Origin of the sequence: Komagataeibacter xylinus NBRC 15237 (assembly GCF_001571345.1) — a bacterium.
GTDB classification, from domain to species: domain Bacteria; phylum Pseudomonadota; class Alphaproteobacteria; order Acetobacterales; family Acetobacteraceae; genus Komagataeibacter; species Komagataeibacter xylinus.
The window spans coordinates 1-57119 of sequence record NZ_BCTP01000014.1; the positions used below are offsets into that span (position 1 = coordinate 1).

At 65.5% G+C, this 57119-nt stretch carries 49 protein-coding genes; 25 read left to right on the forward strand and 24 right to left on the reverse strand.

Translation table 11 applies throughout. The features are described from left to right. Window positions 1-128: 128 nt before the first annotated feature. Window positions 129-2378: a primosomal protein N' gene (locus GXY01S_RS07565; protein WP_061273725.1), complete on the forward strand. Its 2250-nt coding sequence runs from the start codon at window positions 129-131 to the stop codon at window positions 2376-2378. A 107-nt stretch (window positions 2379-2485) separates the two neighbouring features. Here the strand turns inward: GXY01S_RS07565 and GXY01S_RS07570 are convergent, their stop codons facing one another. Next, window positions 2486-4171 (reverse strand): NAD(P)/FAD-dependent oxidoreductase, encoded by a 1686-nt coding sequence (locus tag GXY01S_RS07570; RefSeq protein ID WP_061273727.1) that lies wholly within the window; start codon window positions 4169-4171, stop codon window positions 2486-2488. A 152-nt stretch (window positions 4172-4323) separates the two neighbouring features. Here GXY01S_RS07570 and GXY01S_RS07575 point away from each other — a divergent pair, with 152 nt between their 5' ends. From GXY01S_RS07575 to GXY01S_RS07585, 3 genes are all read left to right on the forward strand, one after another. After that, window positions 4324-5493, forward strand: coding sequence for a cation diffusion facilitator family transporter (locus tag GXY01S_RS07575; RefSeq protein ID WP_061273813.1), 1170 nt, complete (start codon window positions 4324-4326; stop codon window positions 5491-5493). Between the two features lie 22 nt (window positions 5494-5515). Continuing rightward, window positions 5516-6418 carry a cation diffusion facilitator family transporter gene (locus tag GXY01S_RS07580; protein WP_061273729.1) on the forward strand — a complete coding sequence of 301 codons (903 nt, stop codon included), beginning with the start codon at window positions 5516-5518 and terminating at the stop codon, window positions 6416-6418. A gap of 168 nt (window positions 6419-6586) precedes the next feature. Next, window positions 6587-7918: a chloride channel protein gene (locus GXY01S_RS07585; protein ID WP_061273731.1), complete on the forward strand. Its 1332-nt coding sequence runs from the start codon at window positions 6587-6589 to the stop codon at window positions 7916-7918. 79 nt (window positions 7919-7997) lie between these two features. On the opposite strand, the gene GXY01S_RS07590 is transcribed toward GXY01S_RS07585, so the two are convergent. The 9 genes from GXY01S_RS07590 to GXY01S_RS07630 all read right to left on the reverse strand — a co-directional run bounded on the left by GXY01S_RS07590 (window position 7998) and on the right by GXY01S_RS07630 (window position 16949). Continuing rightward, window positions 7998-9035 carry a glycosyltransferase gene (locus GXY01S_RS07590; RefSeq protein ID WP_061273733.1) on the reverse strand — a complete coding sequence of 346 codons (1038 nt, stop codon included), beginning with the start codon at window positions 9033-9035 and terminating at the stop codon, window positions 7998-8000. A gap of 22 nt (window positions 9036-9057) precedes the next feature. Beyond that, window positions 9058-10119 carry a WD40 repeat domain-containing protein gene (locus GXY01S_RS07595; protein ID WP_061273734.1) on the reverse strand — a complete coding sequence of 354 codons (1062 nt, stop codon included), beginning with the start codon at window positions 10117-10119 and terminating at the stop codon, window positions 9058-9060. Next, on the reverse strand, window positions 10116-11117 hold the full coding sequence (locus GXY01S_RS07600; protein WP_061273740.1) for a CobW family GTP-binding protein: 1002 nt from the start codon (window positions 11115-11117) through the stop codon (window positions 10116-10118). Before GXY01S_RS07600 ends, GXY01S_RS07595 begins: the two co-directional genes overlap by 4 nt. A gap of 100 nt (window positions 11118-11217) precedes the next feature. After that, window positions 11218-12312 (reverse strand): glycosyltransferase family 4 protein, encoded by a 1095-nt coding sequence (locus tag GXY01S_RS07605; protein WP_061273815.1) that lies wholly within the window; start codon window positions 12310-12312, stop codon window positions 11218-11220. Between the two features lie 14 nt (window positions 12313-12326). After that, window positions 12327-12995: a glutathione S-transferase family protein gene (locus tag GXY01S_RS07610; protein WP_061273817.1), complete on the reverse strand. Its 669-nt coding sequence runs from the start codon at window positions 12993-12995 to the stop codon at window positions 12327-12329. Further along, the gene (mnmA, locus tag GXY01S_RS07615) at window positions 12995-14092 is read right to left on the reverse strand and encodes a tRNA 2-thiouridine(34) synthase MnmA (RefSeq protein WP_061273742.1); all 1098 of its coding nucleotides are present in this window, start codon (window positions 14090-14092) and stop codon (window positions 12995-12997) included. The genes GXY01S_RS07610 and mnmA overlap by 1 nt, the downstream gene beginning before the upstream one ends. 126 nt (window positions 14093-14218) lie before the next feature. After that, entirely contained in the window at window positions 14219-14533 is a 315-nt protein-coding gene (locus GXY01S_RS07620; RefSeq protein WP_061273819.1) for a ferredoxin family 2Fe-2S iron-sulfur cluster binding protein, read from the reverse strand. Window positions 14534-14563: 30 nt separating this feature from the next. Then, window positions 14564-15745, reverse strand: a complete 1182-nt coding sequence (locus GXY01S_RS07625) for a cysteine desulfurase family protein (protein ID WP_061273745.1) — start codon at window positions 15743-15745, stop codon at window positions 14564-14566. Window positions 15746-15815: 70 nt separating this feature from the next. Beyond that, the gene (locus tag GXY01S_RS07630) at window positions 15816-16949 is read right to left on the reverse strand and encodes a cysteine desulfurase family protein (RefSeq protein ID WP_061273747.1); all 1134 of its coding nucleotides are present in this window, start codon (window positions 16947-16949) and stop codon (window positions 15816-15818) included. A gap of 584 nt (window positions 16950-17533) precedes the next feature. Here GXY01S_RS07630 and GXY01S_RS07635 point away from each other — a divergent pair. From GXY01S_RS07635 to GXY01S_RS07645, 3 genes are all read left to right on the forward strand, one after another. Beyond that, window positions 17534-18199, forward strand: a complete 666-nt coding sequence (locus GXY01S_RS07635; RefSeq protein WP_061273749.1) for an alpha/beta hydrolase — start codon at window positions 17534-17536, stop codon at window positions 18197-18199. 112 nt (window positions 18200-18311) lie between these two features. Then, a complete protein-coding gene (gene tyrS / locus GXY01S_RS07640; protein WP_061273751.1) occupies window positions 18312-19556 on the forward strand; it encodes a tyrosine--tRNA ligase in 1245 nt (414 codons plus the stop codon). 3 nt (window positions 19557-19559) lie between these two features. Then, a complete protein-coding gene (locus GXY01S_RS07645) occupies window positions 19560-20039 on the forward strand; it encodes a DUF4186 domain-containing protein (RefSeq protein WP_082770775.1) in 480 nt (159 codons plus the stop codon). Window positions 20040-20093: 54 nt separating this feature from the next. Here the strand turns inward: GXY01S_RS07645 and GXY01S_RS07650 are convergent, their stop codons facing one another. Further along, entirely contained in the window at window positions 20094-20432 is a 339-nt protein-coding gene (locus tag GXY01S_RS07650) for a Rieske (2Fe-2S) protein (RefSeq protein WP_061273754.1), read from the reverse strand. A gap of 129 nt (window positions 20433-20561) precedes the next feature. Here GXY01S_RS07650 and GXY01S_RS07655 point away from each other — a divergent pair, with 129 nt between their 5' ends. Then, window positions 20562-21809, forward strand: a complete 1248-nt coding sequence (locus GXY01S_RS07655; protein WP_061273756.1) for an aminopeptidase — start codon at window positions 20562-20564, stop codon at window positions 21807-21809. Further along, window positions 21806-22363, forward strand: coding sequence for a hypothetical protein (locus tag GXY01S_RS07660; protein ID WP_061273758.1), 558 nt, complete (start codon window positions 21806-21808; stop codon window positions 22361-22363). Before GXY01S_RS07655 ends, GXY01S_RS07660 begins: the two co-directional genes overlap by 4 nt. 99 nt (window positions 22364-22462) lie before the next feature. On the opposite strand, the gene GXY01S_RS07665 is transcribed toward GXY01S_RS07660, so the two are convergent. The 4 genes from GXY01S_RS07665 to GXY01S_RS07680 all read right to left on the reverse strand — a co-directional run bounded on the left by GXY01S_RS07665 (window position 22463) and on the right by GXY01S_RS07680 (window position 27449). Beyond that, window positions 22463-23584 carry a glycosyltransferase family 4 protein gene (locus GXY01S_RS07665; protein WP_061273760.1) on the reverse strand — a complete coding sequence of 374 codons (1122 nt, stop codon included), beginning with the start codon at window positions 23582-23584 and terminating at the stop codon, window positions 22463-22465. Continuing rightward, a complete protein-coding gene (locus GXY01S_RS07670; RefSeq protein WP_061273823.1) occupies window positions 23581-25278 on the reverse strand; it encodes a heparinase II/III family protein in 1698 nt (565 codons plus the stop codon). Before GXY01S_RS07670 ends, GXY01S_RS07665 begins: the two co-directional genes overlap by 4 nt. A 40-nt stretch (window positions 25279-25318) precedes the next feature. After that, window positions 25319-25996, reverse strand: a complete 678-nt coding sequence (gene rpe, locus GXY01S_RS07675; protein WP_061273763.1) for a ribulose-phosphate 3-epimerase — start codon at window positions 25994-25996, stop codon at window positions 25319-25321. 94 nt (window positions 25997-26090) lie between these two features. Beyond that, complete coding sequence (locus GXY01S_RS07680; RefSeq protein WP_061273765.1) at window positions 26091-27449, reverse strand: RsmB/NOP family class I SAM-dependent RNA methyltransferase; 1359 nt, start codon at window positions 27447-27449, stop codon at window positions 26091-26093. 87 nt (window positions 27450-27536) lie between these two features. On the opposite strand from GXY01S_RS07680, the gene GXY01S_RS07685 reads away from it, so the two are divergent. From GXY01S_RS07685 to GXY01S_RS07710, 6 genes are all read left to right on the forward strand, one after another. Continuing rightward, window positions 27537-28220 (forward strand): YggS family pyridoxal phosphate-dependent enzyme, encoded by a 684-nt coding sequence (locus GXY01S_RS07685; RefSeq protein ID WP_061273767.1) that lies wholly within the window; start codon window positions 27537-27539, stop codon window positions 28218-28220. Between the two features lie 126 nt (window positions 28221-28346). Next, the gene (locus tag GXY01S_RS07690) at window positions 28347-30347 is read left to right on the forward strand and encodes a potassium transporter Kup (protein WP_061273769.1); all 2001 of its coding nucleotides are present in this window, start codon (window positions 28347-28349) and stop codon (window positions 30345-30347) included. A 147-nt stretch (window positions 30348-30494) separates the two neighbouring features. Then, window positions 30495-31667 carry a radical SAM family heme chaperone HemW gene (hemW, locus tag GXY01S_RS07695; protein ID WP_061273771.1) on the forward strand — a complete coding sequence of 391 codons (1173 nt, stop codon included), beginning with the start codon at window positions 30495-30497 and terminating at the stop codon, window positions 31665-31667. A 24-nt stretch (window positions 31668-31691) separates the two neighbouring features. Continuing rightward, a complete protein-coding gene (locus GXY01S_RS07700) occupies window positions 31692-32834 on the forward strand; it encodes a nucleoside hydrolase (RefSeq protein ID WP_082770776.1) in 1143 nt (380 codons plus the stop codon). A gap of 9 nt (window positions 32835-32843) precedes the next feature. Further along, a complete protein-coding gene (locus GXY01S_RS07705) occupies window positions 32844-33287 on the forward strand; it encodes a DUF1489 family protein (protein ID WP_061273772.1) in 444 nt (147 codons plus the stop codon). Window positions 33288-33319: 32 nt separating this feature from the next. Then, window positions 33320-34381, forward strand: a complete 1062-nt coding sequence (locus tag GXY01S_RS07710) for a lytic transglycosylase domain-containing protein (protein WP_061273774.1) — start codon at window positions 33320-33322, stop codon at window positions 34379-34381. Window positions 34382-34532: 151 nt separating this feature from the next. Here GXY01S_RS07710 and GXY01S_RS07715 read toward each other — a convergent pair whose 3' ends face one another. Beyond that, window positions 34533-36569, reverse strand: a complete 2037-nt coding sequence (locus GXY01S_RS07715) for a glycoside hydrolase family 3 protein (RefSeq protein ID WP_255210390.1) — start codon at window positions 36567-36569, stop codon at window positions 34533-34535. A gap of 224 nt (window positions 36570-36793) precedes the next feature. Between GXY01S_RS07715 and GXY01S_RS07720 the strand changes: the two genes are divergently transcribed. The 4 genes from GXY01S_RS07720 (at window position 36794) to holA (ending at window position 41932) form a co-directional block, all read left to right on the forward strand. Then, the gene (locus GXY01S_RS07720) at window positions 36794-37327 is read left to right on the forward strand and encodes a DUF3576 domain-containing protein (protein WP_061273829.1); all 534 of its coding nucleotides are present in this window, start codon (window positions 36794-36796) and stop codon (window positions 37325-37327) included. 98 nt (window positions 37328-37425) lie between these two features. Then, window positions 37426-40059 carry a leucine--tRNA ligase gene (leuS, locus tag GXY01S_RS07725; RefSeq protein WP_061273831.1) on the forward strand — a complete coding sequence of 878 codons (2634 nt, stop codon included), beginning with the start codon at window positions 37426-37428 and terminating at the stop codon, window positions 40057-40059. Between the two features lie 2 nt (window positions 40060-40061). Beyond that, a complete protein-coding gene (locus tag GXY01S_RS07730) occupies window positions 40062-40916 on the forward strand; it encodes a hypothetical protein (protein WP_061273776.1) in 855 nt (284 codons plus the stop codon). Then, the gene (gene holA / locus GXY01S_RS07735; protein ID WP_061273778.1) at window positions 40913-41932 is read left to right on the forward strand and encodes a DNA polymerase III subunit delta; all 1020 of its coding nucleotides are present in this window, start codon (window positions 40913-40915) and stop codon (window positions 41930-41932) included. The genes GXY01S_RS07730 and holA overlap by 4 nt, the downstream gene beginning before the upstream one ends. A 1065-nt stretch (window positions 41933-42997) precedes the next feature. Here holA and GXY01S_RS18545 read toward each other — a convergent pair. Then, window positions 42998-43222 (reverse strand): hypothetical protein, encoded by a 225-nt coding sequence (locus tag GXY01S_RS18545; RefSeq protein WP_082770778.1) that lies wholly within the window; start codon window positions 43220-43222, stop codon window positions 42998-43000. 329 nt (window positions 43223-43551) lie between these two features. On the opposite strand from GXY01S_RS18545, the gene GXY01S_RS07740 reads away from it, so the two are divergent. Together GXY01S_RS07740 and GXY01S_RS07745 are read left to right on the forward strand one after the other, a co-directional pair. After that, entirely contained in the window at window positions 43552-44787 is a 1236-nt protein-coding gene (locus GXY01S_RS07740; protein ID WP_082770779.1) for an NAD(P)-binding domain-containing protein, read from the forward strand. 53 nt (window positions 44788-44840) lie between these two features. Then, window positions 44841-46169, forward strand: coding sequence for an ATP-grasp domain-containing protein (locus tag GXY01S_RS07745; RefSeq protein WP_061273780.1), 1329 nt, complete (start codon window positions 44841-44843; stop codon window positions 46167-46169). Window positions 46170-46580: 411 nt separating this feature from the next. Here the strand turns inward: GXY01S_RS07745 and GXY01S_RS07750 are convergent, their stop codons facing one another. From GXY01S_RS07750 to GXY01S_RS07765, 4 genes are all read right to left on the reverse strand, one after another. Next, window positions 46581-48299 (reverse strand): OprO/OprP family phosphate-selective porin, encoded by a 1719-nt coding sequence (locus GXY01S_RS07750; RefSeq protein WP_370664430.1) that lies wholly within the window; start codon window positions 48297-48299, stop codon window positions 46581-46583. 154 nt (window positions 48300-48453) lie between these two features. After that, window positions 48454-49446: a phosphate ABC transporter substrate-binding protein PstS gene (gene pstS / locus GXY01S_RS07755; protein ID WP_061273784.1), complete on the reverse strand. Its 993-nt coding sequence runs from the start codon at window positions 49444-49446 to the stop codon at window positions 48454-48456. A 173-nt stretch (window positions 49447-49619) separates the two neighbouring features. Further along, window positions 49620-51062, reverse strand: a complete 1443-nt coding sequence (locus GXY01S_RS07760) for a mannose-1-phosphate guanylyltransferase/mannose-6-phosphate isomerase (protein WP_061273786.1) — start codon at window positions 51060-51062, stop codon at window positions 49620-49622. A gap of 164 nt (window positions 51063-51226) precedes the next feature. Further along, window positions 51227-51880, reverse strand: a complete 654-nt coding sequence (locus GXY01S_RS07765) for a hypothetical protein (RefSeq protein WP_242501219.1) — start codon at window positions 51878-51880, stop codon at window positions 51227-51229. A 386-nt stretch (window positions 51881-52266) separates the two neighbouring features. Here GXY01S_RS07765 and GXY01S_RS07770 point away from each other — a divergent pair, with 386 nt between their 5' ends. Genes GXY01S_RS07770 through GXY01S_RS07780 form a run of 3 tightly spaced genes read left to right on the forward strand, consistent with a single transcriptional unit; the run spans window position 52267 to window position 55622 of the window. Continuing rightward, the gene (locus GXY01S_RS07770; RefSeq protein WP_061273790.1) at window positions 52267-53835 is read left to right on the forward strand and encodes a CgeB family protein; all 1569 of its coding nucleotides are present in this window, start codon (window positions 52267-52269) and stop codon (window positions 53833-53835) included. Beyond that, complete coding sequence (locus GXY01S_RS07775; protein ID WP_061273792.1) at window positions 53832-54635, forward strand: glycosyltransferase family 2 protein; 804 nt, start codon at window positions 53832-53834, stop codon at window positions 54633-54635. The genes GXY01S_RS07770 and GXY01S_RS07775 overlap by 4 nt, the downstream gene beginning before the upstream one ends. A gap of 48 nt (window positions 54636-54683) precedes the next feature. Continuing rightward, a complete protein-coding gene (locus GXY01S_RS07780; protein ID WP_061273794.1) occupies window positions 54684-55622 on the forward strand; it encodes a glycosyltransferase family protein in 939 nt (312 codons plus the stop codon). A 140-nt stretch (window positions 55623-55762) separates the two neighbouring features. Here the strand turns inward: GXY01S_RS07780 and GXY01S_RS07785 are convergent, their stop codons facing one another. From GXY01S_RS07785 to GXY01S_RS07790, 3 genes are read right to left on the reverse strand one after another with little or no spacing between them, the layout of a single operon-like run. Further along, complete coding sequence (locus GXY01S_RS07785; protein ID WP_110570356.1) at window positions 55763-56026, reverse strand: hypothetical protein; 264 nt, start codon at window positions 56024-56026, stop codon at window positions 55763-55765. Window positions 56027-56053: 27 nt separating this feature from the next. Continuing rightward, on the reverse strand, window positions 56054-56206 hold the full coding sequence (locus GXY01S_RS18550; protein WP_165165677.1) for a hypothetical protein: 153 nt from the start codon (window positions 56204-56206) through the stop codon (window positions 56054-56056). Between the two features lie 21 nt (window positions 56207-56227). Continuing rightward, entirely contained in the window at window positions 56228-56512 is a 285-nt protein-coding gene (locus GXY01S_RS07790; protein WP_061273798.1) for a hypothetical protein, read from the reverse strand. A gap of 133 nt (window positions 56513-56645) precedes the next feature. Between GXY01S_RS07790 and arfB the strand changes: the two genes are divergently transcribed. Continuing rightward, the gene (arfB, locus tag GXY01S_RS07795; RefSeq protein ID WP_061273799.1) at window positions 56646-57053 is read left to right on the forward strand and encodes an alternative ribosome rescue aminoacyl-tRNA hydrolase ArfB; all 408 of its coding nucleotides are present in this window, start codon (window positions 56646-56648) and stop codon (window positions 57051-57053) included. Window positions 57054-57119 lie beyond the last annotated feature (66 nt).

A 57119-nucleotide genomic window follows, 5' to 3' on the forward strand; every position in this document is an offset into this window, starting at 1 on the left:
GGCACCCAAAAACTTTTATCACTCTTTAATCAATGCGTTGTTTCAAAATAATGTCTTATCGGGGCGATGGATGCGCCCTGCCTCATGGATGGACAAGACACAGCCGATGCCTGACGGTAGAAAAACACATGCCGCATCGCAACCCCACCCAGACGGACCTGCTGCCCCCCGCCCCTGACGGGCGCGTGCGGGTCATGCTCACCCTGCCCTTTGCCGGGCCGCTGGACTACCTGCTGCCACCCCGGCTGGCCGCTGCCCGCCCCGGCGATATTGTAAGCGTGCCGCTCGGCCGCCGCACCGAAACCGGCGTGATCTGGGATGCCGCACCCAGCCTGCCGCCCGAATTCAGGCCGCCGCCCCCGAAGGAAGTCGCCACCAGCCGCCTCAAGCCCGTGGCTGCCCGCCTTGACCTGCCGCCCCTGCCCGCGCAACTGCGCCAGTTCGTGGACTGGGTAGCCGCCTATACGCTCTCGCCGCCGGGCATGGTGCTGGCCATGGCGCTGCGGGCCAATGCGCTGGCCGCCCTGCCCAGGCCCGGCACGGGCTACAGCCCCGCGCCCGCATTGCCTGCCGACCTCCGGCTGACCCCTGCCCGCCAGAAAGTGCTGGACATTGCAGGCAATGGCCCGCCCCTGCCCGCCGCCGAACTCGCCCGCCGGGCAGGCGTGGGGGCGGCCGTGATTCGTGGCCTGGCGCAGGCGGGCGCGCTGCGGGCGGTTGAAATCACGCCCCCGCCGCCCTTCGCCGTGCCTGATCCCGCGCATTGCCCGCCCACGCTGGGCGGCAACCAGGCCGAGGTGGCGACCGAACTGCGCGCAAGGGTGGGTGAAGACAGCTTTTCCATCACCCTGCTGGAAGGCGTGACCGGGTCAGGCAAGACCGAGATCTACATGGAGGCCATTGCCGCCTGCCTTGAGGCCGGAAAGCAGGCGCTGGTGCTGCTGCCCGAAATCGCGCTCTCGGCACAGTGGACCGGCCGCTTTGCCCGCCGCTTTGGCGCGGAGCCCGCGCTGTGGCACTCCGACCTTGGGGCAAGGCTGCGGCGCGTGACATGGCGGGCGGTGGCCGATGGCACGGCGCGGGTTGTGGTGGGCGCGCGCTCGGCGCTGTTCCTGCCGTTTGCCCAGCTTGGGCTGATCATTGTCGATGAAGAGCACGAGACCGCCTTCAAGCAGGAAGATGGCGTGACCTACCACGCGCGCGACATGGCGGTGGTGCGTGCGCGCATGAGCAAAGCCCCCATCGTGCTGGTCTCGGCCACCCCCAGCCTTGAAAGCCTGGCCAATGTGGGCGCAGGCCGCTACCGGCACCTCAAGCTCAATGCCCGCCACGGCAATGCCACCATGCCCGTGGTGGAAACGCTGGACATGCGCGCCGACCCACCCGAGCGCGGGCTGTTCCTCTCCCCCGTGCTGACCGGCGCGATCAACGATGCCGTGGGCCGGGGCGAGCAGGCCATGCTGTTCCTCAACCGCCGCGGCTATGCGCCACTCACGCTGTGCCGCACCTGCGGCCACCGCATGCAGTGCCCCAACTGCACCGCCTGGCTGGTCGAGCACCGCGCGCGCCATATCCTGACCTGCCACCATTGCGGGTATGACGAGCCCATTCCACAGACCTGCCCCAAATGCGCCGATGCCGACAGCCTGACCCCCATCGGCCCCGGCGTGGAACGCATAACGGAGGAAGCGCGCGCCACCTTCCCCGATGCCCGGATTCTGGTCATGGCGAGTGATACGCTCAGCGGCCCCGCCGCCACGGCCGCCGCCGTCGAGCGCATTGCCCGGCGCGAGGTGGATCTTGTGATCGGCACCCAGATCGTGGCCAAGGGCTGGCACTTCCCGCACCTGACACTTGTGGGCATTGTCGATGCCGATCTCGGCCTTGGCGGCGGCGACCTGCGGGCCTCGGAGCGCACGGTGCAGCTTCTGCACCAGGTAGCTGGGCGCGCGGGCCGTGCGGAGGCGCCGGGCCGGGTGCTGTTGCAGAGCTACGTGCCCGACCACCCGGTAATGCAGGCACTGGTTTCAGGCAATTTCAGCAGCTTCATGGAGCAGGAGGCCGAGCAGCGCCGCCCCGGCTTCTGGCCGCCTTATGGCAGGCTCGCCGCCCTGATCGTGAGTGCCGAGACGCCGGATGCCGCCGAACTGACCGCCCGTGCCCTTGGCCAGAACGCGCCACGGCTTGATGGCGTGCAGGTTCTTGGGCCCGCCCCCGCGCCGCTGGCCATCCTGCGCGGGCGGCATCGCCACCGGCTGCTGTTGCGCGCGCGGCGCAACATTGCGGTGCAGCCCATCATGCGCGAATGGCTCAGCCGCGTGAAACCCGAGCGCGGGGCGCGGATTGACGTGGATATTGATCCGGTCTCGTTCCTGTAAGGACAAAACAGATCAAAGTTTTTGGTGAAGCTTTTTTCAAAAAGCTTCGAAGAACGCCGCCTTTTTGAAAAAAGGCGGCACCCAAAAACTTTTACTTCTTTAAGGCTTTACTGCGCCTCCGTGGCATGGGTCATGCCCCGGTGCAGCGCCTGCTCCACATCCCGCCCCGCCAGCGACAGGGCCACTGCCTCGGCAATGCGGATGCCGTCAATACCCGCCGAGAGGATGCCCCCGGCATAGCCCGCCCCCTCGCCTGCCGGGAACAGCCCACGCAGGTTCACGCCCTGCCCGTCCACCCCGCGCGGAAGGCGCAGCGGGGATGAGGTGCGCGTCTCCACCCCCGTCATCACCGCATCCCGCATGGAAAAGCCTGCCAGCTTGCTGTCAAAATGCGGCAGGGCCTCGCGCATGGCCTCAACGGCAAAATCAGGCAGGCAGGCCGACAGGTCAGTGGGTGTCACGCCGGGGCGGTAGGACGGTACGACAGCGCCAAGCGTGGTGGAGGCCACGCCATCGAGGAAGTCGCCCACCGTCTGCGCGGGCGCGAAATAGGCCCCGCCCCCGGCCACGAACGCACGCCGCTCCCATTCGCGCTGGAAGGCGATGCCCGCAAGCGGGCCGCCGGGATAATCGCGCTCCGGCGTCACCCCCACCACCAGGCCTGCATTGGCGTTGCGCTCGGCACGGGAATACTGGCTCATGCCATTGGTCACCACCTGCCCCACCTCGGATGTGGCGGCCACCACCGTGCCGCCAGGGCACATGCAGAAGGAATAGACCGCGCGGCCATTGCTGGCGTGGTGCACCAGCTTGTAATCCGCAGCGCCCAGCAGCGGCACGGCCTCGGGCTGGCCATAGCGGGCGGTGTTGATGACCGATTGCGGGTGCTCGATGCGCACCCCGATGGAAAACGGCTTGGCCACCATGGCAACGCCTGCCGCATGCAGCGCGCCAAAGGTATCACGCGCGCTGTGGCCAATGGCCAGCACCACGTGGCTGGCTGCGATCTCGTCCCCATCCGCCAGGCGCAGCGCGCGGATGCGCTGCCCCCCCGCGCCGTCATCACCGGTCACGAATTGGGTTACGTGCGCGCCAAAGCGGTATTCGCCGCCCAGCGCCTCGATCTCGGCGCGGATATGCTCGACCATCGACACCAGCCGGAACGTGCCGATATGCGGGCGCGAGAGGTATTCGATCTCGGGCGGTGCGCCCGCGCGCACGAACTCGGCCAGCACCTTGCGGCCATAATGGCGCGGATCGCTGACCTGGCTGTACAGCTTGCCATCGGAGAAGGTGCCCGCACCCCCTTCCCCAAACTGCACGTTACTCTCGGGATTGAGGATGGATTTGCGCCACAGGGCAAAGGTATCGACCGTGCGCTCGCGCACCACCTTGCCGCGCTCGAGCACCAGCGGGCGCAGGCCCATCTGCGCCAGCACGAGGGCCGCCATCAGCCCGCATGGCCCCGCCCCGATCACCACCGGGCGCGTGAAGCCGGGCCGGGCCGCAAGGGCCGGGCCATCATCCACTGCAAAACGGTAGGTGGTATCAGGCGTGGCCATGATGTTGCGCGCGCCTGCGTGGGCGGCGAGCACGGCGGCCTCGTCACGCACGGCGCAGTCCACCGTATAGACCAGCATCACGCGGTGCCGGTGGCGGGCGTCATGACCACGGCGGAAAATGGTGATGGCCTCGATCTCCGCCGTTGCCACACCCAGCCGTTCGGCCACCGCCTGTTCCAGTGCGGCGTCGTCATGCGCGATGGGCAGGCGCAGTTCGGTCAGTCGGATCATGGGCGGGTTTTTCCGTGGCTGGTGGCAGTGCGGGAGCCATATCACGCCGGGGCAGCGCACAGGAATGTGCTAAATGCTGGTGACGCGCCGTAACCTTCTGCTAGGAAGGCGGCGATACCCTGCCCCTCCCGATCAATATGGATTCAGGCCCCATGGGCGAATGCCAGCACAACCATGGCGCGGATGGCCATGACCACTCCCATGACCATGCCGCCCCGCCAGCGCATGGTCCGGCCTGCAATGGCCACGACCACGCGCAGGACGCCCATGCGCACCCTGAGCAGGCTCCCACCGGGTCTGACGCGGGCCATGACTGCGGCCATGACCATGACGCCCATGCGGGCCACGACCATGCCGATGATGGGCATGAGGGGGGCTGCGGGCACAATCACGGGCATGGCGGCGGACTGTTCGGCCACCACCATGTGCACACGCCTGCCTCCTACGGGCGGGCGTTTGCCATCGGCATTGCGCTCAACCTTGTCTATGTAGCGGGCGAGGCGGTGTGGGGCGTGCGCAGCCATGCGCTCTCGCTGCTGGCCGATGCGGGGCATAACCTGTCCGACGTGCTCGCACTTGGGGCGGCATGGCTGGCCGAAATCCTCTCGCGCCGCTCGCCTACCGCCAATTTCACCTACGGGCTGCGGCGGTCCTCCATACTGGCGGCACTGGGCAATGCCGTGGCCCTGCTGGTGGTGACCGGCGGCATCATGTGGGAGGCCGTGCTGCGGCTGATCCACCCGCACCCGGTGGCAGGCGTTGCGGTGATGGTAGTGGCCGGGATCGGCATCGTGGTGAACGGGCTGACCGCGCTGCTGTTTGCCAGTGGGGGCAAGAAGGACCTCAACCTGCGTGGCGCATTCGTGCACATGGCATCCGACGCCGTGATGGCGCTGGCCGTGGTGGCGGGTGGCGGCCTGATCCTGCTGACCGGCTGGCTGCGCATCGACCCCGTCATCTGCCTTGTGGTGTCGCTTTCCATCATTCTCGCCACATGGTCGCTGCTGCGTGATTCGCTCGACATGGCGCTTGACCGCGTGCCGCGTGGCATCGACCCTGCGGCCGTCGATGCCTTTTTGCGCACGCTGCCCGGCGTGTGCGACCTGCATGACCTGCATATCTGGCCCATCAGCACCACCGAAACCGCGCTGACCGTCCACCTCGTGCGCGGGGCAGGCGAGCAGGGCCATGCGCCTGATGGCCTGCTGAACCGCGCGGCAGCCGAACTGCAGGCCCGCTTCGGCATTGTTCACCCCACCTTGCAGATTGAAACCCTGACCGATGCCAACCAGTGCATTCTGGCCGAAGCCCACTCCGTCTGATCGCAAGGACCGCCTGTTCAGCATGTTTGCCCGTACCGACCCCAAGATCCGCGCGGCCTGGTGCAGCGTTGTCGTCAGCCTCATCGCCCTGGGCATGAAATACGCCGCATGGCGCGTGACCGACAGCATCGCGCTGTATTCCGATGCCATCGAGACCATCATCAACGTGGTCTCCGCCGTGGCCGGGCTGTGGGCGCTGCGGGTGGCAAGCCTCCCGCCCGACCACAACCACACCTATGGCCACTACAAGGCCGAATACCTCTCCGCCGTGGCGGAAGGGGTGCTGGTGGTCATTACCGCCATCACCATCGCGCATGAGGCGTGGATCGGCTTCCAGCACATGCATGCGCCACAGGATTCGCTGATGGGCATTGCGCTCAATGGCGGCGCGGGCGTGCTCAACCTGGTGTGGGGGCTGTTCCTGCTGCGGCTGGGGCGGGCGCGCCATTCACCCGCACTGGTGGCGAGCGGCCACCATGTGCTGTCCGATGTCTGGACATCGGCGGTGCTCATCACGGGGTTCGTGCTGATTCCGCTCACCGGCTTCCTGTGGCTCGACCCGCTGCTGGCCGCCCTGATTGCGGTGAACGTGCTGCGCACGGGGTGGGAGATGATGCGCACCTCCATCGCGGGACTGATGGACGAGGCCCCCAATTCCGAGACGCTGGGCGAGATCCGCTCCATCATCTCGCACACAGCCACCGGCGCCATTGAGGCGCATGACATCCGCGCGCGCATTGTCGGCGCCATGACGTTTATCGAGTTTCATCTTGTCGTGCCCGGCGCCATGAGCGTAGAGGAAGCCCACCACATATGCGACCGGGTTGAGGATGGCCTGCGCGCGGGGCTGGGCGATGCGCTGATCAACATCCATGTCGAGCCGGAACGCAAGGCCAAGCATACCGGCGTGCTGGTGCTGCCCTGACCTGGCAGAAGGGGCGGATATTCTGCCAGTGACCGCCTGACCTGCGATAAATACCACCCCTGCCGGGCAACCGGATGGCCTAAACCCGGTTTTACCCGTTTCAGGGCAGTTGCTGAAAGTACGTTACCGGGCATGCGAACCGACCTTACCGAGATACGCCGGAAACACATGCGCCATCTGCGCCGTTCCGCGCGGATTACCACCGAGCAGTGGCGGCGCAAGCTCGCGTGCTGGGCGGCGGCCGTGGTGGTGGGCGTGGTGGCGGTGGGCTTTGCCATGGCGGCCGATGCGGCAGCGAGCCTGCGCACGCACATCATCGCGTTCAACCCGTGGCTCATGCTGGTGCTGACGCCAGGCGGGCTTGCGCTTTCAACGTGGCTGACGCGCACATGGTTTCGCGGCGCGCAGGGCAGCGGCATACCGCAGACCATTGCCACGCTGCACCTTGAAAATTTCGCCATTGTTGACCGGCTACTGTCGCTGCGGGTGGCGGCGGGCAAGATCGTGCTGACCTCGCTGGGGCTGGTGGCGGGGGCCTCCATCGGGCGCGAGGGGCCGAGCGTGCAGATTGGCGCCGCCATCATGCATGCGTGCGGGCGGTGGCTCAACCTGTCCACCATCAGCATGCGGCGCGGGCTGATCCTGGCGGGCGGGGCCTCGGGCGTGTCAGCCGCGTTCAACACGCCGCTGGCAGGCATCGTGTTCGCCATCGAGGAACTCAGCCACTCGTTTGAGCAGCGCACCAGCGGCACCATGCTCACCGGCGTGATCCTGTCGGGTGTCACGGCCATCGCCCTTGTGGGCAATTACAGTTATTTCGGCCACACGGATGTGGTGGTGCCCATTGGCATAAGCTGGATCGCGGTGCCGACCTGCGGCATTCTGGGTGGTATTGGCGGGGGCGTGTTCTCGGCCATTCTCATCCGGGCCACGCGCGGCCTGCCCGGCGGGCTGGGGCGCTTTGCCAAGGGGCGGCCCGTGGCGTTCGCCGCCGTGTGCGGGCTTCTGCTGGCCATACTGGGCATTGCCTCGGGCGGGATAACCTATGGCACCGGCTACTATCAGGCGCATGAAATCATTGACGGGCGGACACATTATCCCGCCTCGTTCTTCATCCTCAAATTCATCGCCACCATCATTTCCTACTGCTCGGGCATTCCGGGCGGGCTGTTTGCGCCCTCCCTTGCCATCGGGGCCGGGTTTGGCGGCTGGGTAGCGCAGTTCCTGCCGCACACCACGCCGGGCGCCGTGGTGCTGCTGGGCACGGTGGCCTATTTCTCCGCCGTGGTGCAGTCACCGCTAACGGCCTCGGTCATTGTCATGGAAATGTGCGATAACCAGCAGGTTACGCTGGCGCTGCTGGCCACGTCATTTTTGGCCTATGGCGTGTCGCGCATGATCTGCTCGCAGCCGCTCTATGCGGCCCTGGCCGAGGCGTTTCTTGATGGCATGGCCTCTGCCCCCAAGCCCCCGCCTGCGGCAGAACCCGCCGTAAAATAACAGAAGTTTTTGGTGAAGCTTTTTGCAAAAAGCTTCGGAAAACGCCGCCTTTTTGAAAAAAGGCGGCACCAAAAAACTTTTATCCGTTTTTTGTCTTTATCACCCGGTCGTAAAAGGCCAGCCATTGGTTGGTTACGGCCTGCGGCGTAAAGCCTGCCTCGTAATCGCGCGTGCCGCCTGCCCTGATCCTTGCTGCAAGGGCGGAATCATCAAGCACCGCGCGGATGGCGGTAGCCAGGGCCGGGGCGTCATCAATCGGCACCAGCATGCCGTTTTCGCCATTGCGGATATGTGCCTTTGGTCCATCCGCCGCACAGGCCACCAGCGGCACGCCTGCGGACCAGGCATCGAGTATCACGGTGCCAAACGGCTCATAGCGCGAGGGCAGCACGCACAGATCCGCTGCTGCCAGCAAGGCCCCCCGGTCCGAGCGCCAGCCCAGAAAATGCACCCGATCCGCCACCCCCAGCCTTGCCGCCTGCGCGCCAAGGGCCGCACGCAGCTCGCCCTCGCCTGCCAGCCATACATGGCAGCGCGGCAGGGCGGGCACCGCGTCAAGCAGGGTTTCCAGCCCCTTGGCCGGGTGCAGGCGCGAGAGCACCAGCAGCACCGGGGCATCGGGCGGCGTATCAAGTGCGTGCCGTGATACCGGCGGCTGCGGTTTTACGGAGGGGAAGGTGGGAATATAGGCCACGCGCTCCGCTGGCGCGCCACGCGCCACCATCGAGGCCGCCATATCCGCCGTGCAGCCCACAAACCAGTCGCAATGCGCAAAGGCACGCAGATCCTTGTAATTGCCGAACCAGCCAATCACCGGCACCCCGGTGCCCGCAGGCACGATCTCGGCAGCGCGCCGCAGCCAGCAATGAATGAGGTCGGGCCTGACGCGCCTGATCAGCCGCCGCATGGCGTAGCGGGCGGCAGAGCGGAGCGGCAGGCGCAGCGGGCCGGTATCCACCTGCATGCCCGCAGCGCGCATGGCGGGCACGCGGGGGGCGGCAGGGTGCATGACCACGCCCTGTTCAAGCCCGGCCTCATGCAGGCTGCACATGACATCGGTCGCATAAAGCTCCGCCCCGCCATTGCCCCTTGCCGCCATGACATGCAGCACCCGCATGCGTTTTCCGCCCCCTGCTGCTTTATTTGGCCGACAGGTCGATCACGGCGGCGCGGCCATCTTCCGTGCCAAACGCCAGCGCGCAGCCATCGGGGCTGAAGGCCAGCGCGGTTACCGCCCCCTCGCCCGCCATGCTGACGGGCAGCAGGCGCTGGGCATTGGTATCGACCATCAGCACCGCGCCATCGGCAAAGCCCGCGGCCACGATGTCATGCACGGGGTGGCAGGCAACACGGGTGCACATGATGCCGGGAATGCCGCCGGCCTCAGCCGGTGGCTTGCCCATCGGGCCGCCACCAAAGAACGGCCACATCACGATGGTGTCCGCCCCGCTGGTCACCAGCCACTTGCCATTGCGCGTAAAGGCCATGGACTGCACCTTGGTGGGGTAGCCGCTCATGCGCATGTTGTGCCCATCCGCCAGCCGCCAGCCATGCAGTTCCGATTCCTGCATGGAGGTGACCAGCGCCTCGCCCGCGGGGTGGATGGCGATGCCGATATGGCTGCCCTTCCATTCGAGCTGGCGGGGATTATCCACCTTGGCCTGCACGAACCACATCGACGCGCCATTATAGTGCGAGGCCGCGATGCGCTTGCCCTTGGCGTCAAACACGATACCGCTGACGGTGGAAGGATGCTCGAGCACCTTGAGCGTATCCCTGCCTGCCGCATCGCGCAGTTCGACCTGCTTGCCCGAGGCAAAGGCGATCACGCCGCCCTTGTCACCCGCCCAGGTGGTGATGTGCTCGATCCAGCGGCGGCCTTTTGCCAGTTCGCTCACGGTGCCATCAGCCGCAATCCGGCGCAGGCTGTTGTCATCGCCGCCGGTCAGGAAGCCGGTGGGCACGGCATCGGGGGCGATGGACAGCACCGCGCCATCATGCACGGTCTGCACATCCCATGCATCCGATTGGCCCCAGTCGGCGCGGGCAGCCACCATCACGTCGCCCTCGGCGGTGGCGAAGGCGACCTGCTGGCTGTCACGCGCAATGGCGCAGCCGGTGATCTGCCCTTCAAGCTGGCGCTGCGCGCCCCGGCGTTCGAGCAGCGAGGGGGGCATGGTGTCGTTCATGGCGCCGCTCATTTCGCACGGCAGCTTTCAAAACCACGGCGCAGTTGCGGGCGGTTGAGGTTGCGGCCAATGAAGACAAGGCGCGACACATGCGGCTCATCCTTCTTCCACGGGCCGATAAAGCCGCCATCGGCCATCATGTGCACCGCCTGGAAAGCGAAGCGCTGGTCCTCGCCCGCATAGTTCAGGATACCCTTGGCGCGCAGGATGTCCGCCCCCTGCTCCTGCAGCACCGCGCCGATCCATGCCTGGAACTTGGTGGCGTCGAGCGGCTCCTCCACTTCAAACGACATCGAGGTGACATCCGCCTCATGCGAGTGGCTGGTGTCTTCAAGGAAGTTGGGGGCATGCTCGAGCGCGCGCTGGAGGTCAAAGCCGCCCTGGTCGAGCACGTCGGACAACGGCACGTCGCCGCGCTTTGCGCGGTGGATGCGGCACACGGCGTTGATGGAGCGGATGCGCTTTTCAATCGCCTCAAGGCCCGCTTCATCCACAAGATCGACCTTGTTGAGGATGATCACATCGGCAAAGGCGATCTGGTTCACCGCCTCCGGGCTTTCTTCCAGCGTCTGGAGCACGTTGTAGGCATCGACCACGGTCACGACCGCATCGAGCCGGGTCTTGCCGCGCACGTCCTCATCAACAAAAAAGGTCTGGGCCACGGGCGCGGGGGCGGCAAGGCCGGTAGTCTCGACGATGATGCCGTCGAACTTGGCGCGCCGCTTCATGAGGTTGCCGAGGATGCGGATCAGGTCGCCGCGCACGGTGCAGCAGATGCAGCCGTTGTTCATCTCGAACACTTCCTCGTCGGCATCGACCACGAGGTCGTTGTCCACGCCAAGCTCGCCAAACTCGTTGACCACAACCGCGTATTTGCGGCCATGCTGGGCGGTGAGGATATGGTTGAGCAGCGTGGTCTTGCCTGCGCCGAGGAAGCCCGTCAGCACCGTAACCGGCACGAGGGCGTTCGCAGCTTTGGCGTCAGGAGCGGCCTGAACGGTATCGGACATGGAACCTCCAGTGTTTGGGCATGAGCCTTGTGTGCCCAGATATAGGACGGCGCACGGCCCCGTCCCATACCCGCGCGACATAAAAACGCAAAACGCGGCGTCAGGTGCGGCGGCGCAGGGCCTCGGCCCGCATGTGGGCGCGGCAGGCACGGGCATGCTCCACGCCAAAGTGCAGCGCCTGTGCGCGGCCCCGCGCGGCAAGGTCCGCGCGCAGGGCCGGCCCGTCCATCAGCCGGGCCATGGCCTGTGCCAGTTCGGCCGGGGGCTGGGGCGGGCACAGCATACCGCCATCGCCCACCACCTCCGGCAGGCCGCCGGTGGGAGCAGCCACGAGGGCGGCACCCGCCGCCATGGCCTCCAGCGCGGCAAGGCCAAAGGGCTCGGGCCAGCGGCTGGGCACCACCACAATGGCCGCCCGCGCCATGGCGGCCAGCACATCCGCATGGGGCCGGTAGCCCTCAAGCCCGATGCCTGCCGCCTGCGCGCGGGGCAGCAGTTCCGCCATGAAAGGAGTAAGCGGCGCATCGGCACGAAACCGGTCGGCCCCGATCATGTCAAAACGCCAGCCGGGATAAGTGGGGACAAGCTGGGCACAGGCCGCAACGAACAGGTCAGCCCCCTTGGTCTCGACCATGCGCCCGGCAAACAGCACCTGTTGCGCGCGATCCGTCATGGGCGGCACGCTGGCGGGAATGGCCACCCCGTTGGGCGAGACGCCAACCCACTGCGCATCGGTAGCGGGCACGCCTTCAAGGAAGCGCTGGCGCACCCAGCCGGACACGCAGGCCACGTTCATCCACCGCAGCAGGTCCGCGCGGCGGGCGGGCGTCTCGGCCCCGCGCATGCCCTGCGGGTCGTTATGCAGCACCAGCAGCACGTGCTGGCCGGGGCGGCTGCGCGCGATATGCAGCGCGGTATCGGGGCGGTTATGCACCTCGACCACCGCAGGGCCGATGTCATGCACGATTCGCAGCACGGCGGCGGCATAACGGTGGCTGCGGCTGCCCGGCGGCCACAGGCCGGGGCGCACTGTCCGGTATTCATGGTCGGGCAGCAGCGTGGGGCCTGCGACCGGCGCGCCGATGATGACATCATTCGGGCCGGCAAGGGCTGCCACCTGCAGGCCGATGGCGCCCACGGCCCCCGTGCTGAAACCTTCACGCGCGGGCAGCACCACCGCCACACGCCACGGCAGGGCGTCCACGGAGGTCAGCCGATGTCCTCAAAGCGCGCCTGCTGCCACTGCTTTGGCTCCTGGGCGGCAAGCTGGTACCATTCCGCCATGAGCGGATGCGCGCGCACGGCGGTCATGTAGGCCCGTGATTCCGGCGAGGGACTGACCCCATAGGACAGGAAGCGCGAGACGATGGGCGCGAACATGGCATCCGCCATGCCGAATTTTTCCCCGAACAGGAAATCGCCGTCCTTGCCAAAATCAAGCCGCGCCTCGGTCCAGATCGCGTCGATCCGCGCGATGTCGGCATCGATATCCGCCGTGGTGCCCGCGGCCAGCGGGCGGTTCTCGCGCCCGGTATTCATGGGCATGGCGGCGCGCACGGCGCGAAAGCCCGCATGCATCTCGGCGGCGATGCTGCGGGCATAGGCGCGCGCGCGGGCATCGGCAGGCCACAGGCCGGGGGCCTGCTCGGCGCAGTATTCACAGATCGCGAGGCTCTCCCACACGGCAGCGCCGTCGTGTTCAAGGTAAGGCACCTTGCCATTGGGCGAGATGGTGCGGATGGCGGGTGTCTCGCCATTATCGGCCAGCGGGATCACCTGCTCGCGCACGTCAAGCCCGGCCAGGCGCACCGCAAGCCAGCCGCGCAGCGACCATGATGAATACCGCCGCGTGCCAATGACCAGAATACTGTTGTTCATCATGCCGCCTTTCCTTCGCCTCCGGCCTCGACCCGGCGGATGAACCCGCCGCCAAGCACCCGGCTGCCATCATACATCACGCAGGCCTGCCCCGGCGCGGGCACGGCCCCCTCATCCAGCACCACGCGGGCCGCGCCATCGGGCAGCGCCCATACGGTGGCCGCACGCGCGGCCTCGCGCGCGCGGATCTGCACCGCGCAACGCAGGCCATCAGGCCCCGGCTGCGGCACCAGCCAGTTCATGTTGCGCAGCACCAACGTGCGGGCCACGGCCTGCGCGCGCGGGCCGATCACCACGCGCCTGCGGGCAGGCTCGATGCCCACAACCATCTGCCGCTCGCCAGCCAGCATGGCGGCATTGCCCAGCCGCTTGCTCTGGCCCACGGTGTAGCGGCTCACGCCTTCATGCTCGCCCACCACCTGGCCGGAGCGGTCCACGATCTCGCCCGCGCCGGTTATGTCGGGGCGCAGCTTTTCCACCAGGGCGGCGTAGGAGCCATCGGTCACGAAGCACAGGTCCTGGCTGTCGGGCTTGGCGGCCACGGCGAGGCCAAAACGCTCGGCCTCGGCGCGGACGGCGGCCTTATCGGGCATGTCGCCCAGCGGAAAGCGCAGGAAATCAAGCTGGTCACGCGTGGTGGCGAACAGGAACCATGACTGGTCGCGCCCCTCATCAACGGGGCGGTGCATCTCAACGCCATCAGGGCCTTCCACGCGGCGCACGTAATGCCCGGTGGCCATGGCATCGACCCCAAGGTCACGCGCCATGCCCAGAAGATCGGTGAATTTCACGCCCTGGTTGCACGCAACGCACGGCACCGGCGTCTCGCCCGCAGCATAGGCATTGGCGAAGGTATCGATCACGCTGTCCTGAAAGCGGCGTTCGGCGTCGATCACGTAATGGGGGATGCCGAGCCTGTCGGCCACGCGGCGGGCGTCGTGTATGTCGCGCCCGGCGCAGCACGCACCCTTTTTCTTGCTCTCGCGGGAATCGTAGAGTTGGAGGGTCGCGCCAATGACCTCGTGCCCTTCGGCCACGAGGCGCGCGGCAACGACGGAACTGTCCACCCCGCCAGACATGGCCACAAGAATACGCATGGGCTCGGTTCCACTTCCCTTGAAACAGGCAATGCCCGGAGAACTATCAGCCTCCGGGCATCGCGCGTCAAACATCATCCTGCCCGGCCGCGCCACAAAATCACGCGGGCGGCATGAGCCGTCCGGTCAGGACGTGCTGGGCAGGCGCACCACGAGGCCATCGAGCGCCTCGGTCATCACGATCTGGCAGCCCAGGCGCGAGGTCTTTTCCAGCCCGAAGGCGAGGTCGAGCATGTCTTCCTCGTCCTCGGTCGGCGGCGTCAGCTTGGGCGCCCATTCGGGGTCAACCACCACGTGGCAGGTAGCGCAGGCCAGCGAGCCTTCGCATGCGCCTTCAAGGTCAACACCGTTCTTGTGCGCGATTTCCAGGACCGACAGGCCCAGCGGGGCCGCGACTTCGCGGCGGGTGCCATCACGCTCGATGAATACTATATGCGCCATCTTTTCCATCCTGCCTGTGCGTTGCGCCCGTTACGGTTGCGCAGCGCTGCCTTGCGCGCGGCAATGTGCCACCGCGCGGCACAGGATCGCCGCCGCGCGATCCACTTCGGCGGGTGAGGTATAGCGTCCGACCGCCAGACGCAAGCCTTCCGCCGCCCGAGCCGCCCCAAGCCCCATTGCGCTGAGCACATAGGACGGCACCACCTCGGCCGAGGAACACGCCGACCCGGTGGACAGGCACAGTTCGGGGGCGGCGGCCAGCAGGTCGAGCGCGCGCACTCCTTCGAAGCCCAGGTTCAGGTTGGCGGCAAGCCTTGCCTGCATGCCGCCATGCACCCGCAGGCCGGGACAGCCCGCCGCAAGGGCGGCCAGCATGCGGTCGCGCAGGGAAGCGATGCGGGCACGCTCGGCCGCCCCTTCAAGGCGGGCAATGCGGCATGCCGCGCCAAACCCGATAATCAGGGGGGCTGGCAGCGTGCCCGAGCGCAGGCCGCGCTCCTGCCCCCCGCCCGAGAACAGCGGGGCAAGCCGCACGCGCGGCCTGCGCCGCACGAACAGCGCGCCCACCCCCTTCGGCCCATACAGCTTGTGCGCCGAGACGGAGGCCAGATCGAGATCCCACGCCCTGACATCAATATCCACCTTGCCCGCAGCCTGCGCCAGGTCGCTGTGCAGCAGGCTGCCTGCCGCGCGCACGATGGGGGCGAGGGCGGCAAGATCGTGCAGCACGCCGGTCTCGTTATTGGCGGCCATGATGGAGGTGAGCAGGGTGGGCACCTCAAGGGCCGCGGCCAGCACAGCGGGGTCGAGCGTGCCATCGGGCCGCACGGGCAGGATCACCGGCTCGCAGCCCTCGTGCGCCAGGTCACGCACCGATTCCAGCACGCATTTGTGTTCGGTCGCCACCGTGATGACCCGCCTGCGCGGATCGCCGCGCGCGATCAGGTGGCGCACGGCCCCCTTGATGGCAAGGTTGTTGGCCTCGGTCGCGCCCGAGGTAAACACGATCTCACGCGCATCAGCGCCGAGCAGGGCCGCAACCTCGCCACGTGCCTGCTCCACCGCATCATGCGCGGCCCGGCCCGCCGCGTGGTCGAGGCTGTGGGGGTTGGCGAAGCTGTGGGCAAACCACGGCATCATTTCGTCCACCACGCGGGGATCGCACGGCGTGGTGGCCTGATAGTCGAGATAGATCAGGTCAGGGTCGGTCATGCCCGCCGCCCGTGCTGGGGGGGCATCCGTTCAGCCCCTCTGCGCGCCATATGGTTCGCGATGGATCTGGTCATGCAACCGCTCCGGCCTGTGCGGGCAGGCGGGCCGCCATGGCTGTGTAGGCGTTGATGAAGCCCTGCACGTCCGCCTCATCCACCGACCATGGCAGCGAGACGCGGATGGCGCAGCCAGCACCCGCGCCCAGCCCCATGGCCTCGAGCACATGCGACCGCGCCACCTTGCCCGATGAGCAGGCCGCGCCAGCGGAGACGCCATAGCCCGCCATGTCGAGCGCGATCAACTGGGTCTGCGCCCGCCGTCCGGGCAGCACAAGGCTGGTGGTATTGGCCAGGCGCATGGCCCCTGCCCCGCACGCACTAGCCCCTGCCGCCACGGCCGCCGCCTCGATGCGGTCACGCCATGCGCCAAGCCGGTCGGCCTGCACCCCCATTGCCGCAACCGCAACCCTTGCCGCCGCCGCCATGCCAGCGATGGCAGGCAGCGCTGGCGTGCCGCCGCGCCGCCCCTGCTCCTGCCCGCCACCGGCCAGAAGCGGCGGCAGGGCATGGAACCGCGCGCCCGCCAGCAAAAGCGCGCCCGCGCCTTTGGGGCCGCCAAATTTATGACCCGATATGGCCACGCTATCCGCCCCGAGTCCCTCCAGCGTAAAGGCGATGCGCCCTGCCGCCTGCACCGCATCCACATGCAAAAGCGCGCCATGGGCGTGGCACAGATCAGCGATTTCACGCACGGGATTGATCACGCCGGTCTCGTTATTGGCCAGCATGGCGCAGACCAGCGCGGGGGCCTGCCCGTTCGCCAGCATGCGCTCGAGGGCATCAAGGTCCAGCACGCCATCGGCCCGCACGGCAATGGTGGTCGCCTGCGTTGCCGCGCGCACGGCATCATGTTCACTTGCGCCCACCAGCACGCGCCTGCCGGCCGCCTGCCCGGCAATGGCCAGCATATTGGCTTCCGTGCCGCCGGAGGTGAACACGCAGTTCTCCGCTGCCCCCCCGAACAGGGCCGCGATGTCCTCACGCGCGGTCTCGAGCACGGCGCGGGCCGCACGGCCCGCACGGTGCACGGAGGCCGGGTTGCCCGCCACCACGGCCGCCTGCATCATGGCCTCAAGCGCCTGGGGCCGGATGGGCTCGGCGGCATTGGCGTCAAGATATGTAAAACGCTCGCTCAGGGTGCTCATGCTGTCCAGCCATATGGGTTGCGCCAAGTCCTTTTGCGACGGCAATTACGATTTATGTGGCATTTTGTGAATCCCCGCCGCTATAAGGCAGCGCAACATAATATTTATTGCAACGTGTTATGGGTGCCGGGCACCTCTTTATCCCATACCGCTGCCTCAATGTCGCCCGCCCAACATCGGGGCCATGGCAAGGAGAGCGAACCGACACGAGACACCCCGCGCAGGCCCGGAGGACTATTGCCCACGGCATGAACCGTGGCCATATCCCGCCATATCTGCCCCCCGCGCAGGGCACGCCTGCCGAAGATGCACTGTTACCCGGTAGGCATAATGCCCATTATTCAGGTGGGTTGGTATATTTGCGGTCTGGCGCGCCGGGCCGGGTCACTTCTGCTTTTCAGGCTGTACCCACCGGGTGCATACAGGCCGCCAGCCTGCATCCGGCGCGCGTAACAGCCCGAAGACAGCACTTTTTTTCTCTGCCTGCCGACCTGACGGGGCATCGCCGGTCGGGCAGGCTGTAACAGCAACCGTTCCCGTTGCAATGCCTGGAATGCACGGGAAGATGCAAATGCGGGACACCTATGCCTGAGGTCATGTTTGCCGGCCCTGATGGCCGCCTGGAAGGTCGATACCACCACTCAAGCGCGCCCAACGCGCCGCTTGCCCTGGTGCTCCACCCTCACCCGCTGCATGGCGGTACCATGAACAACCGCATCACCTACGCCATGTACCGCGAGTTCGAGAAAATGGGCTTCTCGGTCATGCGCTACAATTCGCGCGGGGTCGGGCGCTCGCAGGGGCGCTATGATGGTGGCATTGGCGAGATTTCGGATGCCGCCGCCGCCCTTGACTGGATGCAGATGGTCAACCCCAACGCCAGCGGGCTGTGGATCGCGGGGTATTCCTTCGGGGCCTTCGTGGGCATGCAGCTGCTCATGCGCCGCCCCGAGATTACCGGCTGGATCAGTGTCGCCCCGCCTGCCAACTACTATGATTTCGGCTTCCTCGCCCCGTGTCCCTGCGGCGGGCTGATGATTGCGGGCGAGAACGATGAACTCGTGCCCGAGCCCGCCGTGCGCAAGCTGGTGGACAAGCTGAACACCCAGAAGGGCGTGAGCGTGGATTACCGCATCTTCAAGGGTGCCGACCATGTGTTTGCCAACCAGGCCGAGCAGGTGACCGAAGCGCTTGAAGACCATGTAAGCACGGTCATGAACCGCAAGATGCTCGCCCTCGCGGCGGACTGATTGCACCACCTGCCGGTTCCGGGCGGTTTCATCAACGCCTGCGAACATGCTAGAGGCTTGTCCGCGCCGGGGTCGCCCGGCCAGCGACGGACCTTACAGCGCGGAACAGATCATGCCCAAGAGTGAATTCCTCCGGGAAGCCGAAGCACGCGGCTTCATATTCCAGTGCACCGACATGGAGGCCCTCGACGCCGCCATGCAGGCCGGACCGGTGGGGGGCTATATCGGGTTCGATCCCACGGCGGACAGCCTGCACGTGGGCAGCCTGATCCAGATCATGATGCTGCGCCTGATGCACCGCCACGGCCACCGCCCGGTGGCCCTGGTGGGCGGCGGCACCGCGAAAATCGGCGACCCCTCCTTCCGCGAGGAAGCCCGCCAGCTCATGACGGCGGAAACCATCGCCACGAACCTGCGCGGCGTGGAAGCCTGCCTGCGACAGTTCCTGCCACTGGGCACCGGCCCCACCGAACCGCTCCTGACCAATAATGCCGACTGGCTGGACAAACTCTCCTACATCGACCTTCTGCGCGATGTGGGCGTTCATTTTTCCATCAACCGCATGCTCTCGTTCGACTCGGTGCGCTCGCGGCTGGAGCGTGAGCAGGGACTGACCTTCCTGGAGTTCAATTACTCCATTCTCCAGTCCTATGACTTCCGTGAACTCAACCTCCGTCATGGCGTAACGCTCCAGATGGGGGGATCGGACCAGTGGGGCAACATCGTGTCGGGCATCGACCTGGTGCGCCGCATGAACGGGGCGCAGGTTTTCGGCCTCACAACGCCGCTGCTCACCACGAGTTCCGGCGCCAAGATGGGCAAGACGGCGCAGGGCGCGGTGTGGCTCTCGGCAAAGCGGCTGCCGGTGTTCGATTACTGGCAGTTCTGGCGCAATGTGGAGGATGCGGATGTGGGCCGCTTCCTCAAGCTGTTTACCGAACTGCCCATTGAGGAATGCGAGCGCCTGGCAGCCCTCGGCGGCGCCGGGATCAACGAGGCGAAAAAAGTGCTGGCCACCGAGGCCACGGCACTGTGCCACGGCCGTGCCGCCGCCGAGGAAGCCGCCGAGGCCGCCCGCCGCACCTTTGAGGAAGGCACCCTGACGGCCGACCTGCCCACCTCCACCGTGCCCGCGGCCGAACTGAGCGGGGGCATGCCTGCCTTCCGCCTGTTTGCCGAGGCTGGCCTTGCCAGCACCAACGGCGAGGCCCGCCGCCTGATCCGTGGCAAGGGCGCACGGGTGAATGGCGTCGTGATCGAGGACGAGGCGCAGGTCATTACCAATGCCGACCTGGTTGAAGGCGCGGTCAAGCTCTCGGCCGGGCGCAAGCGCCACGTTCTGGTCAAGCCAGCCTGAGCCATGGCGCGCAGGCCCGCACGCAAGGCAGCCCCGGCGCAACAGGCTGACCTGTTTGCGCCCGCTGCGCGCCCTGCGCCGCCACCTGCGCCTGCGCCACTGGCCGACCTGTCCGCACTGCCCCCTGTCGCACCCGAGTTATGGGCGCGGCTGGCCTACTCGAAATTCCGCGCCCGCTTTCACCTTGGGGCCAGGGAGCAGGCGTATCTGGCCAGCCGGGGCCTGCCTGAAGTCATGCGCCACGCAGCCGACTTCATCGCCACCCGCCTTGCCCCCGCGCAGCCCGCGCGTGATGGCAGGCAGACTCCATGGCGCGGGCACCCGGTGTTCATTGCCCAGCATGCCACCGGCACCTGCTGCCGGGGCTGTGTGGCCAAATGGCATGCCATACCGGAAGGCGAGAAGCTTGATGCTGCGCAGCAGGCCTACCTTCTGGCCGTGATCCAGGCATGGATCAGGCGCGATGGCAGCCAGCAATCATAAGCAAGTCTCTGGTAAAGCTTTTCCCCAAAAGCCTTGAACGGCGTCTGGCGACCGTTATCCGTCAACCCGCGCCCAGACTTCATCTTCGCTGATCCAGCTTTCATAGGCCTGCGGCATCGGCCCCGCCGCCTCCATGCGGCCACCGGGGGCCTGCGCATGGCCATCGGCGCCAAAGGTCCACATATGCAGCGGGCAGACGATGCGGCCATACAGCACGTATCCATCAGACAGGCGGGCGTTGCCGTGCGGGCAGCGGTCATCGATCACGGCGGGGCGGTCGCCCTCCACCATCCACACCACCACGGCCCGGCCTGCGCACATAACGCGCTGCGGGGCCTCGAGTGCTGCCGATACGGTGCATAACGCGCGGGAACCCGATGGGGCCTGTTTCATTGAGTGCATGCTCACGCTCCGCTGGTTTGCGGTTATCATTTTACGCACCGGGCGTGTGTCGTCTATCCTGCAGGGCAGTTTCCGCAGGCCTGCGGCACGCCGCCTGCCTTTTACAGGATATGATTACGCATGGTTCTTTCCCCCCGGCATGAACATCTTCTGGACCGCCTGGCCGAAGTCGCCGTCCGCGTAGGCGTGAATGTCGCGCACGGGCAGCAGCTTCTCATCACGGCCCCGCTCGACGCCGTGCCGCTGGTGCGCCGCATTGCCGAGCACGCCTACAGGGCAGGCGCATCCCTGGTCACGCCGTTCTATTCCGATGACGTGACCACGCTGGCGCGCTTCCACCATGCGGCGGATGATACGCTCGACACCGCCGCCGACTGGCTGCACGAAGGCATGGCCAGCGCCTACCGCAAGGGGGCGGCGCGCATGGCCATTACCGGGGGCAACCCGGTGCTGCTGGCCAATGAGGATGCCGAGCGCGTCTCGCGCATTGGCCGCGCGGCCTCGAAGGCGGGGCGGCCCGCCATGGAACTGATCACGCGATTCGCCATCAACTGGAACATCGTGGCCTTCGCCACCCCGGCCTGGGCGGCACAGGTCTTTCCCGGCGTGCCGGAGGCGGAAGCCGTCAGCCGCCTGTGGGATGCCATCTTCCAGGCATCACGCGTGATGGTGGATGACCCGGTGGCGGAATGGAAAGCCCATAACGCCCACCTGCGCAAACGCGCCACGTGGCTGAATGAAAAACGCTTTGCCGCCCTGCACTTTACTGGCCCCGATACCGACCTGACCGTGGGCCTTGCCGATGGCCATGCCTGGGCGGGCGGCGCGGAACCCGCGGGCAACGGCATCGTGTGCAACCCCAACATTCCCACCGAGGAAGTGTTCACCACGCCGCATGCCCGCAAGGTCAGCGGCACGGTGCGGGCCACCAAGCCGCTGTTCCACCAGGGCACGCTGATTGACGATATTGCCGTGCGCTTTGAAGAGGGGCGCATTGTCGAGGCCCATGCCAGCAGCGGGCTTGACGTGCTCAACCGCATTCTCGACACCGATGAGGGCGCGCGCCGCCTTGGTGAAGTGGCCCTCGTGCCCGCCTCCTCGCCCATCTCGGCAAGCGGCATCCTGTTCCGCAACACCCTGTTTGACGAGAATGCGGCCAGCCACATTGCCCTTGGCCAGTCCTACGCCAAGTGCATGCTCGATACCGACAGCCTGACCGAAGCCCATCTGGCCGAACAGGGTGCCAATACCAGCTTCATCCATATTGACTGGATGATCGGGTCCAGCAAGATCGATGTCGACGCCATCAACCACGATGGCACACGCGAACCCCTGATGAGACAGGGCGAATGGAGCAACCAGCCATGACCGCTTCCTTCCTGCGCCGCACCCTTGCCGCCAGCGCCTGCACGCTTGCGCTGGCCACCGGCCTGATGGCCGTGCGCCCGGCCCTGGCCCAGCAGCCGATGCAGCAGAGCACCACCGAGCAGGCCCAGCCGACGCCTGCCCAGCAGGCCGCCATTGCCCGTGACATGAAAACGGTGGCGGAATACAGGCTGCCCAAGGATTTCTTCACCCGCATGATGCCGGTGATCGAGCAGATCCGCCAGTCGCGCATCTCCCCGCCCGAGACACCCAACATGTCGCTTGAGGAAACGATCAAGCGCACCGAGGCCATGCCCGCGCTCCAGCCCATTCTGGAGCATTATCACATGAGCGCGCGTGAGTTCGTGATGGGCATCACCACCTTTGGCCTGACCAGCGCCGTGATGCAGCACCCGGCCCAGGACAGCAGGAACATGCCAACGCTGAACCCCGATAACGTCAAGCTGCTCCAGTCGCATCAGGCCCAGACGCAGGCGCTGATCCAGGCGATGGGCGGCAGCGAGGGGGAAGCCCAGCAGCCCGGCACGCCCCAATAAAATACTGAAAAAGAATATAAAGTTTTTGGGTGCCGCCTTTTTTCAAAAAGGCGGCGTTCCTTGAAGCTTTAAAAAAAAAGCTTCACCCAAAACTTTTGATCAGTCAGGCCTGCCCGTAAGCAATGCCGTAACCCGGGCCATGACAGCCGCCTGCGTATACCGCGCAAGGGCGCGGGCCCGCCCGGCTGCGCCCATGCGTTCGCGCAGGGTCGCATCCTGCACCAGCCGCCCAAGGGCACTGGCCAGCGCGGCGGCATTGCCGGGGGCGACCAGCAGCCCGGTCTCCCCCGCCACGACCTGCTCACGCGGGCCGCGAATGGTTGTGCTGACAACCGGCAGGCCGCACAGCATGGCCTCGATCACGCTCATCGGCAGCCCCTCGAAATGGCTGGGCAGGGTAAAGATATCCGCCGCCGCCATCAGGGCCGCCACGTCCTCGCGGTAGCCCAGAAAAACCAGCCGCGCCCCCAGCCTTGCACGGGCCGCCGCAAAACAGGCCGCAAGGTCCGCGCCCCGGTCGCTCGGCAGGCGTTCCCCCACGATCCACAGCACCGCGTTATCGGGCACGCGCTCCATCGCCGCCAGCAGTTCGGGGTAGCCCTTGGCGCGCACCAGCCTTGATACGGCCAGGATGACCACCTGCCCTTCCCTCACGCCCAGCGCCGCGCGCAGCCGGGCGCGGGCCTGCGGGTCAGGGTGGAAGGTGGCCGGGTCACGCCCGTTGCCAATGGCGGTGGCGTGGCGGTGAATGCCCAGCCTGCGGGCATCGCGCGCTTCTTCCTCCGATACGGTGAGGTAGATGTCGGTCACGCGCCCGGCCAGCCATTCCAGCACCAGCGCCGCAACGCGCCGCACCCTTGAGCCGGGCTGGTTGAACAGAAAGCCGTGGCAGGTATAGGCAATGCGCGGCACCCCGCACCACCGGGCGGCGAACCGCGCCAGCAGGCCGCTTATGGGCATGTGGGCATGCACCATGTCAGGCTTTTCCGCCCGGATGACACGCACCAGCGCCCGCCATGCCCGCCACTGCGCCCGTGGCGAGAGCGTGCGCGACATGGGCACGCACACAACCCGCAGTCCATCGGCACGCATTTGCGCCAGCAATGGCCCATCGGCGCATACGCCCGCAACCTCATGCCCTTCGGCCCGCAGCGCCTGCATGAGGGGAAAGAGAAACTGCCGCATCGAGAAATCGACATTCGTGATTTCAAGAATCTTCATGTCAGCAGCAGCAGTTTCTCACGCTTCAGCCCCCAGCGCACCACCTGCCGGATCTTGCCTGGCGGCACATCGCCAAGCGGCGTGCTGCCCTGTGGCGGCGGGGCCGCGGGCTCCACGCCAGCCTCCTGCCCGCCTTCCGCCATCCTTGCCGCCGGTTCCACCTGCACCACAAGCTGAAGCGTGCGACACGGCACCTGCCCGCCGGAATAGACGCTCTCCTCGATCGAGACCACGCCGCCTTCCGCACGGAAGCGCCAGTGCTGCTCGCCAGCGGAAAGCAGGATGGAACCATCAAGCGCATCGACTGCCGTAACCGACGGGTGCAGGTGCAGCCGCAGCGCGAAGGCCAGTTCGCGCTCGCCCTCCAGCGTTTCCTCGCCGCGCAGGACCTCGCCATCGGCCGAAAGGTAAAGCCTGCGGTAATACGTCGCCCCGGCGGAGGCATGGTAGCCATCATGCGACAGGTTGAGCCAGTGCGCCCCTTCGGCCACGGCGTGCTCCACCCCCACATGGGTGGGGCGGCGGCGAACGGTGCCATCCTCGCCAAATTCGGCGGATGACATGCCCTCCACCGTCACGACCGCGTGCGCCGCCGTCTGCCGCAGGGCGTCCTTCCATGCGGGCAGCACGCCGCCCCCGCAATTGACGATCAGACGCTGACGCGCGCACGAGAACTCGAACGACAGCGTGCCCGCATGCGCATTGTGGTCAAACGGGGCCGGGGCGGGAATGCCCGCATCAACCAGAAGCAGCGAGCGCACGGCCTGCATGCGCACGAACCCGCCATCGGGCATGACACTGGCCACGACCCGCGTGCGCGTGGCCTGCGACAGCACCATGTCAATCAGGGCAGCACTGCGCTCATGGCTGCCATTGAACAGCGCCAGCCCCCCGTCGCCATGGCGCATGGCGCGCAGCACCGGGCTCATCTTGTCCAGCGCCAGGGCTACTGAATGCGGCAGCGCGTGCTGCACCGCCTGCATCATGGCCCGCATCTCGGCCAACTCGCGCAGGGCGCGCAACTGCACCTCCGGGCTGCGCTCGATGTGCCAGCCATCGGGCAGGACCTGGCTTTCCACCACGTTGTCGATATAGCGGCGGTAGCGGGTCAGGAACCCGGTATATTCCGGCATGGCCACGGCCACGGCCAGCAGCCCCTTGAGTGCCGCCAGTCCCTGCCAGCCCGGCTGCTCGGGCGGCATGAGGGCGGCGATCATGCGCCCTTCCACCAGAATGCGGGCCATGAGGCGCTGGCGGAACGCATCGCTGGCGGAGGCGGCAAAGAAATCATAATGCCCCAGCCACGCCGCGACCCGCGCGCCGATCACCCCGCATTCAAGCGCCATCGGGCTTTGGGAGGGATGGTGCAACCAGTCATCCACCAGCGCGCGCGCCTTGAGCCGCGCGGCATCGGTGCCCACGGCGCGCAGGTCGCGCAGCCAGCGAAAGCTGAGCAGCCCTTCACGGAAGGCAGGCTCGAATGCCGGGTCATCCCACTGCCCCGGCCCTACGGGGTGGGTATAGCCCGCCCATGTCAGGCTGCCACGCGCAAGCCTGGCGCCCGCGGTGGTATTGCCCGGCCACAGGTCGCGCACGTTGTGAACGGGGGCGGCAGGCAGGTACCTGCCATCACCCAGAAGCGGAAGGCGCGCAAAGGAGACGCGCACGACGCGCGCGAAGCGGGTCAGTGCCATGGGCACCCACCACCACCATGATGGATCGGCAAGCCCTGCCTCACGCCGGGCTATGCGCCCCGCTGCGCAGGGCCGCGATGGCGGCACCGTAATCGGGCTGCCCATAGACGGACGTGCCCGCAACCAGCACGTCAGCGCCTGCGGCAACGGCCAGCGGCGCGGTTTCAGCGGTGATGCCGCCATCCACGCCAATGCGGATGTCGCGCCCGGTGGCATCAGCCATGCGGCGCAGGGTCTCGATCTTGCGGAGCTGGCTGGTCAGGAATTTCTGGCCGCCAAAACCGGGGTTGACGGTCATGACAAGGATCATGTCCACCAAGTCGAGCACCTCGCCCACCGCCTCGGGCGGGGTGGCGGGGCAGATGGCAACGCCCGGCTTGACGCCATGATCGCGCACATGCTGCAGCGAGCGGTGCGTATGCGGCCCGGCCTCGACATGCAGGTGGATATGATCGGCCCCCGCCCTGGCGAAGGCTTCGATATAGGGATCGACCGGCGCGATCATGAGATGCACGTCAAACGGGAGCTTTGATGTGGGGCGCAGGGCCTTGATCAGTTGCGGACCCATGGAGAGGTTGGGCACGAAATGCCCGTCCATCACATCAAGATGCAGCCAGTCGGCGCCAGCGGTTTCAACCGCGGCGACTTCCTCCGCCGCGCGTGAAAAATCCGCAGCCAGCAGGCTCGGCGCGATAAGGGGGGTGTTCAGAGCAGCCATCCCTGTTTTTTAACAGAAATCCCTGCCCGACGCCAACCTTTCATCACACTTCCCCCGGTAATGTGTCCGCCTGCCCGCGGGGCCGCAGCCTCTCTCACCCCCGGCGGAAGCGCGCGGCAAAGAAGCCATCCATGCCGCCCCGATCAGCCAGCATGCCCGGATGGGTGCGCAGCCAGCCCTCCGGCGTGCGGGCTTGGGGCAGGAAGGCCAGTTCCTCGGGCGTGAACGGATCGGGGACCAGGCCCATGGCCTGCGCCGCGCGGGCGCGCTGCTCGCCTTCCTCGGGCTGGAGCGAGCACACGGCATAGACGAGCCGCCCGCCGAGGCGCAGCATGTCGCGGGCGGCGGCGAGCAGGCGGTCCTGCCCTTCGGTCATGGTGGCGATGTCACGCGGGCGCTTGATCCACATGGCATCGGGGTGGCGGCGGATGGTGCCGGTGGCCGAGCACGGCGCATCGAGCAGGATGGCGTCAAGCGGGGCCTCGGGCCTCCAGGTGGCGGCATCGGCGTGGATCACCTTCACGTCCGCCAGCCCCAGCCGGGCGAGGTTGGCGCGCAGGCGCTCAAGGCGGCGGCCCTCGCGCTCGATGGCGAATACCTCCGCCCCCGCGCAGGCCAGTTGCGCGGTCTTGCCGCCAGGGGCCGCGCACAGATCGGCCACGCGCTCGCCTGCCGTCACGTTGAGCAGGCGGGCGGGCAGCGTTGCCGCCATGTCCTGCACCCAGAAAGCGCCTTCGGCAAAGCCGGGCAGTTCGGCCACCTTGACCGTGCCCGCCGCGAAACGCACGCTGCCGTTGGGCATGACCTCGCCGCCGGGCGGGGCATCGCAGCCGGGCCTGATGGTCAGGTCGAGCGGCGGCTCATGGCCCAGCGCACCCGCGATGGGGCGGACCAGCCTGCCCCAGGACTGCCACAGCCACGCCGGCACATCGAGCCGGGGCTGGTCCAGCCCCTCAAGCGCTTCGACGCCCCCAGCCGCCACCCGGCGCAGCACGGCATTGACCAGCCCTGCAAACGGCACCAGCCCCCGCCTGCGCGCCAGCGCCACCGAGGTGGCCACGGCGGCATGCGGCGGCGTGTCAAGAAACAGCAGTTGCGCCACGCCAATGAGCAGCACCACGCGCACCGGCTCGGGCGGCTCGCGCTTGAGGAAGGGGGAAAGCACCTCGTTTGCCGTGCCCATGTGGCGCAGCACGGTGGCGGCCAGCCGGTGGGCGGCGGCGCGGTCGCGCGGTTCGGCGGTGCGGGCGGCGGCGGAATGCTCGAGCGAGGTATCGAGCATGCGGCGATGGACGATCACCCCTTCAACGATATCGAAGGCAATGTCGCGCGTGGGGTCAGGGGCAACCTTGCCGCCACGCCGGTCGGGGCGACCCGCGCGATTGCGACGCCCATCGGGGCGGGCATCAGGGCGGCCATCGGGGCGGGACGACGGGGATGGGGGAGACTTCATGTAATCCTGACCTGCAAATGCGGCACTTCACGGCGCGACGGCGCCTGGGGGCTTGACCGGGCCGCTATTCATGCCAAGCCTAGGGCCATGTCAACATCCGCATCCATAGCACAGGCCCTGAGCGGTATCCGCACCCGCATTGCAACGAGTGCGCGCGAAGCAGGGCGCGACCCCTCCAGCGTAGGGCTGGTGGCGGTGTCGAAATTCCATCCGCAGTCCAGCGTTCTCGCGGCACTCGAGGCAGGCCAGCGCCTGTTTGGCGAGAACCGCGTGCAGGAGGCGGCGGCCAAATTCCCCCCGCTGCGCGAGCGTTTCCCCGACCTGAAGCTGCACATCATCGGCGGGTTGCAGACCAACAAGGCGCTTGAAGCGGTAAAAATCGCGGACATGATCGAAAGCCTCGACCGCCCCGCCCTGTCGGATGCGCTGGCACGCGCGGCGGACAGGGCAGGCCGCTTGCCGCAATTGCTGGTGCAGGTGAATACCGGCGATGAAAGCCAGAAATCAGGCGTGAAGCTGGAAGAGGCCGATGCCTTCATCACCGACAGCATGACCCGCTTTGGCCCCGCCGTGCGCGGGCTGATGTGCATTCCACCGCAGGGTGCCGACCCCACGCCACATTTTTGCACGCTGGCAGGGCTGGCGGCACGCCACGGGCTGCCGGTGGCATCCATGGGCATGTCGGCCGATTTCGAGACGGCAATCGCCTGTGGCGCCACGCTGGTGCGGGTGGGCAGCGCCATTTTCGGGGCCCGCCCCGCCCACGCCTGAACGGGGCGGAATGGCACCCGAGCACACAGGGGCCTTGCTGCACATGGGGCGAGGCGGTAATGCGGAACTATCCGGTCGCGATGTGATGCCGGTTTTCAGTCTTCATTGCCGCGGAGCCGTCACGACATGACGCAACCCACGGGGCCTGTTGCCCCCGGATCCTCAACGACGCCGGATGGCGGCGCGCACCCCGTGCCTGCCGCACAGCAGGCCAATGCCGCGCCCAAGATTACCGAATACGGCGCCGACCAGCACGAGCATGCCGCGAACCCGGTCGGCTTTGCCGCCCTGCTCAGCGTGCTCGGCGTGGTGTTTGGTGATATCGGTACCAGCCCGATCTACGCCCTGCGCTCGACCATCATGGTCGTGTCGCAGCACCACAAGATCGAGCCGTGGGAAATACTGGGTGTCCTGAGCCTCATCATCTGGTCACTACTGCTGATCGTGACGGTGAAATACGTCATCCTGATCATGCGCGCCGACCATAATGGCGAAGGCGGGATCATCTCGCTCATGTCGCTGGCCCAGCGCGTGGCACCGAGCAACCGCATGCGCATCGCGCTCGGCATGGTGGGAATCGGCGGCGCGTGCCTGTTCTTTGGCGATGGCATGATCACGCCCGCCATTTCCGTGCTCTCGGCGGTGGAAGGGCTTGAGGTCAGTTTCCCCGCCGCCCATGACCTGGTCATTCCCATCGCACTCCTGGTGCTGGTGGGGCTGTTCTCGGTGCAGTGCTACGGCACGGGCAAGGTGGGCACCATATTCGGCCCCATCATGCTGGTGTGGTTCAGCCTGCTGGGCATCCTTGGCGGGCTTGAAATCCTGCACCACCCCAAGGTGCTGCTGGCCATCTCGCCCACCTATGCGGTGCAGTTCATCGTCTATCACGGGTGGCTGTCGTTCATTGCCCTTGGCTCGGTGGTGCTGTCGGTTACGGGTGCGGAAGCACTTTATGCCGATATGGGGCATTTCGGCCGCCAGCCCATCCGCTATGCGTGGCTGTTCTGCGTGCTGCCGTGCCTGGCGCTGAACTACCTGGGCCAGGGCGCGCTCATCATCTCCGAGCCCAAGGCGCTGGAGAACCCGTTCTTCCTGCTTGGCCCGCACTGGATGCAGGTGCCGATGATCATCCTGTCCACCATGGCCACGGTCATTGCCAGCCAGGCGGGCATTTCGGGCGGGTTCTCGCTGTGCCGCCAGATCATCCAGCTTGGCTACCTGCCGCGCCTGCGCGTGACCCACACCAATGCGGAGGAAGAAGGCCAGATCTACCTGCCCGAGTTCAACCGCTTCCTCATGGTGGGCGCGCTGCTGCTGGTGCTGGCCTTCCGCAGTTCCGATGCGCTGGCCTCGGCCTACGGCATTGCGGTGACGGGCACGTTCATGTGCACCTGCGTGCTGGCCATGGTGGTGTTCCGCAGGCTGTACCACTGGTCGCGCCCTGCGGCGATTGCCACGTTTGGCGGCTTCTTCCTGCTTGATACGACGTTCTTTGCGTCGAACGCGCTCAAGATCCCGCAGGGCGGCTGGGTGCCGGTGCTGCTGGGCGTGGTGCTGACCCTGATGATGACGACCTGGAAAAAGGGCCGTCAGCTCATCATGAACCGGCAGAAGCAGGACAGCATGCCGATGAACTCCTTCCTGGCCCGCCTGCCGCAGTCGCGCATCATCCGCGTGCCGGGCACGGCGGTGTACATGACCGGCAACCCCGATTTCGTGCCCGCCTGCCTGCTGCACAACCTGAAACACAACAAGGTGCTGCACGACCACGTGCTGTTCGTGACCGTGCAGACGCTCGACCAGCCCGAGGCCGATCATGGCCACCGCGTGGCGTTGCAGGAGCTTGCGCCCGACATCTACCGCATCATCCTGCGCTACGGCTTCATGGAAATGCCCAACCTGCCCCGCGCGCTGGAAGACCTGAAGGCAAGCGGGCTGGACTTTGATGCGCTGCAGGCCTCGTATTTCACCAGCCGCGAGCTGCTGGTGCGCTCATCGGTGCCCAAGCTTTCACGCTGGCGCATGTCGCTGTTCCTGTTCATGGCGCGCAATGCGACGCCGGCGACCGAGTTCTTCCGCATTCCGCCTGACCGCGTGGTGGAGCTGGGCGTGCGGCTGGGGATCTGATAAAAAAAGACAAAAGTTTTTGGGTGCCGCCTTTTTTCAAAAAGGCGGCATTCTTTTTGAAGCTTTTTGAAAAAAGCTTCCCCAAAAACTTTTTACAGTTCGTAAGGAGTTTCGTTGGCCGGGTTTTCACACAGTCTCGCATCCAACATGGCCGAGCCGCTGGCGCTGTACGTGCACTGGCCGTTCTGCCTGTCCAAATGCCCATACTGCGACTTCAACAGCCATGTGCGCGATGAAATTCCCCGCGCCCGCTTTGGTCGCGCACTCAGGCGCGAACTGGCCCACGAAGCAGCATTGATGGGCGACACGCCCGCCGAGCGCCCGACCATCAGTTCCATCTTTTTTGGCGGCGGCACGCCATCCCTCATGGCGCCCGAGACGGTGGCGGGGCTGATTGCGGATGCCCGCGCCGCCTTCGGCTTTACCGACACTGTGGAAATCACGCTCGAAGCCAACCCGACAAGCGTGGAGACCGGCCTGCTCCGCGCCTTCCGCGCGGCCGGGGTCAACCGCATTTCAATGGGTATCCAGAGCCTTGAGCCCGAGGCCCTGCGCTTTCTGGGCCGCGAGCATGACGCGCCGCAGGCCATTACAGCCCTCGAGACCGCGCGCAAGCTGTTCGAGCGCATCTCGTTCGACCTGATCTACGCCCGGCCCGGCCAGACCGAAGCCGCGTGGCGCAGCGAGCTTGAAGCCGCCCTGGCGCTGGTGTCCGATCACCTGTCGCTCTATCAGCTCACCATCGAGCCGGGCACGAAATTCGAAGGGCTGTACCGCCAGGGCCGCTTCCGCCTGCCCGAAGGCGATGACGCGGCAAGGCTGTATGAACTGACTGCCGAGGTGGCGGCTCGGCATGGCCTGCTGGGCTACGAAATCTCGAACTACGCCCGCCCCGGCGCCGAGAGCCGCCATAACCTGACCTACTGGCGCTATGGCGACTACCTGGGAATCGGCCCCGGCGCGCATGGGCGGCTGACCCGCAATGGCGTGACCTGCGCCACCCGCCGCCACCGCGCGCCCGAGCCGTGGGCCGAGCGCGTGGAGCGCACGGGCACCGGCGCCCACCCCGATGAGCGGCTCGATAACCGCGACCGCGCGCGTGAAATGCTGCTGATGGGCCTGCGATTGCGCGAGGGCATCGACACCGCCCGCTTTGCCCGGCGCACCGGCATGGCTGTGGCTGACGCGCTTGATGCCGACATCCTGAACATGGCGACTGATGAAGGCTATCTGGTACTTGACCCCGCAGCCCAGCGCCTGCGCGCCACCGACGCGGGCCGCCTGCGGCTGGAAAGCCTGCTGGCCGCGCTGGTGCTTTGAGGCATTAGGCCATACGATAGGGCCATGCATTCAGGGCAGGGAGATTGCCGCGTGTTGTCATCCATCCTTTCGCGGTCCACCCGCCTCGCCGCCACCGCCGCGGCCCTTGCCTTCATGGCGGCACCCGCCATGGCAGCACCCGCCACGGGCGGCCCGGAACTGATGATCGAGGATAACGACTTCCTCGGCCCCGGCGGGTCGGACCAGCTTTCCACCATTCCGCTGCTGTTCAACCCCCATGTGCGCGTGCTGGGCTTTACGGTGGTGAGTGGCGACGGGTGGGAGAACGCGGAATCCGCCCATCTGCGCCGTCTGCTTGAAATCATTGGCAAGGCTGACGTGCCGGTGGCCGATGGCGCGGTCTACCCGCTGGTCAACACCCGTGCCGAAATGCGCCTGCATGAGCAGCAGTACGGCGCCATTCCGTGGAAGGGTGCCTGGGGCGGCATTGGTTCCATCGATACCGCGCCCGACATGCAGCCCGCCATCGGTACCATGAAGGAAGGCGCGCCCCATACGCCGCCTGCAAAACAGGACGCCGTGCAGTTCCTGATCGAGCAGGTGCATGCCCACCCGCATGAAGTCACGATTGTGGCCGCAGGCCCGCTGACCAACCTCGCCCTTGCCATCCGCCAGGACCCCACCTTTGCCGAGACGGCGAAACAGCTCATCTTCATGGGCGGCATGCTTGATACCAGCATGATGTCGATTACCGGCAACGCGGACTTCGCCTCCGACTTCAACATGATCTTCGACCCCGAGGCCGCCCACATCACGCTGACCGCGCCGTGGAAGGCGATTACGGTGGTGGGCAGCGTGTCGAACGACCTCATGCTCTCACGCGAGTACCTCGGCCAGATCACCAGCAAAAAGACGCCGCTCACCACCTATATCGGCAGCTATTACGACCCGCTGCCCATGTGGGATGAAATGACCACCGCCATCGCCGCCGACCCCACGCTGGTCACCTCCGCCGTCGATGCCCGCATGGATATCGACACCAGTCGTGGCCCGCATTATGGCCATGCCTTTGTGGTGCCCGAGGCCCTTGCCCCCAAAGACAGCCCCATGCGGGTAATGCATATCGTGCGCAGCATTGATGAAAAGCGCTTCCGCGAGACCTTCATGCATGCGGCGCAGGGCGATGCCGCACCCCCCGCGCGGTAAGGGCCGGGCATGCTGCATATGGTCAAGCTGGCGGTTGGCGTGCATTCCCTTGAGGAACTCGCTGCCCGCCAGTCGCTCCAGATCCCGCCAGCGGATGACCTTGATGGCACCAGCCCTTCGGGCCAGCCGTGGTTCCGCACGCGCATGTATCCACGCCGGGCGGCGGAAATACTTGATGGTGGGTCGATCTACCGCGTCATCGCCGGGCGCATCCTGTGCCGCCAGCGCATTACCGCCATCGAACCTGACACGCGCGATGATGGCGTGGCCTGCGCGCGGGTGGTCATGGCGCCCGAAATCATTCCCGTCAGCCCACGTGCCATGCGCGCCTTTCAGGGCTGGCGCTACCTCAAGCCCGCAGACGCGCCACCCGACCTTCTGGCAAACAGCCATGCGGGCGACATCCTGCCCGAAGCCCTACGCAACGAACTGGCGGAACTGTGCCTGATCTGAACATGCTCCCTGCACCTCCCTCCCTGCGGGACATGACGCGCCTGTTTCTGCTTGCTATTGCAGGCCTCGGGCTTGCCGCCTGCGCCACGTCACCCGGCGGGGGTGGCAGCAGCCACACGCATGCCAGCTATGGCAGCTACTACAAGGGCAAGGCCGCCTACCGCCCGCCAGGTCCTGCGACCGACCCGTGGCAGCCCTATATTGCCGATGCCTCCAGCCGTTTTTCCGTGCCGCAGGAATGGATTCGCGCCGTGATCCAGAAGGAATCGGGCGGGCACGAATATATCGATGGCCGCCTCACGCGCTCGGCCAGCGGGGCGATCGGGCTGATGCAGCTCATGCCGCCCACCTATGCCGAGATGGAGCGGCGCAATCACCTCGGCTCCGACCCGTATGACCCGCACAACAACATTCTCGCGGGCACGGCCTATATCCGCATCCTGTACGGGCTGTATGGCGCGCCCGGCTTCCTTGCCGCCTATAACGCAGGCACGGAACGGCTGAACGATTACCTTGAAAAAGGTCGCCCGCTCCCCAGCCAGACGGTTCGCTACCTACGCATCATCACCCCCAATCTTGGCAATGAAGTGGCACTGAGCGGGCCGCTGGCGGTTTATGGTTCTTCCGGCCAGCGGGTAACATCCACGCCCACGCCGCTGGGCAACGGCACCACCATCCAGCCCGACCACACCTATGTGCAGTACGCGACCCTCAACCCGCCCGCCCCCGTGCAGCACCGCACGGCCTGCGTGCATGATGCCAACCTCGCCTATGATCCCGGCAGCAGCGCCTGCCACACCGATGCCCGCACGGCTGCCGCCGCGCCCAGTGCCGGTGCCGGATATGGGGCATGGATGGTGCAGGTTGGCGCGTTTTCAGCCGAGGGGCAGGCCCGCTTTGCCAACTCCATGGCGCGGCAGGGTGACTTTGCGGCCCTGCAGGGCGCGCGCAGCCTGGTCATTCCGGTCCGGCGGCCCGCGGGCGTGATCTACCGCGCCCGCCTCGCCGGGCTTTCGCAATCCGCCGCGACACGGGCCTGCGCCACGCTGAAGGACCAGGGCCTGCCCTGCACCGTCATCCGGCCCGGAGAGTAAGAAACTGTTCGAAAACAGTTCATTGATGAAAAACAACAAAAGTTTTCGGGTGCCGCTTTTTTTCAAAAAGGCGGCGTTCTTCAAAGCTTTTTGACAAAAGCTTCACCAAAAACTTCCAACAGTCTCACAAGAAACCTTCAATCGTTACCGCTCATTCAGCGATCACTATCGGGGCGGGCTGGTTTTCCAGCGTGGCGGGTATGTGCAGCGCGGGCAGGTGCAGTGTTGCATGCCGCACCAGCATGACCGATGAAAACCCGAGCGAGAGCGTATAGTCGCCTGCCGCCACGGCCCAGTTGCCAGCCATATTGTTCCACTGCCCCACCAGCCGCAGGCTGACCGGCACGCTCAGCCGCACCGGGTGCCCCGGCGTGACCATGACGCTGCGCCACGCGGCCAGCCTGCGCGGATTGCCCGGCAGGTCGGGCGGGGTTTCGACATAAAGCTGGGGCACGGCCCGCACCGCCGCCGTGCCGGGATTGGAAAGCGTGAAGCTGGCATTGAGGTGATTGCCCTCACGCGCCACGTGCAGTTCGCTCAGCACCAGCCGCCCGCGGGCCGACAGCCCATAGCCAAACGGAAACAGCGGCACGACATGCGCGCGCTCGAACGCGCGGTAATTCGCATCGACCATGCCCGGCGGGTAAAGCCCTCCCGTCAATGTCACCGGCAGATGACCCGAGAAATCCTGCTGCCCCGACAAAAGCGCCGATAAAGCCTGCGCATATTCATCACGCCATGCCCAGCCCTGCACCACGCTATCGACCGCATCAAGCCAGGGCATCTGCCGGTCGGGGTCATCGGCGGTCAGCACCACGGCCACGTGGCCGCCAAGCTCGGCCAGGGTGGTGATCATCTGGTTATCGTCATTGCTGGCGCTGAGCACCAGCGTGCGGGCCGCCTGCGCGCAGGCGGCCGGCAGGGTGCCCGTCGCCCCCGCGCCATCAGGCGCGATGGCCACCGTCACGTTCAGCCCGGCATGGCGCAGCCCGTCGGCCAGCAGGTCGGCCGCCCCCCGCATGGCCGGGTGCACCAGCACCAGCACCGGGCCAAGGGCGGGATCAAGGGGCAGAACACGATTCTCGTTTTGCAGCAGCACCGCGCCCTCGGCCTCCACGTCACCCACCAGCGTATCAACGGGCGGGGGCTGCACGCCGGTGCGGGCGGCAGCGAAAGGCGGCGGATGGTCAAGGCTGCCCGCCATGTAGAACGAGGCCAGGATATGCGTAACCATGGCCTGCACCTGCGCGGGCTTTATGTGCCCATCGCGCACGGCCTCGCGCAGCATCTCGCCCAGCACGTCGGGCCTGCCGGGGCCGACCTGCTCCATGTCCACCCCGGTCGCGACGGCATCGAGCGCGGGCGCGCCGTCCGTGCCATGCACGGCACCTGCGGGCACGGCCCCGCCCGGCACGGCCATGATCATGCCGGAAAAATGCCATGCCTCGCGCACCATGGCCTCAAGCCCCGTAACCGCCGCGCAGGGGGCCATGCCGCCGCACAGCATCGCGCCGCCATGCGCCACCTCCAGCGCCATGGCCACGCCCAGCAGGCTGTGGGCCGCAAGGTCGGCAGCCTTGACCGGCGCGCCGCGCTCGGGGGCCGCGCCATCGGCACGCACCTGCTCCTCACGCACGACCGAGCCAAAAACCGGCAGCACATGACCCGATAGCAGCCCCGCCCCGATCATGCCCGCCATGCTGCCCGCCAGCACCTGGTCCTCCCCGCCCTGCAACCGGCCCGAGGGCAGCGTGTCCACGCCGCCCACGCGCAGCACCGCGCGGCCATGCAGCCATTCCGCCCGGGCGCGGGCCACGCCTGCGCGGCGGGCGAGGTCGGGGTCCCATGTCGCGGCCAGCGCCAGCCATGGCAGCATGGGCCGGGGCGGGCCATCACCGGGTTGCGCGGGGGTGGCGAAGGTGGGCATGCGCAGCACCGGCAGCCCCAGCCGGGGCACGCCCGGCCAGGCCAGCAGGCCGGGGGCGTTCTCACCCCCGTCGGTAGCCGGAACGGGGCGGGCCTGGAGCACGGCCTGCTGCTCGGCGGGTTGCAGGCGGGCCGCCATGTCCGCCGCCCGCGCGCCAGTCGGGCTTGCGGCGAGTGCGACCGCCGCATGCGCCGGAACGGCAAAAGACAGCCCGGCCATGAGCAGGAAGGTAGCAGACCCTGTAAGCGCGTGTTTCATCATGTTCCGCAGCAGTTGGCGTGTATGCCCATTTTTGCGCTTCAATGGCCCGATTGTCACGCAGGGCACGGTAAAGTGCCCATGCGACTTGGCGTGGCAGGCGCGGCAGGATATGAAGAAGAATAACGCGACAGGCCGCAACGCCCCTGCCCGGCATGCCCGCCGGTGTCCGGGCGGGTGGCCGGATCACCACATGCGGGGCCATCCCCGGCGTCCACAGAGGCATCATGACCCTTCGCCCGTTCCAGCCTGCTCCCTCTGCCGCCCCCCCGGGCCGTGCCCTGCTGCCACGCGCCGCACTGCCCGCCCTGCTTGCCGCCAGCCTGCTGGCCGCCTGCGGCAGCGCGCCGCAGCACGACAAAAGCGGCCTGGCCGTGCCCCAGAACCGCCTGCTCAAGGAAGATCGTGGCGCCAATGGCGGCTCTACGCCGCTGGAAAGCAACGGGGTCAACGCCTTTTTGTGGCGTGGCGCGCTTGATACGCTGTCCTTCATGCCGTTTGCCTCGGCCGATGCCGTGGCGGGCGTGATCCTGACGGACTGGTACACCCCGCCCGCCACCAAGGATGAACGTTTCAAGATCACCTGCTTCGTCCTCTCGCGCAGCCTGCGCTCGGATGCGGTGCGCGTGTCGGTTTTCCGCCAGGCCTATGAGGAAGGGCAGTGGGTCGATACCCCCGTTGCCGCCAATACCGTGTCCGACATTACGGCCCGCATCCTGACCCGCGCGCGCCAGCTCCGCACCGATAGCGGCCAGCACTAGGCCCCGCGCCCCGCATCAGTCCCGGCCGGGTCGTGCGCTGCCCGGCCCTTTTCAGCGGGCGCGTGCCGCCTGCCCTCCGCATACCGAACCAGAAGAAGATGACCGAAACCAGCACCCCTGCCGATAACGCCGCCCCCGCCTATGATTTCCACACGGCCGAGCCGCAGTGGCAGGAACGCTGGGCTGCCTCGGGCATCTTCGACGTGCCGGACGTGCCCCCCGCCGACCGGCCCAAATACTATGTGCTGGAGATGTTCCCCTACCCGTCGGGGCAGTTGCACATGGGCCATGTGCGCAACTACACGCTGGGCGACGTGGTGGCGCGCTACAAGCGCGCGCGCGGCTTCAGCGTGCTGCACCCGATGGGGTGGGACGCCTTCGGCCTGCCCGCTGAGAACGCGGCGCGCGAGCGCGGCGTGCATCCGGGCCAGTGGACGATGGACAACATCGCCGCCATGCGCGCCACGCTGAAGCGCCTTGGCTTCTCCTTCAACTGGGACCGCGAGATCGCGACCTGCCTGCCCGAATATTATGGCAAGCAGCAGAAGCTGTTCCTCGACATGCTCAAGGGCGGCCTGGTCGAGCGCCGCGAAAGCTGGGTCAACTGGGACCCCGTGGACAACACCGTGCTGGCCAACGAGCAGGTGGTGGACGGGCGCGGCTGGCGCTCGGGCGCGCTGATCGAGCAGAAGAAGCTCTCGCAGTGGTTCCTCAAGATCACGCAATTCGCCCCGCAACTGCTTGAGGGCCTGTCCACCCTGCCGCGCTGGCCCGAGCGCGTGCGCACCATGCAGGAACGCTGGATCGGCCGCTCGGAAGGGGCGAAGGTCCGCTTCGGCCTGCACGAGCCACCCACGGGATTCGACACCGACCTTGATTCGGTCGAGGTGTTCACCACCCGCCCCGACACGCTGTTCGGCATGTCCTTCCTGGCCATTGCCGCCGACCACCCGCTGGCGGCCAAGGTGGCCGTGGGCAATGCGAAGGCGCAGGAATTCATTGCCGAATGCCAGCGCCTTGGCACATCGGAAGAAGCGATCGAAACCGCCGAGAAGCGTGGCTTCGACACCGGGCTACGGGTCAGCCACCCGTTCATGCCCGATAAATCCTTCCCGGTCTGGATCGCGAATTTCGTGCTGATGGATTACGGCACGGGCGCCGTGTTCGGCTGCCCCTGTGGCGACCAGCGCGACCTTGACTTCGCGCGCAAATACAACCTGCCCGTCACCCCGGTCATCCTGCCGCCAGGCGCCGAGGCCGGGACGTTCACCATGACCGACAAGGCCTGTGACGGCCACGGCACGCTGTTCAACTCCGGCTTCCTCGACGGGCTGGACACGGATGCGGCGAAGAAAGAGGCCATCACCCGGCTTGAGGGCATGGGCGTTGGCCAGGGCGTGGTCAACTGGCGGCTGCGCGACTGGGGCATTTCGCGCCAGCGCTACTGGGGCTGCCCGATCCCGGTCATCCACTGCACCGATTGCGGCGCGCAGCCCGTGCCCGATGACCAGCTGCCCGTAAAGCTGCCCGAGGACGTGACCTTCGACCGCCCCGGCAACCCGCTGGAACACCACCCCACCTGGAAGCACGTGGCCTGCCCCAACTGCGGCAAGCCCGCCCTACGCGAGACCGATACCTGCGACACCTTTGTCGATAGTTCATGGTATTTCGCCCGCTTTACGGCACCGCACGCGCCAACACCCACCGTGCCCGCTGCCGCCGATGGCTGGCTGCCGGTGGACCAGTATATCGGCGGCATCGAGCATGCGATCCTGCACCTGCTCTATGCCCGCTTCTTTACCCGCGCCATGCACGAGACCGGGCACCTGCATGTGGATGAGCCGTTCAACGGGCTGTTCACGCAGGGCATGGTCAACCACGAGAGCTACCGCGACGCGGAAGGAAACTGGCTCTACCCCGAGGAAGTCGAGCGCCGCGCGGACAGCGCCGTGCGCCGCGACAACGGCGCGCCGGTCACGATTGGCCGCGTGGAGAAGATGTCCAAGTCCAAGCGCAATACCGTGGCACCCGTGGCCATCATCGAGCGGTTTGGCGCGGATACGGCGCGGTGGTTCGTGCTGTCGGACAGCCCGCCCGAGCGCGACATGGAATGGACGGAATCGGGTGTCGCGGCCTCCGCGCGCTTCCTGCAGCGCCTGTTCCGCCTTGCACGCGCCGTGGCCGAACAGACTCCGGCGGATGCGCCCTGCCCCGCCACCCTTTCACGCGCAGCTGACGGGCTGCGCCGCGCAACACACCGCGCCATCGCCGCCGTAACCGAGGCGCTTGAAGGCTTCAGCGCCAACGTGGCCGTGGCCCGCCTGCATGAACTGACCTCCGCCCTGGCCGAGGCCGAGAAGGCGGCAGGCGAGGACGGCATGGCCTTTGCCCGCCGCGAGGCCGCCACCATGCTGGCCCTGCTCGCCGCCCCCATGGTGCCCCACCAGGCGGAAGCGATGATGGCGCTGCTTGAGCCCGGCGGCCAGCCCGTGGTGGAACGCGCCTGGCCTGCCGCCATCCCTGACCTGCTCAAGGCCAGCGAACTGACCATTGCGGTGCAGATCATGGGCAAGCTGCGCGGCACCATTGCCGTGGCCCCGGACACGCCCGCGGACAAGGTGATCGCCCTGGCGGAAGCCGAGCCGAACGTGGCCCGCCTGCTTGAAGGGGCGAGGATCGTCAAGCGCATCCATGTGCCCGGCCGCATCGTCAATTTCGTGGTTGCGAAATAGACATGGCCATTCCCGTCCGTCGCACCGGCGTGCTGTGCGCCCTGCTCATGCTGGCAGGGTGCGGCTTTTCCCCGATGTACAAGACGACGGGAAGCCATATCGGCCCGGATGGCAGGCCCACTGCCGGCAATGTGCTGGCCGAACTCAAGCAGGTCTATGTCGCGCGCATCAACGAGCGTTATGGCCAGTTGCTGCGCCAGGCCCTGCAACAGGACATGGGCGGCGCCGGGCCGGAAAACCCGACCCGTTACGTGCTGCGCATCCGCACCTACCTGATGAACGAGGCCGTGGACATCCACGCCGACAACACATCGGGCCGCACCCGCACCACAGCCTTTGCCCACTGGACGCTGGAAACCATGGCCAACGACCCGGAGATGCTGGCCGGGGGCGATGCCTCGGTGGTGGATGGCGTGAACAACAATTACGAGCAGTATTTCGCCCAGACCCTGAACCTTGAAGGCGTGCGCGCCCGCGTGGCCAAGAACCTGGGCGAGCAGGTCACGCAGCAGGTGGCCGCGTGGTTCCGCACCCATGCCAAGCCCGCCATCAGCGGCTCGGTGCGGGGGCAGAACCAGCCGCGCTACACCGACCCCAACGGCATCATCAACCCCAATAACCAGATGCCTGCCCAGCAACCCGGCGCCGACGGCATGCCCACCATGGCCACCGGCCGCACCGATGCCCAGCTCAACGGGGAAAACAACGGTGACATGATGACCCCCGATGAAAACGGCCCCATGGACAATACGCCCGACACCACCACGCAGGCCCCTGCCAGCACCCGTCGGGGCACGTCCACGCTCGAGAACGATGACATGTCTGGCATCAGCATCGGGGGCAACGAGAACCGGTGAAGATCGACGCCCGCTCCGTCAACGCGACCCTGAACGCGCCCGGCGCGCTGCGGGCCATCGTGCTGCATGGAGATGACGCCGGGCTGATCCGCGAACGGGCCACGACAGCGGCACGGGCCATATGCCCCGACCTCAACGACCCGTTTCGCGTGGCCATCCTGGGCCGCGAGGATCATGACCGGCTGGAGGAGGAAAGCACCGCCCTGTCACTGACCGGCGGGCGGCGCGTGATCTGGCTGCGCGAGGTGGGTGACAGCGTGCTGGCCGCCATGCAGCACTGCCTGGCGCAGGAGTCGGACACGCTGGTCATCCTTGAGGCGCCTGGCCTGGCCTCACGCTCAAAACTGCGCGCCTTTGCCGAAAAGGACCGGCATTGTGGCGTCATCGGCTGCTACCCCGAGGAAGGCCGCGCGCTTGAAGGCGCGATCCGGCACATGCTGGCGGGGCATAAGGTAGACATTGACCCCGATGCGCTGGGCTGGATGGTTGAACGCGCAGGGCCGGATCGTGCCGCTACCCGTAGCGAGGTGGAAAAACTGGCCCTGTTTGCCGGTGCCGGTGGCAGGCTGGGGCTGGAGGATGTGCGCGCCTGCGTGGGTGATGCGGCTGGCGTGTCGCTGGAGGATGCGGCGTTTGCCGCCATGGCGGGCGAGCGCGAAACCGCCGATGCCGCCGCCGAGCGCGCGCTGGTGACCGATGGCAGCAGCCCGGTGGCGCTGGCACGCGTGCTGCTGGGCCATATTCACCGCCTGCGCCGGGTGCGGCTGGCCATGGATGGCGGGATGGGCCGGGCAGAGGCCATGCGGCAGTTACGCCCGCCGGTCTTTTTCAAGCGCACGGACAGTTTCGGGCAGGCACTCAATGCCTGGTCGGCTGCCGCCCTGCTGCAGGCGGCACAGGATACGCAGGCGCTGGAACTGGCCTGCAAGCAGACCGGCAGCCCCGATATCGTGCTGGGGCTGCGGCATGTGGCCCGCCTGTGCGGCCTGGCGCAGAAGGCACGCAGGCGGCGCTAGCGGGAAAATTGCCCTTGCCCACGCGCATGGGCTCGGTTAGAAAGCTGGCAGTATGTCCGCGTAGCTCAGCCGGATAGAGCACAGGATTCCTGGTTTTCAAATTGGGCGCCATGACGGGAAACCCCATGGCGGATCTGCTCAAATTCGGGGAACGCTCTGGCGAAAGCCGTGCCAATCCCGAGCCAAGGCCGGTGTAACCGGCAAGGTGTAGAGACTGGATGGGCAGCACCTGTAGACCGCATGCGGTCCATGGTGAAGGGACAGTCCAGACCACGAACGCCATGCTCATGGCGGCGGTGAAAGCCGAAGTGGTATGAATCCTGGGGCCGTGGGTTCGAATCCCGCCGCGGACATACCCTTTTTTTCAGGCATGACCTGAATGAACAGGGAAAGACTTTTTCAGGTTCCTTTCCCACAACAGCCTTTTTCGCAAAAGCTGACCCCGGCATTGCCGCCCTTTCAAACAATGGGCCGCGACAGCGTCGGGGTGGCCAGCCCGGCGGCACAGGCCCGGATGATATTATCCGCCTGATGTACTGCCTGCATCGGGACACTGATCGATAACGCTCTGGAAAATCGATGCGGGCATATGCCCCGTGACCTCGCCATGATAGCCAACAATCTTGAAATCGAACCCCATTTTGGCGACCTAGTAGAATTCATCCTTTGACAGTTTGATGGCGCCGCGTTCCTCGATCAGGCAGCCGTCCGCGCCCATACAGGCATGAGCATCCGATCCCAGGTCGTTATAGGTGTATTGATGCCCGTCGCTCCACACGGTTACAGGCGACAGGCGACAGGCGACAGGCGACAGGCGACAGGCGACAGGCGACAGGCGACAGGCGACAGGCGACAGGCAGCTTATATGAGTTATATTCAATTCCCACCGCGTAGCCCTTGCCCTGCACATATGTGGCGATGGTATTCAATGTCTGGAGCAGTCCGGAATGATCCGTATGCTTGCCCGAAACACAGGCCGTGGCGCCAGTGTATTTGTCATGTACTATCTGCGGGTGGCTCGGACATCCGCCAAGAGCCAGCATGACAGCACCAGACCCTGAAACACTACTTGAAAACAACCCATTGATAAAAAATGATAAAAATTTTTGGGTGCCGCCTTTTTTCAAAAAGTCGGCGTTCTTCAAAGCTTTTTGAAAAAAGCTTCACCCAAAACTTTCTTCTGTTTTTGCCGCCACCTTCACGGGCAACAGGTTGGTGACTGTGCCTTTTGGCCGCATACCTCTTTCCTTTAGATTCCTGACGCGTGTGCGCGAAGTATGGGAACAGCATAAAAGTTCCCTTCACACTATTTTATTTATTCACAACCATAACGTGCAAACTGCAAACCGTACAGTTTACGGTTAGTAACTGTGTTATTTTTGCCAGATCACGTATCTATTACATATATTTATCTTTTTACGATTGTTGTCATTCATGGGGTAAATGTATGGTTAACGTATGGCCAGATCATGATCCGGCCCGCGCTCTGACACACTACCTCTTGTTTACCGTGCAAAGAGCACATCGGCATTTGTCATGAATGCCCAATACAGATTCACGTCTCCACACTTTTACTGATCATTGTTCGCACTCCGAACCTACAGGCTGGTGGATTACTGATGAATACCGACATCGCCATTATAGGGGCTGGTCCCTATGGTCTTTCCCTTGCGGCGCATCTGCGCGAGAGGGGGGTGAATTTCCGTATTTTCGGGCGGCCCATGGCGTTCTGGCGCGACCATGTGCCCGCTGCCCTGCGGCTCAAGGCGGAAGGCTTCGCGCTTGACCTGTTTGATCCCGCGCGGCAGTTCACGCTGGCGCAGTTCTGTCGTGCGCGGGGCTATCCCTACGCGCCAACGGGCGTGCCCATTCCCGCCGAAGTCTTTCGGGAATATGGCGAAACGTTCCAGAAAACCCACGTGCCCCAGCTCCGGCCCTTTCTGGTCACGCACCTTGCGCGCGCGGGCGAAGGCTTCACGCTACGCCTGGAAAATGGCGAGAGCGTCACGGCGCGCAACGTGGTGCTGGCGATAGGCATCGAGCATTTCGCCTACCTGCCTCCCGCCGTGCGCGACCTGCCGCGCACGCGGATCAGCCATACGTTTGACGAGACGGAGTTCGCCCGCTTTGCTGGCAAGCGCGTGGCGGTGATCGGGGCCGGGTCATCGGCGGTGGATACGGCGTGCTTTTTGCATGATGCGGGGGCAGAAACCTTCATCTGCACCCGGCGGCCCAAGATATGGATCAATAACCCGCCACAAAAACTCAGCCCGCTCAGGCGGCTGGTCACGCGCATCAGGAAACCCCTCTCCGGCCTTGGCACGGGCTGGCGCTCGCGCATGGCGTGTGACCTGCCCGATGTGTTTCACATGCTGCCCGCGCGCCTGCGGCTGCGCATTACGCGCGGGCATCTGGGGCCTGCCGCAGGCTGGGTGACCGGACAGGTCGTGCGCGAGAAGGTGCCGATCTGGCTCAACGTGGAACTCACCACCGCCACCATGCACGAGGGCGCCATTCACCTGACCTTGCGCGACAAACAGACCGGCCTGACCCGCACGGTGGATGTGGACCACGTCTTTCTGGGCACCGGCGTGCAGGTTGCCGTTGACAGGCTGCCTTTTATTGATCCGGCACTGGCGCGCGCCGTGCGCACGGAAGACAGCATGCCCGCGCTGTCCCGCCACTTCGAATCCAGCGTGCCGGGGCTGTATTTCATCGGCCCGATGGCGGCTGGCAGTTTTGGCCCGCTGCTGCGCTTTGCGTGGGGCGCGCGCTTTACCGCCCGCAGGCTGACGGCGCGGTTCAGGCGGCAACGCGCCTTTGCCCCCATCGCGCAGCCGGCTTTCGCGCCGTAATGCTTCCCCTGCCGGTCATGGCCGCCATGACCTGAACTGGAAAGTCCCGACCCATGAAAAACGATTTTACAGTTCTGATCGTCTCCTCCGTCTGGTGGTCCGCCATTACGCGGGCAGCGCTGGAATTCATCGAAAGCGGGGTGAGCGTGCATGCCATCTGCCCGCAGGGGCATTCGCTGCATTGCCTCGATGGCATCGAAAGTTTCAGCCGCTACCCCTATTTTGCCGCCCCCGGCGTTCTGGCCGAGGCCGTGGCCCGCATCAGGCCCGACCTGATCGTGCCTGCGGATGACCGGGTGGTGCTGGCCCTGCACCAGGCTTATGTCGAAGCCGATCCCGCTACCGAGGCAGGCCGCCTGTGCCGTGAAACCATTGTGCGTTCACTCGGGCAGCCTGAATTCTTCAGCTATGCCGAAACCCGGCTCAAGCTGATCGAGGCATTCCGGGCCAGGGGCGTGCCCACCCCTGCCGCGGCCGCCCTCGACACGGCGCAGGACCTGCGGGCATGGTGCGCGCGCACGCCCGGCCCGTGGGTGCTCAAGCGCGACCGGAGCTGGGGCGGGTCGGGCGTGGTCATTGCCGATACCCCGGCCGAGGCGATGACCGCCTTCCGCCGCCTGTCGCAGCCCGCGCGCATGGCCTGCGCGCTGCGCGTGCTGCTGGCCGATCGCGACATCTATTCCTTCATGGAGGCTTCAAGCCGCCGCCCCATGCCGGTCATGGCGCAGGCGCATGTGACCGGCATGCCTGCCAATATCATGGTGGCGTGCTGGCGCGGCGAGGTGATTGCCACGCTGGGGGCCAACGTGGTGGCCTATCAGGGGCGCACGGGGGCGGCCACGGTCATCGAGATCACCGATTCGGCGGATATGGCGCACGCGGCACGGGTGGCATGCGGCAGCCTGCAGCTATCGGGTTTTTTTGGGCTGGATTTTGTGCGTTGCGCCAGAACCGGCACCTATCACTTCATAGAAATGAACCCGCGCCTGACCCAGATCGGCCATCTGTGCCATAATGGCACAACACTGATCCGCAGCCTGCTGCGCCATGTGCGCGGCACACAGGTTGCCGTGACCTCACCCGACATGCTCGAGCTTGGCACACGCGCGCTCGTGGCGCTGTTCCCGCAGGTATTGCGGGCGGAAGCCGACAGCGTGCGCAATGCCTCCGCGTGGATCGATATTCCGTGGCGGCACCCGGCTTTGGTGGAGGAACTGCTGCGCCGCCCCTGGCCGCGCCGTGGCTCGGTGGCCCGGCTGGAGGAGCGCCTGCGACCCAACATGCCCTACGGCAAATCGGTGGACCGCAGCGAGGCCATGGGCAAACTCTCCACCCTGCTGCAGGCGGGCATGATTACCGACATGCCGCTGGCACTTTCGTAAACCCCATGCCCCGTTAAGACATTGCTTGAAAACAACTCATTGATAAAAGTTTTGAGGTGCCACCTTTTTTCAGAAAGGCGGTGCTCCTCGAAGCTTTTTGCAAAAAGCTTAACCAAAAAACGTCCTTATGATTTCTGGATGTTTTCCGGGCTGACTTTTCAGACAGTTTCTCATGTCTGAACGCAGACCACATGAATGCAAACGGGCCGCATGGCATCACCATGCGGCCCGTTGCGTAATCATAAGGGCGTAATGCCCCCTTCAATGCGGCTTGCCGTGGTCACCTGAAGACGGCGTAAAAACACCCACCCACAGAACAGTCTGAAAATTACGAACGCATCTGTTTTAAAGCTGTTTTCAAAACTTCAGGAAACGCCGCCCCCATGAAGCAGGGCGGCGCCCCGAAGGCTGTTAGAAAGCGGCCTGGATACGACCGGCCACGGAATTGCCATCACGGCCATACAGGTCATACAGCGCGCTGTTGCGGCTGACGATGATGTGGTTGAAGTCAAGCATGAAGCGGAAATGCCGGTTGGGATACCAGTTCACCCCTGCCGACCAGACCGTCTGCTGTCCGCCACGGATACCACCGGGAGTGCCCAGTGCGCTATCCAGATCCGCTACGCTGTAACGGGCAGACAGTTCCAGCGCGCCCCAGTAACCGTGGGCGGGGTCAAAGGCATGGTCAACACCCGGAGCGGCGAATGCACCTTCCTTGATGTTGTAGCTACGGGCCTTGCCAAACAGGGTGTAGTTGGCCGCGCCATAGTAACCCTGGAAATTGACGGAGCCACGGTTGGCGGCACTTGCACCGTAGTTATCACCACGGGTCACGCCGATGTGGTAGTATTCACCCTTCAGCACCAGGCGCTTCCAGCGGAAGCCAAGTTCGGGACCAGCCGACCAGATGCTGCCCACATTGCCCACCGTCGTGCTGAGGAACTTGGTGGTGGTCAGGTTGACTTCAGGCCCTTCGGAGAAGGTGTAGCTGCGCGAACCGCCATTCTCCGCAACCTTGAATGCGGTAATGCCAGACAGGCCAACATGCACGTCGATATCCTTCGACATGTAGGGACGGCCCGCCACGCGGAAGGTCGCACCGCTCTGGCTGTCGGCAATGCCGGTATAGCTGTTGACGCCGGTTACCTTTTCAGGCGAGCCGCCACGGCTGCCATAGCTCTGGCCGGTCACGTAACCCGCAATCCACCAGCGCTTGGCATAATGCAGTGCGCCGAGGCTCATGCGCGCATCGCCTGCGGCGATGTTACGCACGATATCGGTAATGGCGGGGCGTTCCATCATCTCGAATTCGTTCGAGCTTTCGGAGTCTTCTTCCGTCACGCGCGGCTGGAAGTAACCGGCGGTGATGACGGTGTTATGGAAGCCGGCATAGTTCAGGTTGGCTTCATACAACGTCGAGGCGCCATCGCCCGTGCCGTTACCGAAGTCAGGCGTGATGTTGGCAATCCAGTTCTTGTAACGGAACGAGATGGGAATACGCAGGCGGCGGGCGTTTTCGGCCAGGCTGGAGAAATCGCCACGCGCCTCGCCCCGGCGCGGGGACATGCCCATGAAGCCACCGATATCTTCATGGAAAGCAAGGCCGATGGACATGGCATACATGCCATCATCAGATGAAATGGTCGGGCGACCACCGGGGAAGCCCACCATCATGCCACCAAGGTGCAGCGCCTCTTCCTTTTCCGTCGCGGCGCGGAAGGAGGCCCAGGAGGAAGACACGCCACGGTCGGACGGCGGCGTGCCGAGATCGGCCTTCTGCATCACGCTGCCAAAATTGCTACCCGTGCCGGTGTCGCCACCGATATGGATGTCACGCGCATAGCTTTCGGGCAGGGGCTGGCCATTGGCGGCGGCAACCCGGCGGGCCTGAGCCGCGTTGGCGGCGGTGGTGTTGGGGGCGTGCACTTCAGCACGGGCAAGGCGCTGGCGCAGGACATTGATCTGGCCTGACATTTCACGCCGCATTTCCAGCATCTCGCGCTGCAGGGCCTGAATCTGGGCCGCATCGGAGGCGGATGCCGCGTGAGCCGACTGCAGGGAGCACGCCCCCCACAGGGCAGAGGAACCAAGCAACAGTGAAGCAGCTGAGCGGCGAATCATATTAACCATTCCGTAATGAAGAATGGGTTCATTTAAGGGCGCGACACAGTTTTGTGTGTTATGTTTCCGATACAGTTTCATGAAGGTTTTATGACAATCCTCCATACAGAAAAACCGCCCGGAAACCGGGCGGTCCTGTTACATCATTACTTGATGGGAGGTCTTATTTAGCGCTGTCCCACTGGCGCAGGATCTCGGTCCTGACCGTGGCGGGAACCGTGACGTAGTCAAGCTTGTAGGCCGCGGCATCGCCGCTCTTGAGCGCGTAGCCAAAGAACTTGCGCACCGCAGCGCCATGCTCGGCCTTGGCGGTGGGCACCGGCACGAGCACATAGGTGGGCGAGACAATCGGCCATGCACCCGCACCTGCCGTGTCGAGCAGGTCAACGGCGAAGTGGGAAGCGTCCTTCCAGTCCGCGGCCTCGGCAGCGCTCTTGAAGCTATCCATATCGGGGGCGACATAGGCGCCGCTATGGTTCTTCAGCTTCACGGTCACCATGTGCGCGTTGGCGGCGAAGGCATATTCGACATAACCGATCGCGCCCTCGGTGTTGCGCACGGAGGCGGCAACCCCATCATTGCCACGCGCGCCAATGCCACCGGGCCAGGCGATGGATGCGCCTGTGCCCTGCCCTTCGCGCCACTCGGGCGAGACACGGGCGAGATAGCCGGTAAACACCGCCGTCGTGCCCGAGCCATCGGCGCGGTGCACGGTGGCGACTGCCGTGTCAGGCAGTTTCACGCCAGGGTTGAGGGCGGCGATGCGCTTGTCGTTCCACTGCTCGATCTCGCCACGATAGATAGCGGCGAGCGTGGGGCCATCAAGCTGGATCTGGTTGGCGGCAATGCCCGGCAGGTTGATGACCGGCACGATGCCACCCATGACCGTGGGGAACTGGAACAGATGGGCGTTTTCCAGCTTCTGCGCGTCCATTGGCACGTCGGAAGCGCCAAAATCAACCGTGCCCGCCAGGATCTGGTTCTGCCCGGCAGAGGAGCCGACCGTCTGGTAATTCAGGTTGACGCCCGCAGCACTGCGCGCATCCGCCCCCCAGGCGCCATAGATGGGCGCGGCGAAGCTGGAACCGGCCCCTGTAATGTCAGCGGCATGGGCCATGACGGGCAGGGCGCTTGCCAGCAGGGCACAGGTAAGCATTCGAGCAGGAAAGGACATAATACTCATGTTCTCCGACATGAAGAATACAGACGCGTCTGGCCTTGCAGCCGACAGGCCGGAGAATAAAAAATTAACATCCGTAATGAAAATGATATGTCCATGACAGTTTTATGAAGGAAATATGAACCCCCAATACCTGCCACGGCCCCCCGTCAGGCGCGGCTGTACACATCCTCGAGCCGCACGATATCATCTTCGCCCAGATACGGGCCGGACTGCACCTCGATCAGCGTGAGCGGAATGCGGCCGGGATTTTTCAGCCGGTGCGTGGTTCCCAGCGGCAGGTAGACGCTCTCGTTCTCGCGCACCAGAATCTCCTCCTCATTGCGCGTGACCAGCGCCGTGCCTTCCACCACCACCCAGTGCTCGGCGCGGTGATAATGTTTCTGCAGCGACAGCATCTGCCCCGGCTCCACCACAATCCGCTTGACCTGGAAGCGGGTGCCCATGATCAGCGTTTCATAAAAGCCCCAGGGGCGGTAGCGGCGGCGATGGGCGGTGGCCTCGGGGCGGTTGGCCTTTTTAAGCCGGGCCACGATCGTTTTCACATCCTGCGCATGCTGGCGGTGGGTGACCAGCACCGCATCCTCATTGACCACCACAAGCAGGTCTTCCACCCCGCTCACCGCGGTCAGCACGCCATCGGTGCGCACGTAGCTGTTGGTGGTGTTATTGAGCACCACGTCGCCACTGACCACGTTGCCTGCGTCATCCTGCGGGCCGAGTTCCCACAGCGCATCCCAGCTACCCACGTCCGACCATCCGAAATCTCCGGGGATGACGGTCATGAGGTCCGTGCGCTCGGCCACGGCGTAATCGATCGAGATGTCGGGCGAGGCTGCGAAGGCGGTCGGGTCCAGCCGCTCAAAATCGATGTCGGAGCGCCGCTCGCGCACGGCCTCGCGCACGGCGGAGAGAACGGCGGGCTCGAATTTTTCCATCTCCTGCAACAGCGTCCGGGCGGTGAACACGAACATGCCCGAATTCCATAAAAAACGCCCCGAGCCGAACATGCGCCCGGCATTGGCCGCATCGGGCTTTTCAATAAACCGCTCGACCGCGAAGGCACCGTCATACCCCGCGAGCGGCGCCCCCTTTTCAATATAACCATAGCCGGTCTCGGCGCGCATGGGGGTCATGCCAAAGGTCACGATCCGCCCCGCGCGCGCCACCTGTGCCGCCAGCGCAAGTGCCGGGGTAACGTTCTGCGGCTTCTGCATCGCGGCATCGGCGGCCATGATCCACAGCACCGCATCGGGGTCGGTCTCGGCCGCGAGCACGGCGGCGGCGGCAATGGCGGGGGCGGAATTGCGCCCCACCGGCTCAAGCAGGATGCGCGGCGCGGTAATGCCCACCTCGCGCAACTGTTCGGCCATGATGAAGCGGTGCTCGTTGTTACACACCACGATGGGTGCGCTGAAACCCGGCCCGTGGCTGCGCAGCGCGGTTTCCTGCACCATGGTGCGCTGCGAGACCAGTGGCCAGAACTGCTTGGGGTAGGCACTGCGCGAGACAGGCCATAACCGGCTGCCACTCCCGCCTGACAGGATGACCGGAACCACGGACGAGGCAGGATGCGGGAGGGAAACGGTCATGGAAACTCCTGAAGCGAAACGGGATGCGGGATATTTACAAAGCGTTTAAAAATGAAGGAAGTTCTGGAATGCGCTTTTTTTCGGGAAGCGTCGAAGATCACGGCCTTTTTGCACGGAACCGCCCCCCGGGAATTCTGATCAGCGCCCTGTTTTAAAGCTGGCGCCTAGTGAATTTTCTGGGCATCGGCGCGCAGCACGTCAAGCGAGGTGCGCAACTGCATCTCCTTCTCGAAAGCGCTCATCTGCTCGCGCCGGTCGGCAAACAGGATGGCGTCGATGCGCAGGACCAGCTTGCGCAGCCGCCAGAACTGCTCGGCATCGACAATCAGCGTACGGGACATGTCTTCCAGCGCGCCGACCTGGATGTATTTGCTGTTGTGGAGCGGATCATCATGCAGTTCCTCCACGAAAATGGGCACGAAGCACAGCGCCACCGAACAGGGCGTGGGCGTGAAGGGGCGGGTTGCGTGGCCATCATACACCTTGGCGCGGGTGATATCGAACTTGGCATATTCCTTCAGCAGCCACGCCATCTGGGTGGGCGGGGCGATGCGGGCAAAGTCCGCGCGGGTGAAGTCAAGGAAGACCTTGCGGTCCCTGATGACGGTCTGGTCATCAAGGGCAAGCTGCTGGGCAAAGGCTGCTTCCTCCTGTGAATGCTTGATCAGGATATTATGCCGGGAAAAATTCGTTTCGCTGCGCGCGCTCCAGTTCAGGTAGAGCGCGAATGCCGCTCCCAGGCACAGCAGCACCGGCACGCTCATGCACGCCCACCAGTGCCGCCGCGCAAAGGCCCGCAGGCCCTTATCTTCATCCATCCGGGCCGGATACATGCACCCGATCTCCCTTATCTGCGCCCCAAGGTTGGACCCGCTTTTTCCGGGTCATGATAGCAGACGGACAACAAAGCTGTCATGTCGCGGGCATGCACAGAGCCGCCCCCTGCCCTTCCTGGCTGCCCGCCGCATCATATCCATCATGGTTGATAATACCAGAAAGATGCGGCCCGATTCCGATGCCGGGCCACGGCAGCACGACCCGCATGACCGGGCCTTTTATGACTGCACGGTACAGGATACGGCCTGCAACCCGCGCCCCAGCACCAGAAACCGCGCCTGCAATAATCAATTCTTAAGGGATGTGCCCTAGCAGGAAGGATGTGCCCCGGCACGCCCCATGATGCCCCCAGCCAAGGTAAGAGCCATTGTCCGCGGACCTGCTCCTGACACTGACACCGACGGAACAACAGGACCTCCAGCAGATCAGGGAGTCCGGCCAGTTCGACGCCGCTTTCTATCTCGCCACCTATACGGATGTGGCCGGATCGGAACTCGATCCCCTGCTGCATTACGTCAAATACGGCTACCGTGAAGGGCGGCAGCCCAACCGCAACTTCCGGCCCGATGCCTATCTGAGCCAGCACCCCGATGCCGGTGCCCGCAACCGCAATCCCTTCATCCACTTCCTGCACACGCATGCGGGCTGCCATGTGGCCCATCAGGGCCTGCTCACGCGCTTCCACCTCGAGGATCTGAGCATTGGCGTGCGCACGCTGGAGCAACTGCCGTTTTTTGAACCCGGCGCCTATCACGACAGCAACCGCGACCTCGACCGCGACATGACGGACATGGCCGAGCATGCCCTGCTGTATGGCGTGCCCGAAGGGCGGCGCATCTTCAGCCCGCTGCGCGTATCGGAAACGCTGGGCGCGCTGTGCGCGGCAAAGGGGCTGGATGATGCCGATTACCTCACCCCCGGCGGCCCGGTGCCCGAAAGCATCGGCGTCTATTCCAATTCAGCGGGGAATGTCTTCATCCACGAAATCGCGGCCGACCTGCATCGCAGCCTGAGCGAAGCCGGGCTGGACTGCCGCCTGCTTGATGAGACCGCCAGCATCGATGACCGGCCCGCGCTGTGCATTTTCGTCGCCCCGCATGAATTCTTTCACCTCGGGCGCGGGCGGGACTGGGCCACGGGCGCCATCATCCGCGATGCCATCATGTTCAATACCGAACAGCCCCAGACCCTGTGGTTCGAGCGTGGCCTGCCCTTCATGCTCATGGCCGCGGGCGTGATCGATATCTGCCACCAGATGGCCGAGAGCTTCCGGCAGGCCGGGCTGCCCGCCATCCATTTCACGCCCACGATCGGCACCGCGCGGGATTATCTGCAAAAAGACGACATGCAGCACCCCATGGCGCGCATCCTGCCGCCCGCATGCCGCAAGCGCCCCGACCCCAAGACCCCTTTTGCCGATCGCGGGCTGGATATCAGCTTTTTTGGCGGCCTCTCCGCCCACCGCGAGAAGTTCTTTGCCCGCAATGCCGGTTTTTTCGCGCAGTACCGCACCTATTTCTACTACCGCAAGTTCACGACACCCATCGATACCAGCCCGCGTGACCGGCCCCTCTCGCGCCTGGCCGCCCATGTGGCGGGGCATTCGCGCATTGCACTGAACATTCACCGCGATGATTACGGTTTTTTTGAATGGCACCGCATCGTCAAGGGCGCCATGGCCAATGGCGCGGTGGTGGTGTCCGAGCCGTGCCTGCCGCATCCGGTCTTCCGGGCGGGCGAACACTTCCTTGAGGAAACGGGCCGCCATATCCCCAACCTGATCGAGTGGCTGACCCACACGCCCCAGGGGCAGGCCAAAGCCGAAGCCATCCGCCAGAACGCCCTGAAACTGATTGGCACGCCATCGGGCAACCGGGCGTGCTGCACGCGCATCCGCGACTTTATCGCCCATGTATGGAGCACACCGGAAGAATGAGCATCGCTGCCCCCTGGATGGCGGCCGACCAGACCGCCTTCGCCTTCAGGCACCGCCGCAGGAAGCCTGCCGATCTGGTCAGCCTGTGCGTCACCAACTTCAATTATGGCTGCTACATCATTGAAGCCCTCGACTCCCTCGCGGCCCAGACCCACCCTGACCTTGAACTGGTGGTGGTGGATGACTGCTCGACCAGGGATGATTCGGTTGCGCTGATCACCGCATGGATGGAGGCAAACCACGCGCGTTTCTGGCGCTGCACGCTGGTGGTGCATACGCGCAACCTTGGCCCGTCAGCCGCGCGCAACACCGCGTTTCGCCATGCGGGCGGGGCGTTCGTGTTTGTCATGGATGCGGATAACATGATCTACCCCCGCGCCATTGCCCGCCTGCACGAGGCGGCGGTGGATGGCGGGTTTGACGCCACGTACTGCCAGCTCGAATATTTTGGCAAGGAACAGCGCATCGGCTCGGCTGACATATGGGACCCGGCCCAGATCGTGCGTGAAAACTACGTGGACGTGATGGCCCTGCTGCGCCGCGAGGCGTGGGTGGCGGTGGATGGCTACAGCCATATTGACGAAGGCTGGGAAGACTACGATTTCTGGCTGAAATTCATCGACCGCGACTTCCAGGCCGCCTACGTGCCCGAGATCCTGTGCCGCTACCGCGTGCATGGCAATTCGCGCACCACCAACGAGGCCTGGGTCGCGCATGAAAGCCTGCGCGCCATCATGGCCTTTCGCCACCCCGGGCTGAGCGCGCGCTATCGCCCCGCGCCTGCCGTGACAAAACCCTGAGAGAAGCCGCGTATTCCCGCCCACGCCGTCCTGTGCCTATATGGGGCCATGACGCCGCCTGACCACCTGCAAACGCCTGCCGCCCGCCGGATTATCGTAACCGGGTGCGACCATGCCTATTTTGAACTGGTGGCCGAACTCATCGCCTCCATCCGCGACCATGCCGACACGGCCATCGCCGTGATCGACTGCGGCATGACGGCAGGGCAGCGCACGGCATTGCAGGCGCAGGGCGTGCGACTGCTGGCACCCCATATTCCCGATTACGCGCCACGCCGCGCGCTGGCAAAGCGGCCTAGCCTTGCCATCAACATCAGCAAGCTGTGGCTTGACCAGATGCTACCTGATTTTGACCTGATCCTGTGGCTCGATGCCGATACATGGGTGCAGGACGGGCAGGCGCCTGAACGCATGTTTGCCGCGGCACAGAGCCAGACCCTCGCCATCGTGCCCGAAATCGGGGCCAAGCGGGCCGACCTGCTCGGCGTGCGCTGGATGTGCCCCGGCTGGATGCAGATCCGCTCGTTCCTGTATAAAAACGCCACCCGCGCCCGGTTGCCATTTGCCATCCGCAGGCGCATCGGGGCCAAGCCGCTGCTCAATGCGGGCGTGTTCTGCCTGCACCGCAATGCCCCCATCTGGCCCGTGCTGCGGCGGTGGCAGGCGCTGATCCTGCCCCGCCGCCACATGGCCTTTACGCAGGACCAGCTCTGCATTGCACTCGCGGTGTATATCGACGGCCTGCCCGTGACCTTTCTTGATAACAGCCACAACTATATCGGCCCCTGGCTGCTTGATGAGACCACGGGCACGCTGGCCAACCTGTTCTTTCCGCACGCGCCGGTGGGCATCGTGCACATGGCCTCGCAAAAGGCCATGCGCAGCGGGCTGGAGAACACCCTCACCATCCCGACCGTGCAGGGCGGGCAGGCTGCGGTCAATTTGCGCTATGGCGGCATGCGGGCGCGCTCGGCCCACGCGGGCTGAGCGACTGCCTGAAAAGTTGGCCCGGAAAACATCCAGCACTCATAAGAACGTTTCTGGTGAAGCTTTTTTCAAAAAGCTTCGAAGAACGCAGCCTTTTTGCAAAAAGGCTGCGCCCAAAAACTTTTATCAATGCGTTGTTTTCAAACAGTCTCCGAGCCTTTGGCCTGCTTTTCGGCACGGGCGGTCTGACAGTGCTCGGCGGCCTTGCGCAACTGCTCGGCAAGGTTGAGGGCCAGTTCAGGCGGCAGCACGGTCACCACGCGCCTGTCACCCTTGGGCATGTGCTCGGGCGCTGTCGCCATGAACAGGTCCATCACCACGATGGAATCCTGCACGGCCTCCGCCCCGCAGCTTACGGTGAGGTAGACCACGGCCCGACCGGCGGCGTCGCGTTCCTCTTTCATGGCGGGTTCTCCCTCGGGCGGGCGCATTCAGCGCGTGGTGGGGCGTGACGCATCACGCCGCAGTTGCAGGTTCAGGCCCTGTATGGTCTTGCGGGCCTGTGCGAGTTCTTCACGCAGGCGGGTGAGTTCCGCCTTCAGCGCCACAATTTCTGCCCGCAGGGCAGGAGGATGATCGGCCATGTGCAACATCTTCCTTGCAAATCAGGTTTTGGGGGCGGGCGACGCAAAACGGGCGCGCACCTGCTCGAACAGGGCGCGCGCGGCCATGTCCTTCGTATCGGTATGCTCGATATGGTGGCGCATGCGGGCAGCGATTTCATCACCATGCAGCACCTTTGCCTCGACGAGCATCTGCATGAGGTCCATGACAACGATCTGCTGGGCCGCGATCATCTTGACCACGGGCATGACCTTGGCCTGCGCCGCATCGCCCGCCGCCTGGGCCAGCGCCTTGCGCAGATGGTCCGTTTCAGCCTGATCGTTCATGATTGTGCTCCTCCGCTCTTGTCATCACGCGGCAGGCATGGTGATAGCAAACAGCCCGTGCAGCAATGCCGCCCACGCAGGGCGGCCCATAGGCGGATGCCACACCTCCCGCCCTTCAGGACCGTAAACCGCCATGCCGCCCCCCACCATCCCCGATGATGAATTACATGTGACCTACATCCTGGCCTCGGGACCGGGCGGGCAGAACGTCAATAAGGTGGCAACGGCGGCGCAGTTGCGTTTCGATGCGCGCAATTCCCCTTCACTCTCCGCCCGCGTCAAGAGCAGGCTGGTTACGGTTGCGGGCAGCCGTATGACGGCGGATGGCGTGATCGTGCTGACCGCGCGGCGCTTTCGCAGCCAGATCCGCAACCGCGAGGATGCCGTGGCCCGCCTGCATGAGATGATTGCCGAGGCCAGCCATGTGCAGGCCTACCGCGTGCCCACCCGCCCCTCGCGCACGCAGCGCCGCAAGCAGGTGGACAACAAGAAGCACCGCAGCCGCATCAAGCAGGGCCGCAGCGGCAACCACATGGACTGAAGATAAAAAAGAAAAGTTTTTGGCGAAGCTTTTTTCAAAAAGCTTCAGAAGAACACCGCCTTTTCG

Bases quoted from the DNA above. Each gene is read 5' to 3' on its own strand.
- GXY01S_RS07565 (WP_061273725.1), top strand. From the start codon at position 129: ATGCCGCATCGCAACCCCACCCAGACGGACCTGCTGCCCCCCGCCCCT.
- GXY01S_RS07570 (WP_061273727.1), bottom strand. From the start codon at position 4,171: ATGATCCGACTGACCGAACTGCGCCTGCCCATCGCGCATGACGACGCC.
- GXY01S_RS07575 (WP_061273813.1), top strand. From the start codon at position 4,324: ATGGGCGAATGCCAGCACAACCATGGCGCGGATGGCCATGACCACTCC.
- GXY01S_RS07580 (WP_061273729.1), top strand. From the start codon at position 5,516: ATGTTTGCCCGTACCGACCCCAAGATCCGCGCGGCCTGGTGCAGCGTT.
- GXY01S_RS07585 (WP_061273731.1), top strand. From the start codon at position 6,587: ATGCGCCATCTGCGCCGTTCCGCGCGGATTACCACCGAGCAGTGGCGG.
- GXY01S_RS07590 (WP_061273733.1), bottom strand. From the start codon at position 9,035: ATGCGGGTGCTGCATGTCATGGCGGCAAGGGGCAATGGCGGGGCGGAG.
- GXY01S_RS07595 (WP_061273734.1), bottom strand. From the start codon at position 10,119: ATGAGCGGCGCCATGAACGACACCATGCCCCCCTCGCTGCTCGAACGC.
- GXY01S_RS07600 (WP_061273740.1), bottom strand. From the start codon at position 11,117: ATGTCCGATACCGTTCAGGCCGCTCCTGACGCCAAAGCTGCGAACGCC.
- GXY01S_RS07610 (WP_061273817.1), bottom strand. From the start codon at position 12,995: ATGAACAACAGTATTCTGGTCATTGGCACGCGGCGGTATTCATCATGG.
- mnmA (WP_061273742.1), bottom strand. From the start codon at position 14,092: ATGCGTATTCTTGTGGCCATGTCTGGCGGGGTGGACAGTTCCGTCGTT.
- GXY01S_RS07620 (WP_061273819.1), bottom strand. From the start codon at position 14,533: ATGGCGCATATAGTATTCATCGAGCGTGATGGCACCCGCCGCGAAGTC.
- GXY01S_RS07625 (WP_061273745.1), bottom strand. From the start codon at position 15,745: ATGACCGACCCTGACCTGATCTATCTCGACTATCAGGCCACCACGCCG.
- GXY01S_RS07630 (WP_061273747.1), bottom strand. From the start codon at position 16,949: ATGAGCACCCTGAGCGAGCGTTTTACATATCTTGACGCCAATGCCGCC.
- GXY01S_RS07635 (WP_061273749.1), top strand. From the start codon at position 17,534: ATGCCTGAGGTCATGTTTGCCGGCCCTGATGGCCGCCTGGAAGGTCGA.
- tyrS (WP_061273751.1), top strand. From the start codon at position 18,312: ATGCCCAAGAGTGAATTCCTCCGGGAAGCCGAAGCACGCGGCTTCATA.
- GXY01S_RS07645 (WP_082770775.1), top strand. From the start codon at position 19,560: ATGGCGCGCAGGCCCGCACGCAAGGCAGCCCCGGCGCAACAGGCTGAC.
- GXY01S_RS07650 (WP_061273754.1), bottom strand. From the start codon at position 20,432: ATGAAACAGGCCCCATCGGGTTCCCGCGCGTTATGCACCGTATCGGCA.
- GXY01S_RS07655 (WP_061273756.1), top strand. From the start codon at position 20,562: ATGGTTCTTTCCCCCCGGCATGAACATCTTCTGGACCGCCTGGCCGAA.
- GXY01S_RS07660 (WP_061273758.1), top strand. From the start codon at position 21,806: ATGACCGCTTCCTTCCTGCGCCGCACCCTTGCCGCCAGCGCCTGCACG.
- GXY01S_RS07665 (WP_061273760.1), bottom strand. From the start codon at position 23,584: ATGAAGATTCTTGAAATCACGAATGTCGATTTCTCGATGCGGCAGTTT.
- GXY01S_RS07670 (WP_061273823.1), bottom strand. From the start codon at position 25,278: ATGGCACTGACCCGCTTCGCGCGCGTCGTGCGCGTCTCCTTTGCGCGC.
- rpe (WP_061273763.1), bottom strand. From the start codon at position 25,996: ATGGCTGCTCTGAACACCCCCCTTATCGCGCCGAGCCTGCTGGCTGCG.
- GXY01S_RS07680 (WP_061273765.1), bottom strand. From the start codon at position 27,449: ATGAAGTCTCCCCCATCCCCGTCGTCCCGCCCCGATGGCCGCCCTGAT.
- GXY01S_RS07685 (WP_061273767.1), top strand. From the start codon at position 27,537: ATGTCAACATCCGCATCCATAGCACAGGCCCTGAGCGGTATCCGCACC.
- GXY01S_RS07690 (WP_061273769.1), top strand. From the start codon at position 28,347: ATGACGCAACCCACGGGGCCTGTTGCCCCCGGATCCTCAACGACGCCG.
- hemW (WP_061273771.1), top strand. From the start codon at position 30,495: ATGGCCGAGCCGCTGGCGCTGTACGTGCACTGGCCGTTCTGCCTGTCC.
- GXY01S_RS07700 (WP_082770776.1), top strand. From the start codon at position 31,692: ATGCATTCAGGGCAGGGAGATTGCCGCGTGTTGTCATCCATCCTTTCG.
- GXY01S_RS07705 (WP_061273772.1), top strand. From the start codon at position 32,844: ATGCTGCATATGGTCAAGCTGGCGGTTGGCGTGCATTCCCTTGAGGAA.
- GXY01S_RS07710 (WP_061273774.1), top strand. From the start codon at position 33,320: ATGACGCGCCTGTTTCTGCTTGCTATTGCAGGCCTCGGGCTTGCCGCC.
- GXY01S_RS07715 (WP_255210390.1), bottom strand. From the start codon at position 36,569: ATGATGAAACACGCGCTTACAGGGTCTGCTACCTTCCTGCTCATGGCC.
- GXY01S_RS07720 (WP_061273829.1), top strand. From the start codon at position 36,794: ATGACCCTTCGCCCGTTCCAGCCTGCTCCCTCTGCCGCCCCCCCGGGC.
- leuS (WP_061273831.1), top strand. From the start codon at position 37,426: ATGACCGAAACCAGCACCCCTGCCGATAACGCCGCCCCCGCCTATGAT.
- GXY01S_RS07730 (WP_061273776.1), top strand. From the start codon at position 40,062: ATGGCCATTCCCGTCCGTCGCACCGGCGTGCTGTGCGCCCTGCTCATG.
- GXY01S_RS18545 (WP_082770778.1), bottom strand. From the start codon at position 43,222: ATGCTGTTCCCATACTTCGCGCACACGCGTCAGGAATCTAAAGGAAAG.
- GXY01S_RS07740 (WP_082770779.1), top strand. From the start codon at position 43,552: ATGAATACCGACATCGCCATTATAGGGGCTGGTCCCTATGGTCTTTCC.
- GXY01S_RS07745 (WP_061273780.1), top strand. From the start codon at position 44,841: ATGAAAAACGATTTTACAGTTCTGATCGTCTCCTCCGTCTGGTGGTCC.
- GXY01S_RS07750 (WP_370664430.1), bottom strand. From the start codon at position 48,299: ATGGTTAATATGATTCGCCGCTCAGCTGCTTCACTGTTGCTTGGTTCC.
- pstS (WP_061273784.1), bottom strand. From the start codon at position 49,446: ATGCTTACCTGTGCCCTGCTGGCAAGCGCCCTGCCCGTCATGGCCCAT.
- GXY01S_RS07760 (WP_061273786.1), bottom strand. From the start codon at position 51,062: ATGACCGTTTCCCTCCCGCATCCTGCCTCGTCCGTGGTTCCGGTCATC.
- GXY01S_RS07765 (WP_242501219.1), bottom strand. From the start codon at position 51,880: ATGGATGAAGATAAGGGCCTGCGGGCCTTTGCGCGGCGGCACTGGTGG.
- GXY01S_RS07775 (WP_061273792.1), top strand. From the start codon at position 53,832: ATGAGCATCGCTGCCCCCTGGATGGCGGCCGACCAGACCGCCTTCGCC.
- GXY01S_RS07780 (WP_061273794.1), top strand. From the start codon at position 54,684: ATGACGCCGCCTGACCACCTGCAAACGCCTGCCGCCCGCCGGATTATC.
- GXY01S_RS07785 (WP_110570356.1), bottom strand. From the start codon at position 56,026: ATGAAAGAGGAACGCGACGCCGCCGGTCGGGCCGTGGTCTACCTCACC.
- GXY01S_RS18550 (WP_165165677.1), bottom strand. From the start codon at position 56,206: ATGGCCGATCATCCTCCTGCCCTGCGGGCAGAAATTGTGGCGCTGAAG.
- GXY01S_RS07790 (WP_061273798.1), bottom strand. From the start codon at position 56,512: ATGAACGATCAGGCTGAAACGGACCATCTGCGCAAGGCGCTGGCCCAG.
- arfB (WP_061273799.1), top strand. From the start codon at position 56,646: ATGCCGCCCCCCACCATCCCCGATGATGAATTACATGTGACCTACATC.